The following is a 57,174-nucleotide window of genomic DNA, read 5'->3' on the forward strand; positions in this document are numbered from 1 at the left end:
GCAGATTAGCGCTAGTCGGTGTAGTCGGCGTTTCCTGTTGCATGTGCATCCCAGATCAGGCGGCTATCGAGCCACTCAACGGCCATAATGGTCAGGATGACTGCCGCGCCAAAGTAGAAGGCGGCAGGTCCCATGGTAAAAGCCAGCAGCTGGTCACGATTGACCAGCGACATGGTTAAAGCAATGACGAACAGATCCAGCATCGACCAGCGGCCCACCCAGGTGACGGCGCGCAGCAGACGGATGCGGGTTTTCAAACCCTGTTCACACTTAAAATGGATGCTGAGCAACAGCGTCAGCATCACTAACACCTTGGTAAACGGCACCAGAATACTGGCGATAAACACCACCGCGGCCACCGGCACGTTACCGGAGGCGAGGCCGAGAATACCGGAGAAAATGGTGTCTTCGCGCCGCGCACCGTTGACGTACACCACCGAGATCGGCAGCAGGTTAGCCGGGATCAGCAGCACAATCGAGGCGATCAGCGCCGCCCAGGATTTTTGCAGGCTGTGGCGGCGGCGAAAATCGAGCGGCGTATGGCAGCGCGTGCAGCGTCCGCGTTCATCGGGCATACCGGTATGGTGGCAGTTCAGGCAAACCTGCCACTGCTCGGGCGGTTCGTGCGGCACCGACTGCGGGTAATAATGTTCCCACAGCTCCTCCACGTTGAGATGAATCAGCGTCAGCAGGCTCATAATGGTCAGCGCGATATAGGCGACCAGCCCGTAGCCGACCTCCAGCGCGGCATAATCCTGCACCTTAATCGATGCCACCGCCACGCCGACCAGATAGATATCCAGCATGACCCACTCTTTGAGTTTCTCCAGCATCAGCAGGACCGGGCGCAGGTTCATGCCGAGCGCGTGGCCAATCCACAAATAGCAAATGCCAGCCACCAGCGTCACCGGCGCGCCAATCGTGCAAAACGCCACCATGGCGGCTGTCAGCACGTTGCCCTGTTGCGCCATCTGCAGCACGCCCTCCAGCAGGCTGGCGTTGATGCGCATGCCAAGCAGGCGGATATCCACCAGCGGCAGGCTGAAGGCGAACGGCATTAGTACGATCATCGTGACGGCCATGGCGGTGAGCCGCGTCATTGACCAGTCGCGACCGTTCTGAATACGGGCATGACAGCGCGGGCAATAAGCCGACTGATGCGATTTCACATCCGGTAAGGAAAAAAGGGTATCGCATTGCGGGCAACGCTGATAACGTGCGTGGGGCAACGTCTGGCTGATGGCGTGAATTTTCATAAATGACGCAAGGGGCCCATTGTTCGTTACAGTTACCGGCATGCGGAGCAGAGCTCGTCTGTCTGCATCAATCTATGGTACGAGAATAGTCTCAAGCATAGCGTGCTAAGGGTATAGTAACTAACACAATGATTCACCTTGTGGGGTTGGATTATTAGTGCTTATTTTAACAACTGAGTGACAACAAGGTCACGCCAGTGATGAGTTATGGTTAAACAATGAACAAAAAAGCCTTTTACGAGGATTTAAATCGCGATGTCCGCGCACTGTTAGCGGGCGAAACTTCTTTCCTGGCGGCGCTGGGCAACTGCAGTGCGCTGCTGTTTGAACGCCTGGAAGGGGTTAACTGGGCAGGCTTCTATCTGCTGACCGAGCCGGAGACACTGGTGCTGGGGCCGTTCCAGGGCAAAATCGCCTGCGTACGCATTCCGGTGGGTAAAGGAGTATGTGGCACCGCGGTTGCGGAGGATAGCGTGCAGCGGGTTGAAGACGTGCACGCTTTCCCGGGGCACATTGCCTGCGACGCCGCCAGTAACGCGGAAATCGTGATTCCTCTGAAAGTGAATGGCACGATGGTCGGTGTTCTCGACATCGACAGTACGGTTTATTCTCGCTTCGATAGCGAGGATGAAGCGGGGCTGGTAGCCCTTACCGACGGGCTTTGTGCAGTGCTGGCGAACAGCGACATTGAAAAATTTCTTCAGCTGACGCGCAGCTAATCGACTGGATCACATAGCATTTGGCGATGTTGTCATTATAATGTCGCCTGTTCATGCCTGCTCTGGTCGGCAAACCCGTTGTAATCAGGAAATTTCATGGAAAATCAACCTAAGTTGAACAGCAGTAAAGAAGTCATCGCCTTTCTGGCGCAGCGTTTTCCGCACTGCTTTAGCGCCGAAGGTGAAGCGCGTCCGCTCAAAATCGGTATCTTTCAGGATCTGGTGGAGCGCGTTCAGGGCGAAAACAGCCTGAGCAAGACGCAACTGCGTTCGGCCTTACGCCTTTATACCTCAAGCTGGCGTTATCTTTACGGCATTAAAGCCGGTGCCACCCGTGTCGATCTCGACGGCAACGCCTGTGGCGTGCTGGATGAGCAGCACGTAGAACACGCGCGCAAGCAGCTGGAAGAAGCCAAAGCGCGCGTGCAGGCGCAGCGCGAGCAGCAAAAAGCGAAAAAACGTGAAGCCGGTGAAGAGACCGCTGAGCGTCGTCCGCGCAAGCCTGCTGCCCGTAAAGCGGCGGAGGGTGACGCACCGCGTAAGCCACGTCCACAGGCACCGCGTGCTGCGGCCGGTGAGCGTCAGGCTGCTCCGCGTCCACCGCGGGCAAAACCCGTCACTGACACTTCAACGTTGCAAGCGGGTCAAAACATCAAAGTCAAAGCAGGCAAAAGTGCAATGGACGCTACCATCCTGGAAATTACCAAAGATGGCGTCCGGGTCCAGCTCGCTTCCGGCCTGGCAATGATTGTGCGCGCAGAACACTTGCAGTTCTGAAACGGAGGCCCGACCCTGGCATGAACAGCATTTTTAAGATCGGTATGATCGCGGGCCTGCTGCTGGCAGGCCCCACCTTTGGCGCGGACAACATTACCCGCGCCGACCAGATTCCCCAGTTACACGAAGAAGCACAGCATCCTACCGTCAGTGAACGCGTCACTTCGCGTTTCACCCGCTCTCACTATCGTCAGTTCGATCTGAATCAGGATTTTTCGGCGAAAATTTTTGACCGCTACCTGAATCTGCTCGATTACAGCCATAACGTGCTGCTGGCGTCGGACGTGGCACAATTCGCCGACAAGAAAACCACGCTCGGTGATGAGCTGCGCAGCGGCAAGCTGGATGTGTTTTACGATCTCTATAATCTGGCGCAGAAGCGCCGCTTCGAGCGCTATCAGTATGCGCTCAGCGTGCTGAACCGCCCGATGAACTTCACCGGCAATGACACCATCGATATCGATCGTGCCAAAGCACCGTGGCCGAAAAGCACAGATGAGCTAAACGCGCTGTGGGATGCCAAGGTGAAGTATGACGAGCTGAGCCTGAAGCTGGCCGGGAAAGATGACAAAGAGATTCGCGAGACGCTGACCAAGCGCTACAACTTTGCCATCCGTCGTCTGGCACAAAGCAACAGCGAAGATGTGTTCCAGCTGGCTATGACCGCGTTCGCGCATGAAATCGACCCGCATACTAACTATCTGTCACCGCGCAACACCGAGCAGTTCAATACCGAAATGAGCCTGTCGCTGGAAGGTATCGGTGCCGTGCTGCAGATGGATGATGACTACACGGTGATCAACTCGATGGTCGCCGGTGGTCCGGCGGCCAAGAGCAAATCCATCAGCGTGGGCGACCGCATTGTGGGCGTCGGCCAGCCGGGCAAGCCAATGGAAGATGTGATTGGCTGGCGTCTGGATGACGTGGTGTCCAAAATTAAAGGGCCGAAGGGCAGCAAAGTGCGCCTCGAGATCCTGCCAGCCGGCAAGGGCACCAAAACCCGTACCGTGACGCTGACGCGTGAGAAAATCCGTCTGGAAGATCGCGCGGTGAAGGGCACCGTGCACAACGTCGGCAAAGAGAAAGTCGGCGTGCTGGATATCCCGGGCTTCTACGTTGGCCTGACCGATGATGTGAAAGTGCAGCTGCAGAAACTGCAGAAGCAGAATGTCGACAGCATCGTCATCGATCTGCGTACCAACGGCGGCGGCGCGCTGACCGAAGCGGTATCGCTCTCCGGCCTGTTTATTCCGAGTGGTCCGGTGGTGCAGGTGCGTGACAATAATGGTCGCGTGCGTGAGGACAGCGACAACGACGGCATCGTTTACTACAAAGGTCCGCTGGTAGTGCTGGTCGATCGCTTCAGCGCCTCGGCGTCGGAAATCTTTGCCGCGGCGATGCAGGATTACGGCCGCGCGCTGATTGTCGGCGAACCGACCTTTGGTAAGGGCACGGTGCAGCAGTATCGCTCACTCAACCGCATCTACGATCAGATGCTGCGTCCGGAATGGCCAGCGCTGGGCTCAGTCCAGTACACCATTCAGAAGTTCTACCGCATCAACGGCGGCAGTACTCAGCGGAAAGGCGTCACGCCAGACCTGCTGATGCCGACCGGTGTGGAAGCAGCAGAGACCGGCGAGAAGTTTGAGGATAACGCGCTGCCGTGGGACAGCATCAACGCGGCGACCTACACCAAAACCGGCGATATCACGCCGCTGGTGCCGCAGCTGACCAAAGAGCACGCCGATCGCATCGCCAAAGATCGCGAGTTCCAGTACATCATGAAAGACATTGCGCGTTTCAACGCGATGAAGGACAAGCGTAACATCGTGTCGCTCAATCTGGCCCAGCGCGAGAAAGAGAACCACGAAGAGGATGCGCTGCGTCTGGAACGTATCAATGCGCGCTACCAGGCGGAGGGCAAAGCGCCGCTGAAGAGCCTGGACGATCTGCCGAAAGACTACAAAGAGCCGGATCCATATCTGGATGAAACGGTGAAAATTGCTAACGATTTGGCCCAGCTGGAAAAAGATCAGCCAGCGCCGGCGGCAGCGAAGTAACCCTTCGGCCTGAAATCACAGCACCGCTGCGGCGGTGCTTTTTTTTGCCTTGAAATCACTGCCCGGCAGGCGGCAGCTGCTCACATTACCAAATGTAAAGTTATGTCTTTTTAGGCACTTAAAGATTAAGGTCGCTTGAAAAGCGCCACAATGGACATAGGATGTATATCCGCGCATGAGCGCGAGCACAACTGAGGAAGATTAACGTTTATGATGCGTATTGCGCTTTTCCTGGTCACCAACCTGGCGGTGATGTTGGTATTCGGACTGATTCTGAGTCTGACAGGAATCCAGTCAAGCAGTGTTCAGGGTCTGATGATTATGGCAGGTCTGTTTGGCTTTGGCGGTGCGTTTGTTTCACTGCTGATGTCCAAATGGATGGCGTTACGCTCGGTCGGCGGTGAAGTGATTGAACAACCCCGTAACGAGACGGAACGCTGGCTGATGGAAACCGTCGGCCGCCAGGCTCAGCAGGTCGGCATTGCGATGCCGCAGGTGGCGATTTACCACGCGCCCGATATCAACGCCTTTGCCACCGGCGCACGCCGTGACGCCTCGCTGGTAGCGGTCTCCACCGGTTTGCTGCAGAACATGAGCCGCGACGAAGCGGAGGCGGTGCTGGCGCACGAGATCGCCCACATCGCGAACGGTGACATGGTCACCATGACGCTGATTCAGGGCATCGTGAACACCTTCGTGATCTTCATTTCTCGTATCATTGCGCAGGTGGCGTCTGGCTTCCTGTCCGGCAACCGCGACGGTGAAGAGAGCAGCAACGGCAATCCGCTGGTCTATTTTGCCGTGGCGACGGTGCTGGAACTGGTGTTTGGTATTCTCGCCAGCATCATCACCATGTGGTTCTCGCGCCATCGCGAATTCCACGCCGACGCCGGTTCTGCGAAGCTGGTGGGGCGTGAAAAGATGATTGCCGCGCTGCAGCGCCTGAAAACCAGCTACGAACCGCAGGAACCCAGCAGCATGATGGCGTTCTGTATTAACGGAAAAGGTAAATCGCTGAGCGAGCTGTTTATGTCGCACCCGCCGCTCGACAAGCGTATCGAAGCGCTGCGCAGCGGTGCCTACCTTAAGTAAGCCACATAGAAAATGAACAGGGCGCCTGCGGGCGCCCTTTTTTATGACTCTGCCGGCTGACGGCTTTGCGTCATGCGCAGCATACTGACGATCGCCGCCACGCTGGCAAAGGTCCCGGCCAGCAGCAGCGAAGCATGCGTGCCGCTGTCGTTGAACAGGTTAAACATCAGCGCCACCAGCGCGGCGCCGGTGCTTTGCCCGACCAGTCGCGCGGTGCCGAGCATGCCGCTGGCACCGCCGCTGCGCTGGCGCGGAGCCGACGAGATGATGGTGTGATTGTTGGGTGACTGGAACAGCCCGAAGCCGGCACCACACAGCATCATACGCCAGATAATATCGGCATCCGTGGGTTGTGCAGGCAGCAGCGCCAGCAGAAACAGCCCGGCGGCAAACAGCGCCAGCCCCAGCCCACCCAGCAGCCCGGCATGAAACTTCTCGATCAGACGGCCGGCAATCGGTGCCATCACCATGGTAGCCAGCGGCCACGGCGTCAGCAGCAGGCCGGTCGCGACCTCATCCCGGCCCAGAACGTTTTGCAGGAAAAACGGCAGCGACACCATCGCCAGCATTTGTGCGCAGAACGAACAGATCGAGGTACCGATCGACAACGAAAACACCGGAATGCGCAGCAAATCTACTGGCAGCAGCGGCACCGGCATCGCCAACTGACGCCGCACAAACACCACGCCGATCAGCAGCAGCGCCAGCAGCATACCCGCAATCAGCCAGCCGTTTTCTCCCTGCGCGAAGCCGGTCAGCGCTGAAATCAGCAGGCCGAAAAACAGCGCATTCATGATGGCGCTCGGCACATCAAATTTCTGCTGCTTCGCTTTCTGCGTGTTATCTGGCAGGAAGCGCAGCGCCAGCCACAGCGCCACCACACCGAGCGGCACGTTGATCAGGAACAGCCATTTCCAGCTGGCGATAGAGAGAATCGCCGCCGCCACCGTGGGACCGGCGGCGCTGGAGACCGCCACGATCAGCGAGTTGATGGCCATGCCGCGTCCCAGAAAGCGCTGCGGGTAAATAATACGGATTAGCGCCGTGTTGACGCTCATCAGCGCCGCACCGCCGAAGCCCTGCAGCACGCGCGCCACGGTGAGCATATTCAGCGAAGAGGAGAGGGCGCAGAACAGCGAGGTGAACACAAACAGCACCAGCCCGACCTGATAGACGCGCCGGTAGCCGAACATATCGCCAAGAAACGACAGCGACAGCAGCGAAATCACGATAGCGATTTGATAGGCGTTGACGATCCAGATCGATTCCGCCGGGCTGGCGTTCAGCTCACGCGCAATGGTCGGCAGCGCCACGTTGGCAATCGCGCCGTCCAGCACTGCCATCATGATGCCAAGCGCAATGGTAATTATTGCGCCGTAGCGCTGTGGAACGGGTAATCCATCCTGAGACACGGTAGGAGACATAAACAGGGAGAAGTGAAGTAAGTGAATATCATCATGCTAATCAATTTTCTGCCTGAAATCACCGCATTAATGGACAAAAATTACAAGTGGATGTGTCGTTGCCGCCGTCCGGCTGTAACCTCTATACTGGCGTTTTTTGCAAAAGCGTTAAGGAAGTCCCGCATGGCGAGCCGCGATAACGATAAACAGCCGGATGCCGTATCATCAGTGATAAAAGTGTTTGGCATTCTGCAGGCGCTGGGTGAAGAGCGCGATCACGGCATCACCGAGCTTTCGCAGCGGGTTATGATGTCAAAAAGCACGGTCTACCGCTTTCTGCAGACCATGAAATCGCTCGGCTATGTGGCGCAGGAGGGCGAGAGCGAAAAATATTCGCTGACGCTCAAGCTGTTTGAACTTGGCGCGCACGCGCTGCAGAACGTGGATTTGATTCGCAGCGCCGATGTGGAGATGCGCGAACTGTCGCGCCAGACCAAAGAGACCATTCATCTCGGCGCGCTGGAAGAGGACAGCATCGTCTATATCCACAAGATTGACTCGCTGTATAACCTGCGCATGTATTCGCGCATCGGCCGGCGTAATCCGCTGCACAGTACCGCCATTGGCAAAGTGCTGCTGGCGTGGCGTGAGCGCACGGAGGTGAACGACATTCTGCGTGAAGTGGAATTCCGTCGCAGTACCGCTAACACTATCGTCAGCGCGCAGGCGCTGCTCCCGGTGCTGGATCAGGTCAGGCAACAGGGCTTTGGTGAGGATAATGAAGAGCAGGAAGCGGGGATTCGCTGTCTGGCGGTACCGGTGTTTGATCGCTTCGGCGTGGTGATTGCCGGCATGAGCCTCTCTTTTCCGACGGTGCGCTTCTCCGAACCGGCAAAAAAAGAGTATGTGGCGATGCTGCATCGTGCCGCGCGTAAGGTGTCGGAGCAAATGGGCTATTACGACTATCCGTTCTGAATCCTGCCGGGCTGACGCGCAGCCCGGCAGGCGGCTTAACTTAGTTATCGACCACTTCGCCGCTTTTCTTCAGCAGTGGACAATCGGTAACGCCAACAATGCCGCTGTCGGTGTGCAGATACTGTGCGGTAATCATGCCGCGCGCGGTCAGGTAGCTGCACTGTAAGCCCAGCCCGGCTGCGTTTTTATTGCTGCCGGTTAACACGCCGTAGCCGGTAAACAGCATCGCCAGCCACAAGACAGCCAGCACCATCACCGCACGAATCAGTAGTTTCATTTTTATCTCCTTGTGTTACATAACGCAGCTGTTCCCGCATTGCTGCGAACTCTATAGTAGCAGCATGCCTCGCTTTTCTCGCCGGATCGATCAGAGATAACTGAAAGCGGCACGCAGGCGGGATAATCTGCTTTATCTCCGCCACCATATCTTTTCCGCACGCAACGAGTAGAATCAGCGGCGATATACCTGAATGATGTTTGAGGATTGATGCAGTTATGAACGAATTAGCCGCCAGTACCGGTCCGCTGTTTAACTATGGCGTGCTGGCCGTCATTGTGGTTGTGGCCTTTATTGCCTGGTTTTTTGTTAACCGGGCCAGCGTGCGCGCCAGTGAACAGCTTCAGCTGCTGGAAGCGCTGCTGGAAGAGCAAAAGAAACAGAACGCGCTGCTGCGCCGTATCGCTGAGGCGCAGCCGGTGGCCGAAAAAGCGCAGGATGAGCAGGATGCCGGGGATAAGCGCGACTTTATTCGCCTGATTCCGGAACGTTAAGCACACAACGGAGAGGCCATGGCCTGGCAAAATCCCTGGTATGACGCTTCGCTGGCCCATCATACGCCGCACGGCTTTCGTAACCCGGAAGAGGAGTTGCGTCAGCCTGGCGATCTACAGCGCTGGCGGCGCGAGCGTAAGCAGCAGAATCTGCCGCTGCCACCGCAGTCCGGCTATGCGGCCTTTACCGCCAGCTGGTGCCAGCAGGCCGACCTGAGCGGTGAAGATGACCGTGTCTGGTGGCTGGGCCATGCCGCGCTCCTGCTGCGTCTCAATCAGCGTTATATTTTGATCGATCCGGCGCTGTCGGCACGCGCTTCGCCGTTGCCGTTTGCCGGGCCGCAGCGTAAAACCCCGGCGCCGCTCAGCGTGGCGCAGCTGCCGCATCTTGATTATGTGCTGATCTCGCATAACCATTACGATCACCTTGATCGGCCTACGGTGAAACGCATCGCCCGCCGCTTTCCTGCCGCGCACTTTCTGGTGCCGCTGGGGATGGCCGACTGGTGTCGCCGCCGTGGCGTGCGCACCGTCACCGAACTGGACTGGTGGCAGCAGGTGCAGCTGGACGACATCAGCTTCACAGCGGTTCCCGCGCGCCACTGGAGCATGCGTACCTTCTGGGATCGCAACCGGTCGCTGTGGTGCGGCTGGGTAGTGCGTAATGCGCAGCTCAATTTCTGGTTCTCCGGCGATAGCGGCTACAGCGATAATCTCTCTGCCATCGCGCAGCGTCTGGGGCCGTTTAATCTGGCTGCGTTACCGATAGGTGCCTATGCACCAAAATGGTTCATGCGCGGCCAGCACATGGACCCGGATCAGGCGGTACAGCTCTGGCAGCAGATAGGGCGACCGCTGGCGATTCCCATTCACTGGGGCGTATTTGAGCTGGCGGACGAGTCGCTTGACGATCCGCCGACGGTACTGGCGCAAGCACTGCTGCAGGCGGGCGAGGTCGATGCGCCTTTTGCCGCATGGCGAATTGGCGAGAGCCGCAGCCTGATGAATTACGATTAAGATTTATCCTAAGCCCTTTTTGTTAAATGCCAGCGGCTTCCGCGCTTTTTTAACATTTAATTGTTGGGTGTTTAGAAAAAAATGAGATAAATGCCAGCGTGCAGTCTGCCTATATTTGGGGCAACGGCGATTATATTTTCCTGATTTTGGTGCAAAACTATTTTTAACTTGTAGTGCCAGGCATTTATTGTACAAGATTTGAACGCTGCGCAGTTATGTCGCTTATTGCACAACGGCCAGTGAAATAGCTTATCTGTGCCATATTAATGCAATATTTTTTGCCTAAACTTATTCGGTTTAAATGTGAAAAGGCAGCGTTTACCGCTGCGCTTGACGAAACGCGAGTCTGGCGCTAACTATACTGACGCATAGACTTTTTTTGCACACGTTGAGGCGTTGCTGTCAATAACGTTATCCACCTTTCGCTGCCGGTTTCAGGCAATTATGTGCGGCATGTCGATCACTGTTTAAAAATGGCTTGCCATTAATTAGCGGATATGTGATAACGAATCGTGGGTCAAACGAGGTACAGTTCTGTTTATGTATGGCATCTTCAGTAAAGAAGTTACGAGTAAAGACGTTGACGTTGAATACCGCTTCCTTGCCGAACCTTAAATTAGTGCCTCATTCAGTAATGTCTCTGGTTTCTCTGTAAGACTGCCTGCGGGCAATATAAACACTCTAAGGAATTTGCAAAAATGGCAAAGATTAAAGGTCAGGTTAAGTGGTTCAACGAGTCTAAAGGTTTTGGTTTTATTACTCCTGCTGACGGCAGCAAAGACGTGTTCGTTCACTTCTCTGCTATCCAGGGCAACGGTTTTAAAACCCTGGCCGAAGGTCAACAAGTTGAGTTTGAAATTCAGGACGGCCAGAAAGGCCCGGCAGCAGTTAACGTTACTGCTATCTGATTTCGCACTCAGGCTCGGTGTCATGCACCGCTGAATCGAATCTTAAAAGCCCTGCTCAATGAGCGGGGCTTTTCTTTATCCTTTCTGTTACCGGATGATCAGGGTAAACTGCGCCGCGAATCGCTAACCCGGAGTTATCTATGTCGTTGATTTGCCCACTTTGCCACCTCGCTTTGCACCTGCACGCCAGCAGTTATCGCTGTGCGTCCGGTCATCAGTTCGATCGGGCGAAGGAGGGGTACGTCAACCTGCTGCCGGTGCAGCACAAAGGTTCACGGGAACCGGGCGACAGCGCAGAGATGCTTCAGGCGCGTCGGGCCTTTCTGGATGCCGGACACTATCAGCCGCTGCGCGATCGGGTGGCGCAATGTCTGGCTCAGCCGCTCACGAACCGGCCCGCGCAGCTGCTGGATATCGGCTGTGGCGAAGGCTATTACACCGCCGCCCTGGCTGCCGCGTTGCCCGACAGCCAGCTGTACGGTCTGGATGTGGCCAAAGCCGCGGTGCGCATGGCGGCAAAGCGCTATCGCGCGGTTAACTTTTGTGTCGCCTCCAGCCAGCGCCTGCCGTTTGCTGATGGTTCACTGGACGCCATCGTGCGCATTTACGCGCCCTGTAACGAGCAGGAGCTGAGCCGCGTTATCAGGTCCGGCGGCTATTTGCTGACGGTGACACCGGGGCCGCACCATCTGCAGCAGTTTAAGGCGTTGATCTATCGCGAAGTGCAGCTGCATACGGTGGAAGAGAAAAACTATGCGGGATTTGAGCAGATCGATCAGCAAAACCTTCACTACACGATGACGCTGAACGGGGCGGAAGCGGTGAGCCTGCTGCAGATGACCCCCTTTGCCTGGCGTGCGCGTGAAGCGGTGTGGCAGCAGCTGGCCTCCAGCGCCACCTTTAGCTGTGACGCGGATTTCACCCTGACGCTGTGGCAGCGCGTTTAACGCGCCTCCACCAGCGTATGGTAGATTTTCTCCAGGTCGTCGAGCTGTTTCACCGCAATCAGCAGGCGACGCTGCTCCAGCTGCATCACCAGAATGCCATCCTCTGACAGGTTCATACTCTGAATACGCCGGTAATCGATCCACACGCTGGCAAAAAACAGGCCGTCATTTTTCATCAGCAGCCGCGGGCTGCGGATCCAGAACAGCCAGATAGCCATAAAGCACAGCACCATCAGCAGGGTAGTGGTGAGCTGCGGGCCATGATGGCTGACGTTGTTCCACAGCAGAATCAGTAGCAGCACGATAAAGATGCCGCTGTCGATTTTATGGCGGCGACGCAGGGTGACGCGCAGTCGGGTCGGTCCATTGCGGCGGGGCAGGATGACATCGTCGTAAATCGCAAACAGGGCGAGAGCGGCGATCAGCAGGGCAATCAGGGCGTCAGTCAGTGACATACAGGCTTCTTCCTCAACCGAAGTGACCTCAGCGTTGGCGCTCAGGTCACGCCGTTCAAAAAACGCCGGGAGTCTGACTCCCGGCGGTGAGATTACAGACCGAGCAGGCCGATCCAGTAACCAAAGATACCGATGGCAAAGAAGCCAACGATGATCCACAGCGCGTTAACTTTACGGCGCAGCAGCCACATACAGCCAAAGGTCAGCAGCAGTGGAATCAGGCCGGGCATCAGCTGGTCGAGAATCGACTGCACGGTGGTGACCGTGGTTTTGCCGGTCTGGTCGGTGATGCGGGATACCACCAGCGGCACGTTGACGTGTGTCCACTTATTGACCAGCGCCCCCATGACAAACAGGCCGAGTATCGATGCCCCCTCGGTGAGTTTTTGCAGGAAGCCGCCGCCCATATCGCTGACGATATCCACCCCTTTGCGATAGCCATAAGCCACGCCGTAATAGCGGGTCAGCATGCGCGCAATGTTAAACAGGAAGAAGAACAGCAGCGGACCGAGCAGGCTGCCGCTCATCGCGATACCGGCACCCAGTGCGGCGAACACCGGACGCACGGTCCCCCAGAAAATCGGGTCGCCCACGCCAGCCAGCGGCCCCATCAGGCCCACTTTGATCCCGTTAATGGCACCGTCATCGATCGCTGCCCCGTTGGCGCGCTGCTCTTCCATTGCCATGGTCACGCCGAGCACCGGCGCTGCCACGTAAGGATGCGTGTTGAAGAATTCAAGGTGACGCTTAATCGCCTGCTTGCGCTCGTCGTTGTTTTCCGGATACAGGCGACGGATCACCGGCACCATTGAGAAGCAGAAGCCCAGCGCCTGCATGCGTTCAAAGTTCCACGAACCCTGAAACAGGTTGGAGCGCAGGAACACACCGCGCACGTCACCGGGGGTGAGTTTCTTTGGAGTATTGGTTGTATCTACCATGATGTCACCTGTTCCTAGTCGAGTTCGTTGTCGAGGTCGTTGTTAGCCGGGCCCGCCGAGGCAGCGCCTGCGACGCGGTTGTATTTTGGCGCCAGCTGGATGTACAGCACCGCCATTACCACGCCAATCACGCCCAGCGCCACCAGGTTAAAGTTGGTGAACGCGGCGGTGACAAAGCCAAGATAGAAGAACGGCATCAGGTAACCGGCACGCATCATGTTGATGACCATCGCGTAACCGACCACCACGATCATGCCGCCGGCGATGTTCAGACCATTGGTGACCACTTCCGGAATCGAACTCAGCAGGCTGTGCACCGCGCTGGTACCGACCGAGACCGCCACAATCAGCGCCGGGATAGCGATACGCATCGCCTGCAGCAGCAGGGCAGAGACGTGGATCCATGAAATCGCCGTCAGATTGCCTTTCTCCGCAGCTTTATCCGCGGCGTGCTGGAAGGCGACAGTGATGGTACGCACGATGATGGTCAGCACCTGACCAGCTGCGGCCAGCGGGATGGCCAGCGCAATACCGGCACCGACGCTTTGACCGCCGGCAATGACCAGAATCGTAGAGATGATGGAAGCCAGCGCCGCATCCGGTGCCACTGCCGCACCGATGTTCATCCAGCCCAGCGCGATCATCTCCAGCGTACCGCCGATGATGATGCCGGTTTTCATATCACCCAGCACTGCACCAATCAGGGTACAGGCCACCAGCGGCCGGTGGAACTGGAACTCATCGAGAATCGATCCCATCCCGGCAATACAGGCCACAATAAATATCAACACTATTTGTAGCGAGGTTATTTCCATTGCATTTTTCCTCAGCAAGATCAGAACTTTTTGCCCACGCGCGCAGGCACAGGCGAATCAGGCATTGACCTTCGCAATCAGGTCCATCATTTTCAGTTTCGGGTCGTTGGAGACTTTACGCACTTCCAGTTCGATACCGCGCTCATTCAGCTTGCGGAAGGCAGCGATGTCCTTCTCATCCACCGACACCGCGTTATTAACCTGCGTTTTCCCCTGACGGAAGGCCATGCCGCCGATATTCACCGACTTGATATCCACGCCTTGCTCCACCACGCGCTCAACATCGGTCGGATTGGTAAACAGCAGCATCACGCGATCGGAACCGTACTTCGGGTTGTTCCACACGCGGATCATCTTGGCGATATCCACCACGTGGGCGGTCACGCCCGGCGGCGCCACCTGAGTCAGCAGGGTTTTGCGAACGTGATCGTTGGCCACTTCATCACTGACGACGATGATGCGCGTCACGTTGGTCTCTTTGGTCCAGCGCGTGGCCACCTGGCCGTGGATCAGACGGTCATCGATACGGGCCAGGCCAATTTTCATGTGCTCGCCCGGTGCCAGCGGCTTCTGCGGCTGGGCAGGGGCTTTCGGGGCCGGTGCGGCCGCTGCCGGCGCGGCGGATTCGGTTTTGAGCGCTTTCACCCCCTCGCGGCCGGCCTCGACGGCGATGTGGATCAGCTCTTCCAGCGATGGATCGTCATCGCGCCCCATCAGGGTTTCCACCAGCATGGGAATGTTGACCCCGGCAATAACGTCATAGCCCGGTTTATCCACCACGATGCGGCTGGCGGCGTTAAACGGGCTGCCGCCCCAGGTGTCCACCAGAAACAGCACGCCTTTCGACGTGTCGAGTCGGGCGAGCTGCGCCTGATATTTTTCGATTAGCGTTTCTGCATTCTCGCCGGGCACGAAATCAATCCATCCGACATTTTCCTGCTCGCCCAACAGCATTTCTGCTGTTTTCAGCAGCTGTTCTGCCGCCCAGCCATGTGTACCAATTACAAGCGCAATGGTCACTTGCTACCTCCGTTCGCATGAGAGTTCCCGACCATGGCCGGGAATCATTGAGAATTACCGTTGTTATTTTCTGTGGATCGCCCGGGACTAAATTGAAGAAAGTCATCAGGAAAAGGCCCAAAACATTCCGCGATGCAGCAGTAAGGTCGCGATTTATTTTAGTGAGCGAAAAAATAAAATATGTGACGTTGCTCTGCTATTCAGAGCGTACCGGCGGCAACGGGCATTTTTATGGCAGTTTCTTGCGCTGGCGCAGTTATTTGTAAATGTAAGAAAATTTTTTGACGTTGTTGATGTAACTGATACATTAGCTTTCTGTTTATTACTCAGGAGTACCGGGCTTTAGCTCACCTATATGGACCGTCACCGACGTCGCTTCACTTGTTCCCCGCGCTGCTCAGCGCGCACCCTGACACCTGCCGGTGTTGCCTCATCCGTTAACGCTCTCTCGTCTCGCCTTCCGGCGCAGGCTCAGTCGCGTTCGCCCTTACGTTTAGCAAGGAGTCATTGATGGAATTTCTCTTCGACCCCTCAATCTGGGCGGGTTTACTGACGCTGATCGTGCTGGAGATTGTGCTAGGCATCGACAACCTGGTGTTTATCGCCATTCTTGCCGACAAGCTGCCACCGAAACAGCGCGATAAAGCGCGCCTGATTGGTCTGTCGCTGGCGCTGGTGATGCGCCTCGGCCTGCTGTCGCTGATCTCCTGGATGGTGACGCTAACGCGACCCCTATTCAGCGTAGGCGATTTCAGCTTTTCCGGACGAGATTTAATTCTGTTGATTGGTGGTTTGTTCCTGTTGTTTAAGGCCACCATGGAACTGCACGAGCGGCTGGAAAACCGCGGCATGGAGCATCAGGGCAACAAAGTTTATGCCAGCTTCTGGGCGGTCGTGACGCAGATTGTGGTGCTGGACGCGGTGTTCTCCCTGGATGCGGTGATTACCGCCGTCGGTATGGTGAACCATCTGCCGGTGATGATGACGGCGGTGGTGATTGCCATGGGCGTGATGCTGCTGGCCTCAAAACCGCTGACCCGCTTCGTCAACGCGCACCCAACGGTGGTGGTGCTGTGTCTGAGCTTCCTGCTGATGATCGGTCTGTCGCTGGTGGCGGAAGGCTTTGGTTTCCATATTCCGAAAGGCTATCTGTACGCGGCAATTGGCTTCTCGATTCTGATCGAGCTGTTTAATCAGATTGCGCGCCGGAACTTTATCCGTCATCAGGCGCACCGTCCGATGCGTGAACGTACCGCCGAAGCGATTCTGCGTCTGATGGGCGGGCGCCAGCGTAACCAGCCGGCGCATACCGAAGAAGCGTCACTGACGGAAGCGATGCCGCAGGAAGCGTTTAAAGACGAAGAGCGTTACATGATTAACGGTGTGCTGACGCTGTCACAGCGTTCGATTCGCAGCATCATGACGCCGCGCGGCGATATCTCGTGGGTTGACGTCTCGCGTCCGCTGGATGAGATCCGCATTCAGCTGCTGGATACGCCACACAGTCTGTTCCCGGTGTGTCGCGGCGAGCTGGATGAGATCATCGGTGTGGTGCGCGCGAAAGAGCTGCTGGTGGCGCTGGAGCACGGTATGGATGTCGCGACCTTCGCGGCCAACACGCCGCCGATTGTGGTGCCGGAAACACTGGATCCGATCAACCTGCTGGGCGTATTGCGTCGCGCTAAAGGGAGCTTCGTCATCGTTACCAACGAATTTGGTGTGGTGCAGGGCCTGATTACGCCGCTGGACGTGCTGGAAGCGATTGCCGGTGAGTTCCCGGACGAAGACGAAACGCCGGATGTGGTGGCGGATGGCGACGGCTGGCTGGTGAAGGGCGGTACCGATTTGCACTCGCTGCAGCAGCTGCTCGACCACCATGAGCTGGTCGATCCGGATGAAGATCACGCGTCGCTGGCCGGCCTGTTGATTGAGCAGAAGGGGCAGCTGCCGCTGCCGGGCGAGATTATCGATTTGCCACCGCTGCACTTCCAGATTATCGAAGCCACGGATTACCGTATCGATCTGGTGCGCGTCACCAAAGACAAGCCGCACCATGACGAGGAAGAGGGCGACGCCTGATGTCGTCCGGCATCAGGCGCCCAGCTGCGCCTGATGCTGCGCCAGCCATTGCGGGAAGTCCTCAATCGGCATCGGGCGCGCATAGTAGTAACCCTGCAGATGATCCACGCCGCGCTCGCGCAGATAATGCGCCTGCTCGGCGGTTTCCACTCCCTCCGCGACCAGCGCGATATTCAGCCGCTGCGCCAGTGAAATCACCATATCCGTCACCGTGGCGTTGATCGCGTCAGTACCAATCGCGGCGGTAAAAATTTTATCGATTTTCAGTACGTCCGGCTTCAGGTCTTTCAGATAGGCCAGCGAACTGTGGCCGGTACCGAAATCGTCAATCGCCAGCCGCACGCCAATTTCATGCAGCTGCGCCACGACCGTCTGGTCGATGACCGGCAGCGCATCGCGCTCGGTCAGCTCCACCACCAGTTTCGGCAGGGGATTGGCGGGCCACCAGTAGCGCTGTAAATCCTCAACAATCAGGCGATCGCGGAAGTGGCTGGCCGCGACGTTAATCGCGATATGGAAAGCCGGGCACTGTGGCAGATTAGGCAACTCCGCGACGACTCTGGCAATCACAAAGCGCGTCAGCGGTGCAATCAGATTCTGGCGTTCGGCCAGCGGAATAAATACGTCCGGGGCAATCCAGCCCTGACGCGGATTGTGCCAGCGCAGCAGCAGCTCGATACCATCGCAGTCGCCGCTGCGGGCATTGATCAGCGGCTGGCAGTAAACCATAAATTCGTTAGCGGTGATGCCATAGCTGATTTGCCAGCTCAGACTCATGCGATTGGCGGTGGCCAGCCAGACGATATAGCCCAGCAGCAGGCTCAGCAGTACCGCCAGCGGCAGCTGAGACGGCAGCGTGTTGAGCGCCAGCCGCGCCGGAGAGGGACCGTACAGTGTAATGCTGTAGGGATAACGCAGCGAGGCCTGATCGTACGCCACTTCGTCATCGGACGGCACGGTATGCTCGATCAGCGGATTACCGTACTCGAGGCTCTGTCCGCCTACGTTGAAGATTGCGCGTTCCACCCACGGCAGCTGCGGCTCCAGCAGATAGTTGGTCATCAGCTCAATGTTGATGATCTGCAGCAGGCCGTCCTGGTTATCCAGCGACTTTGGCGTCCACAGCAGCAGCACCGGCGAACCTTTCAGCAGGTAGTCGTCGGTGGACAGCATCATGCGCTGGTTGTTGATCGCCAGCTCGGGATAGGTCTGGCTGAACGAGATGTGGCGCGGGCCATAAATACTCGAACAGTAGATGGTATCGTCCTGCACCAGCAGCACGGTGCGCACGGTTTGCAGCGCGGCGATCTTCTCAATCAGCGGGTAGCGCACCTGCGTGCAGGGCACGCCCACCAGCCCCAGCGTGTTGTTGGCGGAGACGTCCAGCGGCGAAAACATGCGGTCAAAGCGTTCAATCGCGCGGGTGGCAAAGTTAAGGGACTGCTGCTCAATGCGTGACTTCTCTTCGATGTAGCGAAAAGTCAGCGTAAGAATGAGAACCAGCGACGCGATCACCAACGCAATAAGCAGGCGCTTACGGCGAAATTGACCCACAAATTGCTGGGGAAGGAGCATCAGTAACCACCTTGCTAAGACAAAGAATGAGGCCAAATTAACGTGAAGGTTATCGGCATGGCGGCGGCCAAATTTAGCGCGGCTGGAGAAAAAAAGCGGCACTAAAAAATCGCGCGACCGGTAGAGGTCGCGCGCAAAAATAATGTATCTGGTTTGATAACGCGGAGGTAGAGGCCATTGCAGAAATAATGGCCGATCGCTGCAATTGTCAGCAGCGAAACGCGACGTTGCCGGTCAGTCGCACTGCACCTTGATCGCCAGACCGCCACGCGAGGTCTCACGATATTTAGCGTTCATATCTTTGCCGGTCTCGTACATCGTCTCGATCACCTTATCCAGCGATACGCGCGGCTCGCTGGTGCGGCGCAGCGCCATCCGCGCGGCGTTGATCGCTTTCACCGAAGCAATGGCGTTACGCTCAATGCACGGCACCTGTACCTGACCGGCGACCGGATCGCAGGTCAGTCCGAGGTTGTGTTCCATGCCGATTTCAGCGGCAACACACACCTGCTCCGGGCTGGCTCCCAGCAGTTCAGCGAGGCCAGCGGCGGCCATTGAGCAGGCCACGCCTACTTCGCCCTGGCAGCCGACTTCGGCACCGGAAATCGAAGCGTTCATTTTGTACAACACGCCAATCGCGCCCGAGGCGAGGAAGTAGCGGATAAAGATATCCGGCGTGACCGTTTCGATGAAGTGATCGTAATACGCCAGCACCGCCGGCACGATGCCGCAGGCACCGTTGGTCGGTGCGGTGACCACACGACCACCGGCCGCATTCTCTTCATTCACCGCCAGCGCAAACATATTGACCCAGTCGATGACGTTCATCGGATCGTTGGAGTGTTTGGTCGAGGAGACCAGCAGACGTCGCAGCGACGCCGCCCGACGCGGCACGCGCAGCGGGCCCGGCAAAACGCCTTCGGTATTCAGGCCACGATCGATACACGCCTGCATGGTTTGCCAGATGTTGCCAAAATAGGCGTAAATCTCGTCACGGCTGTGCAGCGCCAGTTCGTTTTTCATCACCAGCCCGGAAAGCGACATGCCGGTATCGCGGCAGTGGCTGAGCAACTCTTTGGCTGAATGGAACGGGTAGGGTACGGCGACCTCATCCAGTACTGACTGACCAAAGTGCGCTTCATCGACGATAAAGCCGCCGCCAATTGAGTAATAGGTTTTGCGCTCAAGCAGACGATCGCCGGCAAAAGCGTACAGAGTCATGCCGTTTTCATGCAGCGACAGGTTTTCGCTACGGAAGACCATGCCGCCGTCACGCGGGAAGTCGACCTCGCGCGCGCCCTGTGCCAGCAGCAGCCGCTCACGCGTTTCGACATCTTTGATAAACGCCGGAATGCTGTCTATGTCGACGCTGGCAGGCTCAAAGCCGGCCAGACCCATAATGATGGCAATGTCAGTGTGATGTCCTTTCCCGGTGAGCGACAGTGAGCCGTAGACGTCCACCGCCACGCGCGTCACGTCCTGCAGCTTGCCCTGCTCGATCAGCAGATCAACAAACTGCTTGCCCGCTTTCATCGGGCCAACGGTATGCGAACTGGACGGGCCGATACCCACTTTGAACATGTCAAAAACACTTATCACCGGTGACGCTCCTCACAAATCTTCTTTTCTACGGCGCAGGCCGTTAATGCGGCTAATAGTAATCGCCAGCGGGCGGCAGCGAGCAGCTTTTCGCATGAAATAAACTAATTATAAACCACAGAAATAGTTATCCGTATCCCCGGATGTGAACGGGATCAATTTTTCGGCCAGGGTGAAACGGGACGGGGGATCAGGGTAGGGCGATCTGCTGGCCGAGCGCGCGCAGAATACCGGCGGTCATGCCCCAGATAAAATAATCTTCATACCACGACAGCCATACCTGGTGCTGGCGATGACCGCGGCGCAGCGTCAGTCCGCTGTAGCGCCCCAGCCGCAGCGCCTCTGCGAGCGGCATGGAAAAGGCGCTTTCAACTTCATCCGGGTTGAGCCGCAGCGGCAGGTGCGGCGGAATGATGCCGACCACGGGCGTAACGGCGAAACCGGTACTGCTGGTGACCGGCGGTAACACGCCGACCACCCGCACCTGCTGCGGCGCGATGCCCACTTCTTCCTGTGCTTCACGCAGCGCGGTGGCGATCAGCGAATCGTCAGTGGCATCCATCATGCCGCCGGGGAACGCCACCTGCCCGGCGTGTTTGCGCAGCAGTGCGGAGCGGCGGGTCAGCAGCAGTTCGGGCCGGTCGCCATCAATCACCGGCACCAGCACCGCGGCACGGCGTCCGCTGATCACGCTGTGCGCGCTCGCCAGCGGCGGCTGCAGCACAAAGCGACTGAGAAACTGCGCCAGCGTCAGCTCCATATCACGCCTCATCACGCAGACAGGGCAGAATACGGTTGAGCTTGTGCAGCGTCTCCTGATATTCCGCCTCAGCCTCGCTGTCAGCCACCAGACCGCCGCCCGCCGCGCAGTACAGCTGCTGGTTTTCGGCAATCAGCGTGCGGATGGTAATGCTGCTGTCCATACGCCCGCACAGGCTGATGTAGCCGATACTGCCGCACCACGCATTGCGCCGCTGCGGTTCGAGTTCTTCGATAATCTCCATGGCACGGATCTTGGGCGCGCCGGTAATGGAGCCGCCGGGGAAACAGGCGCGCAGCAAATCGGTAGCGGAGAGCGCGTCTGGCAGCCTGGCCCGCACCGTGCTCACCAGGTGATGCACCGCCGGGAACGGCTCCACTACAAATAGCTCCGGCACGCTGACGCTGCCCGGCTCGGCGACGCGGCCAATATCATTACGCAGCAGGTCCACAATCATCAGGTTTTCCGCCCGATCTTTTTCGGCGCTGGCCAGTTTCTCTGCCTGCAACCGATCGGCCTGCGGATCGGCCAGGCGCGGCAGCGTGCCTTTAATCGGGCGGGTTTCAATCTGCTGTTGCTGCAGCGAGAGAAAACGCTCGGGCGACAGGCTCAGCACGGCACTGTGCGGCAGACGAAGGAAGGCACTGAACGGCGCGCGGTTGGCGCGGTTGAGACGTAAAAACGCCTGCCACTCATCGCCGCGATAGCTGGCCTGGAAACGCTGCGCCAGATTAACCTGGTAGCAGTCGCCCGCCTGAATGTAGGCCTGCACTGCCTGGAAACGCGCGGCGTACTGCGCATAGCTCATATTGGCCTGCCAGTCGCTGGTCAGGGCAAAGGGTTTGGGCTGCGGCACCGCCAGCGCCTGTAGCCACTGCCAGCGCTGCTCCGCGTCGTGCAGGGCAATCAGCGTCAGCGTCTGGCGATGGTGATCGGCAATCAGCGCCCAGTCATAAATGCCCACCGCCATGTCCGGCGTGTGTAAATCCTGCTGCGCCCGCTGCGGCAGCGTTTCGAAACGGCGACCGAGGTCATAACCAAACAGACCCAGCGCGCCGCCCTGAAACGGCAGATTTGCATCAAACGCCGGCCGGATGCCCAGCGCGTCCAGCTGCTGCTGCACCAGCTGCAGCGGATCGGCGTTAGAGTGGCTGATGCCTGTGCCGTCGTCGATGGCGGTGCTGTCACCGCGCGTCGTCAGGGTCACCCGCGGGTCGGCGGTGAGAATATCGAAACGGTTATCCGCGTGCTCGGCGTGACCAGAGGTCAGCAGCATCGCCCACGGGCGGTGCGCCAGCGTGGAAAAACGGTGTAAAAGTGTATCGGGCGTATACTGTAGCGAGAGGGTTTTCACGTTCGTTTGGCTAAATCAGTTCAGCAGGCAGGCGCGTAGCCTGGCATATTTTTTTGCTGCTGGCACCTGTTTGTTCAGCGTGGAATAATGCGTCCCCCCATTACAGGAGTGCATCATGTTTTCAGGTCTTCCGGCTTTATCGCACGAACAGCAGCAGCAGGCAGTGGAACGTATTCAGGAACTGATGGCCGGCGGCATGTCCAGCGGGCAGGCGATTGCGCAGGTGGCGCAGGAAATTCGCCAGAACCATCAGGGCGAAGCGATTCGGGCGCGCTTCGAAGAGGACGAAGACGACGAATAGCGCCCGGCGAGCGTTATAGCGCGGCGATGATTTTGATTTCCACTTTATAGCGCGGATTCATCAGGCCGGCCTGCACCGTGCAGCGTACCGGCGCATTACCCGGCGAGACCCACGCATCCCAGGCGCGGTTCATCGCGGCAAAGTCCTCTTTGTCCACCAGGAAAATGGTGGCGTCGAGAATTTTGCTTTTATCCGAACCCACGCGCGTCAGGATGCGGTCAATCACCGCCAGCGCGTTGGCGGTCTGCGCTTCCGCATCGTCATCCAGATTCTCCGGCACGCTGGTGTAATACACGGTCTGGTCATGTACAACCGCTTCGGACATGCGGTGCTCGGCATCAATACGCGTAATGGTCATACTGTTCTCCTTTATTTTTGCTGCGTTAGCCTGCCATATCCCATGGCCGGCTGTCATCTGTTGTGGTCGCCTGCGGTGAATCCTGACATAATTACAGTAGTTTTAAGAGCAATCGGTGAGGATGTGTGGCAGACGATTTTGCAGCGGATGGCGCGTTAGCGCAGGCGATTCCCGGCTTTAAGCCGCGCGCGGCACAGCGCGAAATGGCGCAGGCAGTGAGCGAAGCGGTGCAGCAGGCGGGCGAGCTGGTGGTCGAGGCCGGCACCGGCACCGGTAAAACCTATGCGTATCTGGCACCGGCGTTGCGGGCGAAGAAAAAAGTCATTGTATCGACCGGTTCCAAAGCGTTGCAGGATCAGCTCTACAACCGCGATCTGCCGACCATTGCCCGCGCCCTGGCGTTCAGCGGCAAAACTGCGCTGCTGAAAGGGCGCTCCAACTATCTGTGCCTGGAACGGCTGGAGCAGCAAAATCAGACCGGCGGCGATCTCAGCGTGCAGGCGCTCGGCGATCTGATTAACGTGCGCAGCTGGTCATCGGAGACCGTTGATGGCGACGTCAGCAGCTGCGCTGGCGTCGCGGAAGACAGCCCGATCTGGCCTTACGTCACCAGCACCAACGATAACTGCCTCGGCAGCGATTGCCCGCTGTATAAAGATTGCTTCGTGGTGAAGGCGCGCAAAAAAGCGATGGATGCGGATGTGGTGGTGGTGAACCATCACCTGTTTCTCGCCGACCTGGTGGTCAAAGAGGGGGGATTTGGCGAACTGATCCCGGAAGCCGACGTGATGATCTTCGACGAAGCGCACCAGCTGCCGGATATTGCCAGCCAGTATTTTGGCCAGCAGCTGTCGAGCCGGCAACTGCAGGATCTCGCCAAAGACATTATCCTTGCCTACCGCACCGAGGTGCGCGATGTGCAGCAGCTGCAGAAATCCGCCGACCGGCTGGCGCAGTGCGCACAGGATTTTCGCCTGACGCTGGGCGAGCCCGGTTTTCGCGGCAATCTGCGTGACCTGCTGAGCGACAACAACATCATGCGCATGTTTACGCTGCTGGATGATGCGCTCGAGCTGTGTTACGACGTGATTAAGCTGTCGTTGGGCCGTTCCGCGCTGCTGGACGCTGCCTTTGAGCGTGCCGCGCTGTATCGCACCCGGCTCAAGCGTTTACGTGCGATTGATGAACCGGGCTTTAGCTACTGGTACGAATGCAGCAGCCGGCACTTTACGCTGGCGCTGACGCCGCTGTCGGTTGCGGAGCGCTTCCGCGAAGTGATGGACGGACGCAAAGCGGCGTGGGTATTTACCTCGGCGACGCTGGCGGTCAACGAACAGATGAGCCACTTCGCCAGCCGGCTCGGCGTGGATAATGCCCGCACCCTGATCCTCGAAAGTCCGTTTGATTATGCGCAGCAGGCCTTGCTGTGCGTGCCGCGCAACATGCCGGAACCCAACTATCCCGGCGGTGCGCGTCAGCTGGCACGCATGATGAAACCGCTGATTGAAGCCAACAAAGGGCGCTGTTTCTTCCTGTGCACCTCGCACAAAATGATGCGTGAGCTGGCGGCGGAGTTCCGCGCCTCCATGACCTTACCGGTGCTGTTGCAGGGCGAAACCAGCAAAGGGCAGCTGCTCAAACAGTTTCTTGATGCCGGCAACGCACTGCTGGTGGCCACCAGCAGCTTCTGGGAAGGCGTTGACGTGCGCGGTGATGCGCTGTCGCTGGTGATCATCGACAAGCTGCCGTTTACCTCGCCGGAAGATCCGCTGCTGAAGGCGCGCATGGAGGATTGCCGTCTGCGCGGCGGCGATCCGTTCAACGATGTGCAGCTGCCGGACGCGGTGATCACCCTCAAGCAGGGCGTGGGCCGTCTGATTCGCGATACCGACGATCGCGGCGTGCTGGTGATTTGTGACCAGCGGCTGGTGTCGCGTCCGTATGGTGGTCTGTTCCTTAATAGCCTGCCGCCGACACCGCGCACCCGCGATTTACAGCGTGCGATTGACTTTGTGCGTCCGCCAGAGCAGCACTAATTTGTGCCAGGCTGTGGTAAGATGCGCGCCATTTTGATTCTCTGAGGTTGTTATGTCCGCCCGAATTTTAGCCCTGGACACCGCGACAGAAGCCTGTTCTGCCGCGCTGCTGAATCAGCAGCAGATCGATGCCCGCTTCGAAATCGCGCCCCGCGATCATACTCAACGTATTCTGCCGCTGGTGCAGGAATTGCTGCAGGCGCAGTCGCTGGCGCTGAGCGCGCTGGACGCACTGGCGTTTGGCCGCGGGCCCGGCAGTTTTACCGGCGTGCGCATCGGCATTGGCATCGCGCAGGGCCTGGCGCTGGGCGCAAATCTGCCGATGATTGGCGTATCCTCGCTGGCAACCATGGCGCAGGGCGCCTGGCGTTTGACCGGGGCAACGCGCGTGCTGGCGGCGATTGATGCGCGCATGGGTGAAGTCTACTGGGCAGAGTATCAGCGTGATGAGCAGGGCGAGTGGCAGGGCGCTGAGAGCGAAGCCGTACTCAAGCCGGAAGCGGCACAGGCGCGCATCGCGCAGCTGAGCGGCGAGTGGGCCACCGTCGGCACCGGCTGGCAGGCTTATCCGCAGCTGCTGGCTGGCACGACCGGGGCACAACTGCTGACCACCACGGTCACGCTGCCTGCCGCAGAAGATATGCTGCCGCTGGCGCTCAGCGCCTGGCAGCGCGGCGACAGCGTGGCGGTGGAAAATGCTGAGCCGGTTTATCTGCGCAATGAAGTGGCATGGAAAAAATTGCCGGGACGCTAGGCCCCCACGCAACTTATTTTTGCGCCTTCAGTCTAACGGAGAAATAACAGGAGAAGTGCTATGCCAATTAGTCGTAAAGGGATGTCTGGCGCTCTGTTAGCCTGTGCGCTGTTGCTCAGCGGCTGCGTGTCAGTGCCGGATGCCATTAAAGGGAGTTCTCAGCTTCCACAGCAGGATTTATTACGCGTGATGAATGCGCCGCAGCTGTATGTCGGCCAGGAGTCGCGCTTCGGTGGCAAAGTCGTGAAGGTGACCAACCTCAACGGCCTGACCCGGCTGGAAATTGCCACTCAGCCGCTGGATGACAGCGCGCGACCGCGCCTCGGTGCAGCCTCAATAGGCCGCATTTATGCGGACATTCATGGCTTTGTTGATCCGATCGACGTCAATAATCAGTACGTCACGGTGTTGGGCAACATCAAAGGCACCGAGAAAGGGGAAATTGGCAAAGCCAGTTACAACTTTGTGGTGATTGATGTGCGCGGTTATCAGCGCTGGCATCTGACTCAGCAGGTGATGACGCCGCCGCAGCCGATCGATCCATGGATTTGGTACGGGCCGACGCGTCGCCATCCCGGCTATTGGGGGCCTAACCCCTACTGGGGCATGAACACCGGCGGTCCGGCGCAGGTCGAGACCATTCTTACCGAATAGCGCTAAACAGGTTTTTTTACGGCCCGGTCGCGGTGCTCGCGAACGGGCCTTTTTATTGGGCGCGCAACCGATGCGCGAAATTTAGTGATGCGCCTCGCAACCTGAAAATGCCGGAACAGGCAAACTGGTACAATCAGTTAAAATATTGTTAACAACACTGATTGCAGAGGCGGCGATGGCTACGCAACAAGAATATCGGGGTGAATCTTTGAACAAGGTTTGGCTGAAACGCTATCCGCCAGATGTACCAGCGGAAATTAACGCAGACCGTTATCCCTCTTTGGTCGATCTTTTCGAACACGCAGCGCAACGTTATGCCGATCAGGTGGCTTTCATTAACATGGGCCAGCCAATGACTTACCGCCAGCTGGAGCAGCAGAGCCGTGCTTTTGCGGCCTGGCTGCAACAGGGATTAGGCTTGCAGCAGGGCGATCGCGTCGCGCTGATGATGCCGAATCTGCTGCAGTATCCGGTGGCGCTGTTTGGCGTCCTGCGTGCCGGTATGGTGGTGGTGAATGTTAATCCGTTGTACACGCCGCGCGAGCTGAAGCACCAGCTTAACGACAGCGGTGCCAGTGCGATTGTCATTGTCTCCAACTTCGCCCATACGCTGGAAAAAGTGGTCGCGGAAACCCCGGTTAAGCACGTGATGCTGACGCGCATGGGCGATCAGCTGGCGCCGGTGAAAGCCACGCTGGTCAATTTCGTCGTTAAATATGTGAAAAAGCTGGTACCGAAATACCATCTGCCAGGGGCGGTACCGTTCCGTCATGCGCTGCAGCAGGGCGAGCAGATGAGCTATCATCGTCCTGTGATCAGTAATCAGGATCTGGCATTTCTGCAGTACACCGGTGGCACCACCGGCGTGGCGAAAGGCGCCATGCTGACCCACGGCAACATGCAGGCTAATCTGGAGCAGACCAAAGCCACCTACGGTAAACTGCTGCGCGCCGGTCAGGAGCAGGTGGTAACCGCGCTGCCGCTTTATCACATCTTTGCCCTGACGGTGAACTGTCTGCTGTTCCTCGACCTGGGCGGCACCAACCTGCTGATTACCAACCCGCGCGATATTCCCGGCTTCGTTAAAGAGCTGAGCAAATTTCCCTTTACCGCCATCACCGGTGTTAATACGTTGTTCAACGCCCTGCTGAACGATGCCAATTTTAACCAGCTGGATTTCTCCACGCTGCGTCTGTCTGCCGGTGGCGGCATGGCGGTGCAAAAAGCGGTGGCCGAGCGCTGGGAGAAACTCACCGGGCACTATCTGCTGGAGGGCTACGGACTCACCGAATGTTCACCGCTGGTGTCGGTTAATCCGTATGATATTACCTGCCACACCGGCAGCATCGGTTTGCCGGTTCCGTCCACCGACGTGCGTATCGTCGATGATGAAGATCGCGACGTGCCGCCGGGCGAACCGGGCGAACTGTGCATTCGCGGGCCGCAGGTCATGATTGGCTACTGGCAGCGGCCGGATGCCAGCGAGGAAGTGCTGAAAAATGGCTGGCTGCACACCGGTGATATTGTTACCGTGGACGCGGAAGGGTTTATCCGCATCGTCGATCGTAAAAAAGACATGATACTGGTGTCCGGCTTTAACGTGTATCCTAACGAAATCGAAGATGTGCTGATGCAGCACGCCAAGGTGCGCGAAGCGGCGGCGATTGGTGTGCCGAGCGATCTCTCCGGCGAAGCGGTGAAAGTGTGCATCGTGAAAAAAGATCCGTCGCTGACGAAAGAGGAAGTGCTGGATCATTGTCGCCGTCAGCTCACCGGCTATAAAGTGCCGAAGATTATCGAGTTTCGTGATGAGCTGCCGAAGACCAACGTCGGTAAAATTTTACGTCGCGAATTGCGCGACGAGGCGAAGCGCGAAGCGTAGTACTGGCTTCCGCTGAATGCTCAGGTTAACGCCGGCACCGTCCGGCGTTTTTATTGCTTTTAACATGGAGCGCTGTGCGAGGTTTGTCGCAGCGAGAAAGACAACGTGAATTACACCCTGATCGACCACAATGACCAGCTGGCCGCCGTATGCCAGCAGGCCCGCCAGCATCGCGCCGTGGCGCTGGATACCGAATTCGTGCGCACCCGCACGTACTATCCGCAGCTTGGCCTGATCCAGCTCTTCGATGGCGAGCAACTGGTTCTGATCGATCCGTTAACCATCAGCGACTGGGCACCGTTTATTGCGCTGCTGCAGGATCGTCAGCTGACCAAGTTCCTGCACGCCGGCGGGGAAGACCTCGAAGTCTTCCTGCATCGTTTCGGCTGTCTGCCGGAGCCGATGATCGATACGCAGATTCTGGCCGCTTTCGCCGGGCAGCCGCTGTCATGGGGCTTTGCCGCGATGGTCAATCATTTCAACCAGATTGAGCTGGATAAGAGCGAAGCGCGCACCGACTGGCTGGCGCGTCCGCTTACCGAGCGGCAGTGCCAGTACGCTGCGGCCGATGTGGCTTATCTGCTGCCGATTGCCCATCAGCTGGTGGCGCAGACCGAAGCGGCAGGCAACATGGCGGCGGCGCTGAGTGAGTGCGCTACGTTGTGTCAGCGACGTCTTGACGTGCTGCAGCCGGAAGAGGCATGGCGCGATATCACCAACGCGTGGCAGCTGCGTCCGCGCCAGCTGGCGGTGCTGCAGCGTCTGGCCGCGTGGCGTCTCAATCTTGCCCGGCAGAAAGACATGGCGGTGAATTTTGTGGTGCGCGAAGAGAACCTGTGGAAAGTCGCGCGCTTTATGCCCGGCAGCCTTGGCGAGCTGGATCATCTCGGCCTGAACGGTCACGAAATCCGCTTCCACGGTAAGGCGCTGGTGGCGATGGTGGCAGAGGCGCAGGCGCTGGATGAGGCCGCATTACCGCCGCCGTTGCCTAATCTGATTGACCACGCGCATTACAAGCAGGCGTTTAAAGCGATTAAAGCGCTGGTACAGCAGGTGAGTGAGCAGACCGGTTACAGTCAGGAGCTGTTAGCATCACGGCGCCAGATTAATCAGGTGCTGAGCGTGCACTGGGGACTGAAGAGCGCCACGCGTCCGCCGGAACTGCTGGCAGGCTGGCGGGGTGAGGTGTTGAAAGCCGGTATCGACGAGATTTTACACACGCTGTAAGCGGAACGTTTTCCCCTGCGCAACCACGCAGGGGAAAATCAGGAACCCGCTACAATCATTTAGGAACGTCTTCCGTCTCCGGCAGCGTCACGTTGAGCTCAAGGATAGAGATGTCATCCCCTTTCTGATCCAGCTGCACCGTGACCATGTCCGGGTCAATTTTCACGTATTTACAGATCACTTCCAGGATATCGCGCTTCAGCTGCGGCAGATAGTGGGGCTCACTGTCGCCCCTTCTGCGTTCGGCCACGATAATCTGCAGCCTTTCCTTGGCTATGTTGGCTGTGTTCTTCTTACGGGATAAAAAGAAATCAAGTAATGCCATTGGTTATCCCCCGAACAGGCGTTTCAGGAAACCCTTCTTCTCTTCTTCGATAAAGCGGAAGGGGCGTTCTTCGCCAAGCAGGCGATCTACGGTATCAGCGTAAGCTTTACCGGCGTCAGAGTTTGCATCGAGGATCACGGGCTCACCCTGGTTAGACGCGCGCAGCACCGACTGATCTTCCGGAATCACGCCGACCAGAGGAATGCGCAGGATTTCCAGCACGTCTTCCATGCTCAGCATGTCGCCACGCGTTACGCGTCCCGGGTTATAGCGGGTCAGTAACAGGTGCTCTTTTACCGGCTCTTCGCTGTTTTCAGCGCGACGTGATTTCGACGAGATGATGCCGAGAATACGGTCTGAGTCACGCACGGAAGAGACTTCAGGGTTGGTGGTAATGATCGCTTCATCCGCGAAGTACAGCGCCATCAGCGCACCGGTTTCGATACCGGCCGGCGAGTCGCAGACGATAAAATCGAAGTCCATTGCCGCCAGGTCGTTCAGCACTTTTTCCACGCCTTCGCGGGTCAGGGCATCTTTATCACGGGTTTGTGAGGCGGGCAGAATATAAAGCTGCTCGGTGCGCTTGTCGCGAATCAGCGCCTGATTCAGCGTCGCATCGCCCTGGATAACGTTGACAAAGTCATACACCACGCGGCGTTCACAGCCCATGATCAGGTCGAGGTTACGCAGACCGATATCGAAATCGATCACCACGGTTTTTTTGCCTTTCTGCGCTAACCCTGTGGCGATGGCCGCGCTTGACGTGGTCTTGCCAACGCCCCCTTTACCCGATGTAACTACAATGATGCGTGCCATAAATGTTGATTTCCTTAACGAAAGAAAAGGGGCCTAATTAAGTGTCTGGATGGTGAGCGCGCCCTCTTTAAGGCACAGGCGCGCAGCTTTACCAAAGAATTCCGCCGGGATCTGGTCCATGATCCAGTATTCGCCGGCAATGGAGACCAACTCTGCTGACAGGTTGGTGCAAAAAATCTGGCAGTCGCGATCGCCGCTGGCACCGGCCAGCGCGCGGCCGCGCATCATGCCGTAAATATGAATGTTGCCGTCTGCCACCAGTTCGGCACCGGCGCTGACGCTGCTGGTGACGATCAAATCGGCGTTGCGCGCGTAAATCTGCTGACCGGAACGCACTGGCGTATTGATGATACGCGTTTTGCTGGCCGGTTCGCTGACCGGCGGCGCGACCGCTTCCGGCTCCGGCGCGGGCGCATCAGCGCGTTTGCGGTTCTCTTTACCCTCTGACAGCACCGGCAGGCCAGCGCGGGCAATCATCTTTTTCAGGGCTTCATCTTTACAGCCGCTCACGCCCACAATGCGTAAGCCGGTGGCGCTGACGGCCTGCTGCATCTGCTTCCAGTTGATGTCACCGTTCAGGGCTGACACGTTCAGCACCACCGGCGCGTTGTGCAGAAAAGCCGGGGCCTGGTCGATTTTGTCCTGCAGCGCCTGACGAATCACCTCGGGTTGCGAATGGTGCAGATGAACAACTGACAGGGTAAAACTGCTGCCCTTGAATTCGATTGGCGATTGCGACATCTGTCCTGACTCAGTCCTGTTTTACGACCCTGAAGTAAACGCCGATAAAATCGTCATTAACATCCGCGGGTCAATATTCGAAGTTCTGCAAGCATGTTATAGTTACTGCTATATTCAGGCAAGTGACGCCCTTAGTTAATTCGAGTAAAAAATATGTTTTGTGTGATCTATAGAAGCCCGCAACGTGACCAGACTTATCTGTATGTAGAAAAAAAAGACGATTTTTCGCGCGTCCCGGAAGAATTGCTGCGCGGCTTTGGTAAACCGCAACTGGCGATGGTGCTGTCGCTCGACCAGCGCGACAGGCTGGCCAACGCTGACATCAATAAAGTGAAGCAGGGTTTAAGCGAACAAGGTTATTATTTGCAGATCCCACCACCGGTTGAAAGTCTGCTCAACATTCATCTTGAACAGGGTAAAAAAGTTTAATTCAGATTCATCTGTAAAAATATATCCTGTAAATATAATCAGTGCTTCGGCATTAATTTAATTGCTCACCTTAACCCATTATTGTGGGCAATAATCGTTGTCTTAAGCGGCGGACCTGATGAACAGGGGAACGGCTTTTGCCGCTTTCCGTCACGTGCGCCGCGATAAACCCGCTAATATAGTGCTCAGCAGCCTGCCACGTTCCGGCGGCTGATGAGACATCTTCGCCAGCGCGGCTGGCACCAAACACAACTCAAGCAGGGGATTAGCATGTATCAGCATCGTAACTGGCAGGGCGCGCTGTTGGATTATCCGGTCAGCAAAGTGGTGTGCGTCGGCAGCAACTATGCAAAGCATATTAAAGAGATGGGCAGCGCCACCCCGAGTGAGCCGGTGGTGTTTATCAAACCGGAAACCGCAGTGTGCGATTTGCGGCAGCCACTGTCGATCCCGGCCAGCTTTGGTGAGGTGCATCATGAAGTGGAGCTGGCGGTGCTGATTGGCGCCACCCTGAAGCAGGCCAGCGAGGAGCACGTGGCGAAAGCGATTGCCGGTTATGGCGTCGCGCTGGATTTGACGCTGCGCGATCTGCAGGCCGGGTTTAAGAAAGCCGGTCAGCCATGGGAGCGCGCCAAGAGTTTCGATAACTCCTGTCCGCTGTCCGGGTTTATCCCGGCGGCTGAATTCAGCGTCGATCCGCAGGATGCCGAACTCAAGCTGGTCATTAACGGCGAGGTGCGCCAGCACGGCACTACGGCAGATATGATCCACAAAATTCTGCCGCTGATTGCTTACATGAGCCAGTACTTCACGCTGCGCGCCGGTGACGTGGTGCTGACCGGTACGCCTGAAGGCGTGGGCCCGCTGCGCTCCGGCGATAAGCTGGAAGTGTCGCTGGCCGGTCACGGTATCAGCACCCGCGTACTGTAATACTTGCATCACCGCACCTGAAGCTTTATAAGGTGCGGTCTTGTTGCTCAACCCGGACCGCTATCATGACCGACCAACCTTTCTGGCAGACCAAACGCCTGGACCAAATGAACGACGCAGAGTGGGAATCGCTGTGCGACGGCTGTGGACAGTGCTGTCTGAATAAGTTGCAGGATGCGGATACCGATGAGATTTACTTCACCAATGTCGCCTGCAATCAGCTCAACATCAAGACCTGTCAGTGCCGCAATTATGAGCGTCGCTTCGAGTACGAAGAAGATTGCATCAAGCTGACGCGCGAGAATCTCACCACCTTTAACTGGCTGCCGCGCACCTGCGCTTACCGGCTGTTAGGGGAGGGCAAAACGCTGCCGGCGTGGCACCCGCTGATTGCCGGGTCGAAGAAGGCGATGCATGCTCAGCGCATTTCGGTGCGATACATCGCGGTGCGCGAGAGTGAAGTGCGCGACTGGGAAGAACACATTATTGACCGGCCGGATCGGAACGGCTGATAACGCAACAGGCAGCCGCGGCTGCCTGTTTTGTCTGAGACGTAGTTTGACTGGGAATCAGCGACCAAACAGATCGCGACGTTTTGCTTTGAACGGTTGCGCAATCAATACCAGAATGCCCACCAGCAGATAAGCGGCAAAAATCACGATCATCCACTGCGGCATGCTCCAGGTCAGGAAAGTCCATCCGCGTTCGGCGCAGTCACCGCTGGCGACAAATACCGCCGGCAGCCATTTATCCAGCGGCAGCCAGCTCGGGAAGCGAGCAGCAAAATCGCAGGTCACAAACGGATTGGGATGCAGCTGAATCATGGTGTGCTCATAAGAGAGGCGTACCCCTTCATAAGCGCTGTAGAGCCAGATGGCGATGGCTGCCCAGCGCAGCGGCGTTTTAGGCGCAATTGCACCCACCAGGCCGGCGCCCATGACGCCAAACAGCGCACAACGCTCATAGATACACATTACGCAGGGTTGCAGTCCCATTACGTGCTGAAAGAACAGCGCAACCAGTTCAAAAACCAGGGCGGTCAGGGCCATTAATAACCAGGCACCGCGTCCGCGTGAGCATTGATTCAAGTATCGCAACATATTGCTTTTCCCGTAGCCGTTAATGCATCGCAGTGTAAACCAAAAGCGTACCCGTGCCAGCCAGGCAGGGGGAAAAAATCATGTATAAAAATGACTTATCCCTGATCCACGCCAAAAAATCGTGGCTTTTAGCACACGGCATCAAAAGCGCACACGTAAGCGCAGCGTAACCCACAGCTTTTTTCGCTGCGTAGCGGCTGAATTTTGCGCCAGCGCGCGCTTTTAATCCGCTGGCAGGCTATTTCCGCTATGACCCCTCTGGTATGATGAGTGCCATTACGACAAAGAAAGCAACGAGAAATAAATGCTATGGTGATTAAGGCACAGAGCCCTGCAGGATTCGCTGAAGAGTACATAATTGAAAGCATCTGGAACAGCCGTTTTCCGCCGGGATCGATTCTTCCTGCCGAACGTGAGCTTTCTGAACTGATCGGCGTGACCCGCACCACTCTGCGTGAAGTGCTGCAGCGGCTGGCTCGTGATGGCTGGCTGACCATTCAGCATGGTAAACCCACCCGCGTTAATGATTTCTGGGAAACGTCTGGTCTTAATATCCTCGAAACGCTCGCCCGTCTTGACCACGACAGTGTGCCGCAGTTAATTGATAACCTGCTGTCAGTGCGCACCAATATCGCGTCGATCTTTATCAGCCGCGCGCTGCGCCATCATCCGAATAAGGCGCGTGAAGTGCTGGAGAGTGCGCTGAGCGAGGAAGATCAGGCTGAAGCCTATACCGAGCTGGATTATCGCGTGTTTCGCGGCCTGGCCTTTGCTTCCGGCAACCCGATTTACGGCCTGATTCTCAACGGTCTGAAAGGGCTGTACACCCGCGTTGGCCGCCATTACTTCTCGAATCCGGAAGCGCGTGAACTGGCGCGTAACTTCTATCGTCAGCTGGCGGATCTGTGTGGCAAACAGCCAACGCAGGATCAGATCGTCGACAGCGTGCGTAACTACGGCCGCCGCAGCGGTGAAATCTGGCACAGCATGCAGAAAAGCATGCCGGATGATTTGAGCAGTAAGCGTTAACAGCGTACAAACGTTTTACGGGTTCCTGTCCCGGACAGCCAGTATCCGCTGCTGCCGGGCTGCTCCTCGCGCCGCTTACGCGGTACCTTCGGCGTTCACGTTGCGCCTGACGGACCGGCCGGTATCGGTCTTCCTGACCGGCCCGGCCTGATTCCCGCCTCCCCGCGGGAATCTCCTGGCGCAACGTAAAAGCCTCAGCGCTGCGAATAGCCCGCCGCATCAGCGGATACTGACTGTCTGTGAAGTTGGTGCAGGATTATCTGTGAGATTAGGGGCTTACAACGCAGGATGATAAATGCTCGTCCCTGAGCATGGAGATTTTGTTTAAAGCGCCGGTCCGCGCGCCGGACAGCGATCCAGCAGCTCCACGCTGCCATCTTCGTTCTGCTGTTCCAGATTGACATCAAAACCCCACAGCCGATGCACATGCTTCAGCACATCGCGACGGCTCTTATCGAGCGGGGCGCGCTGCTGCGGCACATAGCGTAGCGTCAGCGAACGGTCACCGCGCAGGTCAACGTTGTACACCTGAATATTCGGCTCCAGATTGCTCAGATTGTACTGCGCCGACAGCTGCTGACGAATCGCGCGATATCCCGCCTCATCATGAATGGCGGCAATCTCAAGATAGTTATTACGATCGTCGTCCATTACCGTAAACAGACGGAAATCCCGCATCACTTTCGGCGACAGGAACTGGCTGATGAAACTCTCGTCTTTAAATTCGCGCATGGCGAAATGCAGCGTCTTCAGCCAGTCGGAGCCGGCGATGTCCGGGAACCAGTAGCGATCTTCCTCGGTTGGCGACTGACAGATGCGCTTGATATCCTGGAACATGGCAAAGCCCAGCGCATACGGGTTGATACCGTTATACCACTGGCTGTTATACGGCGGCTGATACACCACGTTGGTATGACTGTGCAGGAACTCCATCATAAAGCGCTCCGACACTTTGCCCTCATCGTACAGGTGATTCAGGATGGTGTAGTGCCAGAAGGTCGCCCAGCCTTCATTCATCACCTGGGTCTGTTTCTGCGGGTAAAAATACTGGCTGACTTTACGCACAATGCGCAGCACTTCACGCTGCCACGACTCCAGCAGTGGCGCGTTCTTTTCCATAAAGTACAGCAGGTTTTCCTGCGGCTCAGAGGGATAGCGCGCCGCCTCGACCTGAGTTAACTCTTTCTCTTTGCGTGGCAGGGTGCGCCACAGCGTATTGACCTGGCTTTGCAGATATTCTTCCCGGCTTTTCTGCCGCGCTTTCTCTTCCTGCAGCGAAATCTTTTGCGGGCGTTTATAGCGATCGACGCCATAGTTCATCAGCGCATGACAGGAGTCCAGCAGTCGCTCGACCTCTTCCACGCCATAACGCTCTTCGCAATCAGAGATGTAGTTACGCGCGAACAGCAGATAATCGACAATTGAGCTGGCATCGGTCCAGCTGCGGAACAGGTAGTTGTTTTTGAAGAAAGAGTTGTGGCCATAGCAGGCGTGCGCCATCACCAGCGCCTGCATGGTCATGGTGTTCTCTTCCATCAGGTAAGCGATACAGGGATTCGAGTTAATGACGATTTCATACGCCAGTCCCTGCTGACCATGTTTATAGCGCTGCTCGGTTTCGATGAACTTCTTGCCGAACGACCAGTGGGCATAATTGATGGGCATCCCCACGCTGGAGTACGCATCCATCATCTGCTCGGAGGTGATCACTTCGATTTGGTGCGGGTAGGTATCGAGCCCATAGCTTTTGGCCACGCGGTCGATCTCCGCCAGGTAGACATCAAGCAGCTCAAAGGTCCAGTCGGGACCGTCACTGAGTCGTTTGCTGTTGCGGGTTGGCTCGTCAAACATTGTCGTCATAGCGCACCTCTGTTTTGCAAGCGGCAGGCAACAGAGTGTCACCTGTCACGATCGTTTAAGGCTTCATCCTGAGAAAGACAGCCCAAAAAAACTGAGCGAACACTTCAATGATAGTCCACTGTCGCTTATCCGATGCGGGAACTCAATCGAATTCTTTTGGTACAAAATCATCATAATAGGCGTGCTTTGGTAGCTAATAAGGTGATGTGTTATCTGAGTGATAAATTGCAGCATTAAATCCTGTTTATAAGCGCGCGATATGACTGCGGCGCTTTCTCCTGAAAAAAGTGAGATGCTCTGCCTTTCGCATAATAATTCGCTGGTTAACGCTTTTAAGGCACAAAAAACTCTGATTTTGGCGCGACCGCATGATTTCAGTGTGCAGTTAAGTGAAAAACATGTGAAATGAAAGGGTCGAATGTAATATCAGTTCAGCCATCGGGTTATGCTAAACCCGATGGTGATACCAGTTAATTATGCTTTTCTCGATGAGGGGCTTATGCGCGTAGTCATTCTGGGTAGTGGTGTCGTAGGGGTAGCCAGTGCGTGGTATCTGGCGCAGGCGGGGCATGACGTCACCGTAATCGATCGCCAGCCCGGCGCGGCGCTGGAAACCAGTGCCGGCAATGCCGGGCAAATTTCGCCCGGCTATGCGGCACCCTGGGCGGCGCCCGGTGTACCGCTCAAGGCGTTAAAGTGGATGTTTCAGAAGCATGCGCCGCTGGCAGTGCGACTCGACGGTAGCAAATTCCAGCTGGAGTGGATGTGGAACATGCTACGCAACTGCGACATGCGTCACTACCAGGAAAATAAGGGCCGTATGGTGCGCATCGCCGAATACAGCCGCGACTGCCTGAAGGCATTGCGCAGCAGCACCGGTATCGCCTATGAAGGGCGCCAGGGCGGCACTTTGCAGCTGTTCCGCACGCAGCAACAGTTTGACAGCGCCAGCAAAGACATCGCGGTACTGCGTGAAGCGGGGGTGCCCTATGAGCTGCTGGAAGCGCATCAGCTGCACAGCGTGGAGCCGGCGCTGGCGGGTACCGCGCACAAGCTGACCGGCGGCCTGCGCCTGCCGAATGACGAAACCGGTGACTGCCAGCTGTTTACCCAGCGGCTGGCGGCGATGGCAGCCGCAGCCGGCGTCACTTTCCGTTATGACACGTCGGTGGATCAGCTGTTGCGCGAAGGCAATCGCATCTATGGCGTGAAGTGCGGCGATGAGGTCATCAAAGCCGATGCTTACGTCGTGGCGTTTGGCTCTTACTCCACGGCGCTGCTGAAAGACATCGTGTCGATTCCGGTCTATCCGCTGAAAGGCTATTCCCTGACTATCCCGATCAAAGATCCGCAGGGCGCGCCGGTCTCCACCATCCTGGATGAGACCTATAAAGTGGCGGTGACGCGGTTTGATGACCGCATTCGCGTCGGTGGCATGGCCGAAATCGTTGGTTTTAACACCAAACTGTTGCCGGCACGACGTGAAACGCTGGAGATGGTGGTCCGCGATCTCTATCCTGAAGGCGGGTATGTTGAACAGGCTACGTTCTGGACCGGACTGCGCCCGATGACGCCGGATGGCACGCCCATTGTCGGGCGCACGCCGCTGACCAATCTCTGGCTGAACACCGGGCACGGTACGCTGGGCTGGACGATGGCCTGTGGTTCCGGCCAGTTGCTGGCCGATCTGATTTCGGGACGTAAACCGGCCATCGCCGCCGACGACTTGTCGGTGCTGCGTTATCTGCCGGGCTTTGCGGCCCCGGCATCGCCGCTGCGTAATGCCAGCGCGACGCGCTGATACTTCAGGGAGAGTAAAAACATGTCACGTCCTACGGGTGCCACCATTAATCAACAGGCGCTGCGCCACAATCTGGCGATTGTGCGTCAGGCGGCACCGCACGCGCGCGTCTGGTCGGTGGTGAAGGCCAATGCCTACGGCCACGGCATTGCCCGCGTATGGCAGAGTCTGGCGGAGACCGACGGTTTCGCGCTGCTGAATATGGAAGAGGCGATCCTGCTGCGCGAGCAGGGCTGGAAAAAGCCAATTCTGCTGCTGGAAGGCTTCTTTCACGCCGATGACCTGACGCTGATCGATCGCTATCGCCTGACCACCAGCGTACATAGTAACTGGCAGATTCAGGCGCTGGCGAAGGCGCAGCTGTCGGCGCCAGTCGATGTTTATCTGAAGATCAACAGCGGCATGAACCGTCTCGGTTTTCGTCCGGAACAGGCACAGGCGGCCTGGCACAAGCTGCGTGCGTTGCCCAACGTGGGGGAAATGACGCTGATGGCGCACTTTGCCGATGCGGAAAACCCGCAGGGGCTGGTGGAACCGATGCAGCGCGTTGAACAGGCGGCGGAAGGGCTGAACTGCCCGCGTTCGCTTGCCAACTCAGCGACCACGCTGTGGCATCCGCAGGCGCATTTTGACTGGGTGCGGCCCGGCATTATTCTCTACGGCGCGTCACCGAGCGGCGACTGGCAGGATATCGCCAGTACCGGTCTGCAGCCGGTAATGACGCTCAGCAGTGAAATTATTGGCATACAGCAGATCGGTGCCGGCGAGGGCGTTGGCTACGGTTATCGCTACCACGCGGCCGCGCCACAACGTATCGGTATTGTGGCCTGTGGCTATGCTGACGGCTATCCGCGCCATGCGCCGACCGGTACGCCGGTCAGCGTTGACGGCATCCGCACGCAAACGCTTGGGGCGATCTCGATGGACATGATGATGATTGACCTCGAACCCTGCCCGCAGGCGGGTATCGGTTCGCGCGTGGAGCTGTGGGGCAACGAGGTGAAAATTGATGAGGTGGCGAAAGCCGCCGGAACGGTAGGCTACGAGCTGATGTGTGCACTCGCGCCGCGCGTCCCGGTCACGCTTAGTTAAGCGCCGTCACTGTACCACGCATGTTCTTACTGCAGCGCCAGGCGATCAGCGCCAGCGCTGCACCCACCAGCATCATCAGCGCTAACGCTGATTTCTCTGCCACCGGCAGCGCCACCATCGCCAGGCTGCCGCCCGCACCGCCCGCCATCTGAATAAATCCCTGCAGCGCCGCCGCCACACCCGCCTGCTGCTGATACGGCTCCAGCGCATAGCTGGTGGCCGGACCGACGGTGAAGGCCAGGCCGGCTACCGAGATTGCCACCGGAATCATGTACAGCGACCAGTGGGTTTGCCAGGCCGCAGGTAACAGCGCCATCCCCGCCACCACCAGCAGCGCACCGAGCAGCATGGTGACAAACCCCATGGCCAGACAAAACGGGCGCCCCGCCTTGCGAATGGTTTTATTAACAAAGGCGCTGACCAGCATGATCCAGAAACCGTTGGCGCCAAAGGCAAACGAGAACTGCAGCGGCGTCAGGCCACCTTCGGTCATCAACACGTGCGGCGCCAGCGAAACGTAGGTCAGCACCATGCCGAGCGCGCCCGCGTTGGCAAAGGCGAAAGCGAGAAAGCGCGGCTGCCGGGCGATGGCAGCATACTGCGCCAGCGGCAGTCCTTTGACGCGCAGCGTGTCCGCCGGACGCGTTTCCGGCAGTGCGACCACCACAATAATGGCAATCACCAGCGCATAGCCGCACAGGAACCAGAAGGGCGCACGCCAGCCATAGGCTTCCGCCAGAATACCGCCGAGCAGCGGTGCCAGCGCCGGCACGATGTTCAGCGCGCCATTAAGGAAACCATAAGCGCGCGCCGCGGCATCGCCGCTCAGTCGATCGCGCACGCCGCTAAATGCCACCACCGCGCTACAGCATACCGCGCAGCCCTGAATCAGGCGCGCCAGGAAGAACACCGGCCAGACGGTGGCGGTTGCGGCCACTGCGCTGCCGATGATGTAGAGCGCGAGGCCGATCAGCGCGATCGGCTTACGGCCAAAATTATCCACCAGCGGACCAGTAACCAGCTGACCGATACCCATCACCAGCAAAAACAGCGGAATGGTGGTCTGGATCAGACTGACCGGGCTGTTAAGACCGTCGGCAATCTGCGGCAGCGTGGGGAGGTAGAGATCGATGCCCAGCGGTGCCAGCAGCACCAGGCTCAAAAGAAGTAGGGTAAACTTTTGCATTACGAACCAGTAACGTCCTGTTAAACAGGCGAGAAGGGTAATGAGTCTGCGGCCAAAAAGAAAGGGCTAAAACGAAAAGGCGATGTCTGCCGGCACAGCGCAGACATCGCGTCGAGGGTATCAGTAAGCACCGTCGCGGCGCAGCACCACGCCAGCGGTTTTAAACAGAATGGCGATGTCGGTCCACAGCGCCCAGTTCTTCACGTACCAGGAGTCAAAATAGACGCGCGTGTCGTAGTCGATATCGTTACGCCCGCTGACCTGCCACAGGCCGGTCATGCCCGGTTTGGCCATCAGATAGTAGTCGACATCGCCCGCGTAGCGTTCCAGCTCAGCTTCAATCACCGGACGCGGTCCCACCAGACTCATTTCGCCACGAATCACGTTCCACAGCTGGGGCAGTTCATCCAGGCTGGTTTTGCGCAGGAAGCCACCGATTTTGGTGATGCGCGGATCGTTCTTCAGTTTGAAATCACGATCCCACTCAGCGCGCGCTTCGGCACTGGTGGCCAGCAGATTCTGCAGCACTTCCTGTGAGTTGGTCACCATTGAACGGAACTTCAGGCACTTAAACTTCACTCCATCCTGACCGACGCGTTCGTGGCCGTAAATGGCATTCCCGCCATCGCGCTTCACCATCCAGCACAGCAGACCGAACACCGGGGCAAGAAACAGCAGCAGCAGTGAGGCAACCACCACGTCGAAAGTGCGCTTGAGGAAACGCGAGGAGCGTTTCGCCAGGTTGTTACTGACGCGCAGGATCATCACTTCATGGCTGAAAATAAACGACATATCGGTGCCATACAGCGGCACACCGCGCAGCGTAGGGATAACCGAAATTGAGCGGCATTTCATCTTGGACAGAAACTTCAGCCATTTATCGCGCACCACCTGCTGTTCAAATTCGGTGGCGACGATAAATTGCGTGTTGTCACGGTCCATGGTCTGCCAGTTGATGTCTTTCCAGGTAATAACCGGCACGCCGTTAACACTTTCCTGGTGAGGCTCATCATCCAGCGAGATAAACGCCTGCACGTTATAGCCCAGAATCTCCTCGCTCTGCAGCGCCGCGTAGGCTTCCATGGCGTTCTTACCGGAGCCGATGATAATGGTCTCTTTTTGCCACTGGCCCGCGCGGTTGATGGCACGCTTCACGCCGGCGCGCATCAGCGGCAGCAGCAGCAGGGCATAGGTCCAGCTAAATACCCACACCATGCGCGAGAAGTCCCATTTGGAAAAGGCAATCAGCGCCAGATCCAGCAGCGAAAACACAAACAGCGTTTTGACGATTTCTTTCAGCTCAAACCAGAACGGTTTGCGGTAGGTGTAGTGGCGCATACGCACCCAGAACCAGGCTGTGCACAGCAATGACAGACCTAACTGTGCGACAAAGCGGTATTCAATTTGCTGCGGCGGAATAAAACTGTCCAGTTCTCCCCAAATACCCTGGACGGTGGCCGCGGATAAAAATAATGCCAGGTTCAGTGCAATTAAATCCGAAAAGCTGAGTGCCACTTTCGCGATGAGATTTTTGCGCAGTCCGCTCCACGAGCGGGTTGCATCGTTCATTACCAATGTACTTGCCATAAAACCTGCTCTCTTTTCTTAAGTAAAAGATGGCCTGACCAGAATCAAGTACGCGCTCAGGAGTCGTCCGCTGAAAGCAGAAATAAAATAATATTCAGCGAGATATGAGTCAGTGCTGCCATAAGCGCTGCATGGAAAGGGCCGTTTGAGACGTGATTTACGTCACGAAAAGCTGCAGCAACGTTTAAGAGTATGCAGGAGTTATTTGACAGAGTTAATATGGAAAGAGTCTGAAAAAACAATATTTGATTAAAGTACAGGTCAGCTAATTTATTGAAAAATAATAATAAAAGTAAAAGGTGCCACGAAATAACAGACTATTTTAAGACTACTTTTCGGAATGACCGCCAGTCAAAGTGAATGGCGGTGAGGAAAATATCAGGCCGGTTTTTTCAATACCCAGCGGTCTTGCTGCTTGTCATAGTGGCCGATCTGCAGATCGACCGGTTCGCCATCAATCCACGCCGGTACGCTGGTTTCATGATCCCAGCCGTCGAGCTGATAACTCAGGCCGGGGTTGGTATGGCAGGGGATGCCGACGGTATCCAGCTTCTCCACATCCATTACTGCATCGACGATCTCGTAACGACCAATCTTCACCACGTGTCCCATCATCTTCTCCCGTTTGCTGGGTGGAATAGTGATCATAGACGCTGACACGCAGTTTACGAGCGATACGGCCTCGGATTATTCCTTCTCTTCCCGCACGCGTACCCCGATTTTGACGATTTGGTTATCCTCTTTTTCCGCCACCGTCCACGTCAGCTGGTTCCACTCGACCTGATCTCCCACCACCGGCGTGCTGCCGAGCAGACCCATAATCAACTGGCCGAGCGACTGCTGATCGTTGGTCTCTTCATCGAGCTCCAGGCCATAGATCTGCGCGACATCGCGCAGGCGCGCCTCGGCATCAAGGATAAAGTCACCAAAGAAGCGCTGATCCAGCGCCACCGGCGGCGTCTGGCTGAACATCTTGCCCAACGCCGGCAAATCGCGCTCACGGCCAATAACGCACAGCACGTCACCCTCTTTCAGACACGTATTGCCGTTGGGGTGCATCAGCGCGTTATCGCGGAACAGGGCGGCAATGCGCGTTTCGCGCGGCATTTGCAAATCGCGCAGCGCGGCGCCGACGCACCATTTGTCGGCGCTGAGCTGATAAACGAACTGTTCCCACGGATTTTCCGGATGGATATCCAGCCCGACGCGGCTGATGGGCGACGCGGTCGGCGGTACCACCACCTTAGCCCGTTTAGCGGCATAGCCCAGCGACGTGCCCTGCAGCATCAGAGATACCAGAACCACGAAGAAGGCGATATTGAAGTAGAGTTTTGAATTCTCCAGCCCGGCCATCATCGGGAACACCGCGAGGATAATCGGCACCGCACCGCGCAGGCCTACCCAGCTGATAAAGATGCGTTCACGTCCGGTAAAGCCTTTAAACGGCAGCAGCCCGACCAGAATCGACAGCGGACGCGCCACCAGAATCAGCCACAGTGAGAGAATCATCGCCGGCAGCGCGATATGCCACAGGTCAGACGGCGTCACCAGCAGGCCGAGCACGATAAACATACCAATCTGGCTCAGCCAGGCCATGCCGTCGAAAGTCTGCAGAATGCCGTGGCGGTTACGAATCGGGCTGTTGCCCAGCAGAAAACCACACAGATAGACCGCCAGAATGCCGCTGCCTTCCATCACCGTGGTCAGGGCAAACACAATGATGCCGCCGCTCAGCGCCAGCAGCGGATAGAGCCCTTGTGCCAGGCTGATGCGGTTGATCAGTTGCTGCAGCGCCCAGCCGCCGCCCAGTCCGAGCACAATGCCAAGGCCGAACTGCTGCACCAGATGCACCACAAACATCCAGCTCAGGCCGCTCTGCCCCTGCTGGATCATGTCGATTAGCGTAATGGTAAGAAACACCGCCATCGGATCGTTGCTGCCTGATTCAATCTCCAGCGTGGAACTGACGCGCTCGTTAAGCCCTTTGTCGCCCAGCAGTGAAAACACCGCTGCGGCGTCGGTCGAGCCGATAATGGCGCCAATCAGGAAGCCCTGCATCAGATCGAGCTTAAACAGCCAGGCGGCAGCCAGACCGGTGAGGCCGGCGGTAATCATCACGCCAACGGTGGCCAGCGACAGCGCCGGACCAAGCGCCACCTTGAACGAGCTGGCCTTGGTGCGCATGCCGCCGTCGAGCAGAATAATCGCCAGCGCCAGGTTGGACACCAGATAGGCCACCGGATAGTTATCAAAGGCAATACCGCCGATGCCGTCCACGCCGGTCAGCATCCCCAGCGCCAGGAAGATCACCAGAATCGGGATACCGAGACGCGACGAGAAGGAACTCAGCAGAATACTTGCTGCGACCAGCACGGAACCAATAATGAACAAACTGTAAATCATGCTGGCATTCAACGGCGTTCTCCTGCGGCGGGGCATAAAAAAGCAAATTGCGGGCAATTCACACAGACAAGGTGAAAAGATAATGCCTTATCAATAGCTTGTCAGCGGTTAATTGCACATTTTTTCATTCTGTGGCGTGCTATCCCATAGAAGGTTAAATCCGCACAGAAAAACAGCAGGGTTTTCAGAGGGGTTAAGCCGGGCGGGGTAAAGAAAAAGCCGGTCGGTGACCGGCTGGTAAACTCAGGCTTCAGCGACCTGTTTGTGGAAAAGCTCACGAAATACCGGGTAGATGTCTTCCGGCTCGCGGATGTGCTGAATGGCAAAGTTATCAAACATCGCCTGCAGATGCTCATACTCGCGCCACAGGGTTTGGTGCGCCCGTCGGGTAATCTCAATGTAGCTGTAGTAGCGCACCACCGGCAGAATATGCTTCGCCAGAATTTCATGACACAATGGTGAGTCATCCGCCCAGTTATCGCCGTCCGAGGCCTGCGCCGCATAAATATTCCACTGCGACGGGTCATAACGCTCTTTCACCACTTCGTCCATCAGCTTAAGCGCGCTGGAGACGATAGTGCCGCCGGTCTCCTGCGAGTAGAAGAACTCCTGTTCATCGACTTCTTTCGCCTGAGTATGGTGACGAATATACACTACATCGACGTTTTTGTAAGTCCGGCTGAGGAACAGATAAAGCAGGATATAAAAGCGTTTCGCCATATCCTTGGTCGCCTGGTCCATCGAGCCGGAAACGTCCATTAAGCAGAACATTACCGCCTGGCTGGACGGTTCAGGCCGCTTCTCGAAATTCTTGTAACGCAGGTCAAAGGTGTCGATAAACGGCACACGCTCAATGCGCGCCCGCAGTTCCGCAATCTCTTTACGCAGCCGCTCCTCTTCCAGCAGTTGCGCCGGCTCGCTGTTTTCGACTTCACTCAGTGTGGCTTCCAGTTCGTGCAGCATACGACGTTTGCCTGCGGTCATGGCGGTTCGTCGCGCCAGCGAGTTTTGCAGCGAGCGTACCACGCTGATATTGGCCGGCACGCCATTCGAGGTAAAGCCCGCGCGGTGAGTTTTGTACTCATTGAGCTGGCGATGCTGATTTTTGCGCAGGTTAGGCAGCGCTAAATCCTCAAACAGCAGATCGAGGTATTCATCCTTCGATATCTGAAACACGAACTCGTCCTGACCTTCTCCGTCCTGGCTGGCATTGCCCTGGCCGCTGCCGCCGCCACCGCCGCCCTGCGGCCGCTCAATGCGGTCGTTTTGCACAAAGTGGTCGTTCCCGGGATGCACGCGATGGCGGCTGCCGCCGCGCCCCTGATGGAAAATCGGCTCGTTGATGTCGTCAACAGGAATCGACACCGATTCGCCACTCTCCACGTCGGTGACCGAACGCTTGTTGATGGCCTCAGAGATCGACTGTTTGATTTGCGACTTATAACGGCGCAAAAAGCGCTGCCGGTTGACCGCACTTTTATTCTTGCCGTTAAGACGCCGATCGATGAAATAGGCCATAAATTCCCCCAAACTACGCTGTAAGCCAGGCCGGAACGGGTCCGGCCTCCTCAGGCGGCATGTGGATGCCGCGTAGCTTACCGCTGTCGATTATGACGATTTGCGCACGCGCAGATACCATTCGCACAGCAGACGCACCTGCTTGCGGGTATAGCCTTTTTCCATCATGCGATCGACAAAATCGTCGTGTTTTTTCTGTTCGTCCGTGGATGTTTTGGTGTTGAACGAAATCACCGGCAACAACTCCTCGGTGTTGGAGAACATTTTCTTCTCGATCACCGTGCGGAGTTTTTCGTAGCTGGTCCAGTTTGGATTACGTCCGTTATTCTGCGCCCGTGCGCGCAGCACAAAGTTGACAATCTCGTTACGGAAATCTTTCGGGTTACTGATCCCGGCAGGTTTCTCAATCTTTTCCAGCTCGGCGTTGAGTGATTCACGATCGAACAGCTGGCCGGTATCCGGATCGCGGTACTCCTGATCCTGAATCCAGAAATCTGCGTAAGTGACGTAGCGGTCGAAGATGTTCTGACCATACTCCGAATAGGATTCTAGGTAAGCGGTCTGAATCTCTTTGCCAATGAACTCCGCATATTTCGGAATCAGATAGCCTTTCAGGTGTTCCAGATACTTCTCCGCCTGATCCTGCGGGAACTGCTCGCGCTCGATCTGCTGTTCCAGCACGTAAAACAGGTGCACCGGGTTAGCCGCTACTTCGGCATGGTCGAAGTTAAACACGCGTGACAAAATCTTAAACGCGAAGCGGGTCGACAGGCCGTTCATGCCTTCATCCACACCGGCGTAATCGTGATACTCCTGCCACGATTTCGCTTTCGGATCGGTGTCTTTAAGGCTTTCACCGTCATAGACGCGCATCTTCGAGTAGATACTGGAGTTTTCCGGCTCTTTCAGGCGCGACAGAATCGAGAAGCGCGCCAGCGTTTCCAGCGTGCCGGGTGCGCAAGGCGCGGTGGTCAGCTCACTGTGGTTGAGCAGTTTTTCATAAATTTTGATCTCCTCGGATACGCGCAGGCAGTAAGGCACCTTCACGATGTATACACGGTCAAGGAAAGCTTCGTTGTTCTTGTTGTTACGGAACGTCACCCACTCTGATTCGTTGGAGTGCGCCAGAATGATGCCGTTAAACGGCAGGGCGGAAATCCCTTCGGTACCGTTATAGTTACCTTCCTGAGTGGCGGTCAGCAGCGGATGCAGCACTTTAATGGGTGCTTTGAACATCTCCACGAATTCCATGATGCCCTGGTTGGCGCGGCACAGCGCACCTGAATAGCCGTAGGCATCCGGATCGTTCTGCGCGTGGTTTTCCAGCTTACGGATATCCACTTTACCCACCAGCGCTGAAATATCCTGGTTGTTCTCATCACCCGGTTCGGTTTTGGCGATAGCCAGCTGTTCCAGAATCGACGGCCACACTTTCACCACTTTGAAGCGGGTGATGTCGCCGCCAAAGTCATGCAACCGTTTTGCCGCCCACGGCGACATGATAGTGCCAAGGTAACGCCGCGGCACGCCGTACTCTTTTTCCAGAATATTGGCGTCTTCCTGCGGATTAAACAGGCACAGCGGATGGTCATTGACCGGGCTGCGTTCACCGTCGGCACTCAGCACATAGATCGGCACGCGCTGCATCAACGCTTTAAGCCGTTCGGCCAGCGAGGATTTACCGCCGCCCACCGGGCCGAGCAGATACAGAATCTGTTTCTTCTCCTCCAGCCCCTGCGCGGCGTGTTTCAGGTAGGAGACGATCTGCTCAATCGCTTCCTCCATACCGTAAAACTCTTCAAAGGCCGGATAGCGTCCGATGACGCGGTTAGAGAAGATACGGGAAAGGCGAGGCTCCTGGGCAGTATCGACCATCACAGGCTCACCGATGGCCATCAATAGTCGTTCTGCCGCGTTGGCGTATGCACTGCGATCCTGCTTACAGATGGTGAGGAATTCCTGCAGTGTGAACTCTTCGTCCTTGGCAGCTTCATAACGCTGACGATAGTGATCGAATATATTCATAGCGATGCCCGTCCTTTCGTTTTTAGCACAGGTAAAGGAGCGTAATAAGATGCTCTTGCAGCTCCCGGAAGATATTCTTTATTGAGTACAGCAACCCTTATGCCAACCTGACGATTTTTTATCGGGATTCACAATTCTTATGGTTACTCTGCTCGTACAAAAAATTCTCGTCTTACTTTTACTGTAGAAGGCAATCAGAAAAATTGCTCCGTCTTTTCTCCTTATTTAGCGATATATCAATAACAAAGTCTCATAAGCGCTAAGGCCGTCACGCCCTTGCGGCAACAGGTGCGCTGCGTCTCAGACGCTTCTGACAGGATAAAAAGGAAATCAACATTAAAAGTTAAACCAGTGGCAAAATTTGGTTAGACTCTGCGTGTGATTGTTATATTAATGGAATGAATAAATTGTGAACCATTTCAAACTTAAAGCGCTTGCTCTGATGTGTCCTTGCTATTTTGCGGCGTTCAGCACTTACGCTGAACCCGTGTCACTTGGGGCTTCGGTTATTTATGCCCAGTCGCCGTACCGCGGCGGCCAGGACCGTTATCTGCCGATCCCGGTCATCAATTATGAGGGGGAAAACTTTTGGTTCCGCAGCCTACAGGGCGGTTATTACCTGTGGAAAGACCCGCAGAATCAGCTGTCGTTAACGCTGCTGGGCTCGCCGCAGCAGTATGACCCGAAAGATAACGATCTGGGCGATATGAAAGGGCTGGACAAGCGTCGTATGACGCTGATGGCCGGCGCGACTTATCGTCACGTTGCTGACTGGGGAATTGTGCGTACCGCGCTGCTGGGCGATGTGCTGAATAACAGCAACGGCATGATCTGGGACCTGACCTACCTGTACCGCTTTGATTTCGGCGCGTTCAGCCTGACACCGGGCATTGGCGCAATGTGGAACAGTGCCAACCAAAACCGCTATTACTACGGCGTTTCCGGCCACGAAAGCGCGCGTACCGGCATTGATCGCTATCACCCGGACGACAGCTGGTCGCCTTACGTCGAGATGAACGCCAGCTATCAGATTAGCGAGAGCTGGAACGCCAGCCTGTCAGGCCGTTACACCCGCTTCGCCAGCGAAATTAAAGACAGTCCGATGGTGGATAAAGACGGTCAGTTTACGCTGTGGACCGGCGTCAGCTACAGCTTCTGATGACCGCACGAACGCCTCATAATGAGGCGTTTCTGTTACCTTGCACCAATATTGCGCCCCGTAATGGCGCAACGGGAGGTGAGATGAAGACGATTCAGTTTAACGACGATACGCCGTTAGCGGCTATCGGCCAGGGCACCTGGTATATGGGCGAGAATTCTGCACAGCGGGCGCAGGAAATCGCTGCGCTGCAGGCTGGACTGGACGCCGGACTGAAACTGATCGATACCGCTGAGATGTATGCCAAAGGCGGCGCGGAAGAGGTGGTCGGCGCAGCGCTGCGCGGCCGGCGCGATCAAGCCTGGCTGGTATCAAAAGTTTACCCGTGGAACGCCGGTGAGGTCGATGCGATTGACGCCTGTGAGCGCAGCCTGCGCCGTCTGCAGACGGACTATCTCGATCTTTATCTGTTGCACTGGCGCGGTAATGTACCGCTGGAAGAGACCGTGCGCGCCATGCAAACGCTGCAGCAGCAGGGCAAAATCCGCCACTGGGGCGTCTCCAATTTCGATAGCGACGATCTGCAGGAGTTGTGGAGTGAAGCCGGAGGGATGGGCTGCGCGACTAATCAGGTGCTGTACCATCTGGCTTCGCGCGGTATTGAATTCGATTTACTGCCGCTCTGTCAGCAACACCATACGCCCGTCATGGCTTACTGTCCGCTGGCGCAGGCCGGACGGCTGCGTCAGGCGCTGTTTGACGATGCGACTCTGCAGCAGATTGCACAACAGAAGGGCATCAGCATCGCTCAGTTGCTGCTGAGCTGGGTGATTCGCCAGCCGGGCGTAATGGCCATTCCCAAGGCGGGCAGCGTGGCGCACGTGCAGGAGAATGCGGCGGCCCTGAAGATCACCCTGACCAGCGATGAACTGGCGCTGCTGGATCGCGCTTTTCCGCCGCCGCAGCACAAACTGGCGCTGGATGTGGTGTAAACGGCGCGCACGCGCCGTTCAGCATTACTTATTGCGGATTCTCAGCGTGACGCCAAGGCGGGCAGGGGTTTCTCCGGCACTTTTCATCGGTTTGTTAATCCGCGCCGTCTCCACGCACACCATCGTTTTATAACCATCATTAGGCATATCGGCCATGCTGCAGGACAGCGCCGGACCGGGGTTCCAGGTGACAACGTCACTTTGATAATGGTGATAGACTTCAATCTGGCGCTTACCGGCGCGATCGTGAATCACGCTGCAGTCTTCCGCTGCGGTATGAATGCGATCAACCCGATCGGGATAGGTTTGTTTACCGTCCGCTGCGCTACCGATGGCATTGTCCTGCACCTTATCGATGTAGCTGTTGCCGAGCCCGCTGACTTCAACCTGCGCAATGTCCGCCACCTGAAAATAGCTGTGCAGCGCGGCCGTGGCTTCATAATCGCCCCAGGCTTCCAGCTCAATCTCACAGTGTTCAGCAATGCGAAAGCGCGCCAGCAGCGTGAAGTCGTGCGGCCACAGTTTTTTCGTTTGTGTATTACTTTCCAGCGTGAACGTCAGCATGACCGCATCTTCGTTCTCATCATGCGCCGTCAGCGTCCATGGCTGATTACGGGCAAAGCCATGCGCAGGTTCACCTGCCGGACCAAACCACGGCCAGCAGACCGGCACGCCGCCGCGAATGGCTTTGCCGCTGACGAACGGCGTCTTGTCGCTGAGCCAGATGGCGGGCTGCTGACCGGCCGGCTGCCATGCCAGCAGGTGCGCACCCTGCAGGGCAATGGCGGCGCGCACTTTCGGATGGCTGATCACCAGAATTGGCAATTCACCCATCTGACGCTGCGACAGGTAAGGGGTGATCTGCGTCACCACGGGCAAGTTAAAGAGCGAATTGTGCATTGTCAGACCTTCTCTCATCCAATCGAAAAAAAAGGGGCGACCGAAGTCACCCCTTGTCTGTTTAGCCGGTTAGCTTACTTAGCAGCAACCAGTGCAATCAGATCCAGAACCTTGTTGGAGTAACCGGTTTCGTTATCGTACCAGGAAACCAGTTTCACAAAGTTGTCGTTCAGAGCGATACCGGCTTTCGCGTCGAACACGGAAGTCAGGGTTTCGCCGTTGAAGTCGGTAGAAACCACGTCGTCTTCGATGTAGCCCAGCACGTCTTTCATGTCACCTTCAGCAGCGGCTTTGATGGCTGCACAGATGTCTTTATAAGACGCTGGTTTTTCCAGACGAACGGTCAGGTCAACCACAGACACGTTTGGCGTTGGTACGCGGAACGCCATACCGGTCAGTTTACCGTTCAGCTCTGGCAGAACTTTGCCTACTGCTTTCGCTGCGCCAGTAGAAGATGGGATGATGTTCTGCGCTGCACCGCGGCCGCCGCGCCAGTCTTTGTGAGACGGGCCATCAACGGTTTTCTGGGTGGCGGTGGTGGCGTGAACAGTGGTCATCAGACCTTCAACGATACCGAACTTGTCGTTGATTACTTTAGCCAGCGGTGCCAGGCAGTTGGTGGTGCAGGAAGCGTTAGACACGATGTCCTGGCCGGCATATTTGTCGAAGTTGGCACCACGAACGAACATTGGGGTGTCATCTTTAGACGGGCCAGTCAGAACCACTTTCTTCGCGCCGGCAGTGATGTGTTTACGTGCGGTTTCGTCGGTCAGGAAGATACCGGTTGCTTCAGCAACAACGTCAACGCCCACTTCGTCCCATTTCAGGTTAGCCGGGTCTTTCTCAGCGGTAACACGGATTTTTTTACCGTTAACGATCAGCGCGCCATCTTTCACTTCTACGGTGCCGTCGAAACGACCGTGTGTAGAGTCATACTTCAGCATGTAAGCCATGTAATCGGCGTCGAGCAGGTCGTTGATCGCGACGATTTCGATGTCAGAACGCTGCTGAGCAGCACGGAAAACGATGCGACCGATACGGCCAAAACCGTTGATACCTACTTTGATAGTCATATATTCCACCAGCTATTTGTTAGTGAATAAAAGGTTGGCTGTAAAATTACAAAAACCTTACCAGGCGTCAAGCGGAATCGTGTCAATTGTTGCGACAGGTCAATTCCAGCGCCAGGAATAATTGGGTGCGCAAACGCTTGCGCAGCGCCCTTATTGCGCACCTATCTTACGCCGAATGCAGACTAAAAAGGGATGACTGTTGCAAAGAGTGATCGTCATCACAAAATTGCGCAGTGCTGGTCGGGGCAAAAGCATCCGCACGAAAAAAGACCCGGAAGATGTTGTTCGTTTGTTAGAATACTAGACGATTTTTACAGAATGACACTCCGGAACTCAAAATGGCTAAAGACACCGCACCCGAGGCAAAAATTGCCCAGCTGTCGGAAATGCAGCGCTACGTCACTCAGCATCGTGGAACCGAACCGCCTTTCACCGGCGCGCTGTTGCACAACAAGCAGGAGGGTATCTATCACTGCCTGGTCTGCAACGCACCGCTGTTTCTCTCCGAAACCAAGTATGACTCCGGCTGCGGCTGGCCGAGCTTTTACCAGCCGTATAACGATGAAGCTATCCGCTATCTGGAAGATGACTCGCACGGTATGCACCGCGTCGAAATCCGCTGCGGTAACTGCGACGCCCATCTGGGCCACGTCTTCCCGGATGGCCCGCAGCCAACCGGCGAGCGCTATTGTGTCAACTCAGCGTCGCTGAACTTTACCGACGAGCAGGGCAATCAGCACGAGGGCTGAGCATGAAGCAGGAACTGGAAGCAATGCTGGCAGCGATGACGCCGGAAGTCTACGAGCGCCTCGCCACTGCGGTGGAAACCGGCAAGTGGCCAGACGGCGTGGCGCTGACGCAGGATCAGAAAGATAACTGCCTGCAGCTGGTGATGCTGTGGCAGGCGCGGCACAACGACGAACCGCAGCACATGACCATCGGTAAAGGCGGCGAGATGGTGATGAAGTCGAAAAAACAGCTGAAGGAAGAGTGGGGAATCGAGTCCGACGTGACGCGCATCAACCTGCATTAACCGGCTGCAGGGCTGGAGAGTTCCAGCCCTGATTTTCAGATAATGACCGCACCCTGCGCCTGCATCTGCGCGATCGCGATCTCGCTGTCGTCCGGATTGAGATTGACGCCACGGCAGCCTTCCTGCACCACCTCAACGTGATATCCCAGTTCCAGCGCATCCAGCACGCTGTACTTCACGCAATAATCGGTCGCCAGGCCGAGCATCACCAGGTGAGTAATGCCGCGCTCGCGCAGCCAGCTGTCGAGCTCGGTTTTGCGGCGGTGCCCGTTATCGAAAAAGGCGCTGTAGCTATCCACATCCACATCGCCGCCTTTATGGAACACCGCATCAATCAGGCTGCGATCGAGATCCGGATGGAAATCCGCGCCGTGTGAGTGCTGCACGCCGTGATCCGGCCACCAGATCTGCGCCAGGCCATTCAGTTCACCGAGGGTATACACCGGCTCGCCAGAGACCGAGGCAAAGCTGCCGTGATTGGCCGGATGCCAGTCCTGCAACGCCACCACGCATTCACCGCGCGCGCGGAATTCGCGTGCATAGCGATTAGCAACGGCAACCGTCTGGTCACCTTCACGCACGGCCATCGGGCCGCCGGGGCAAAAATCGTTCTGAATATCGATGATTATCAATGCCCGCTTCATGGGATTTTGCTCCGTATCAGTCTTCGGTCAGTTCGCCACGTAAATTCTGCTGCATTTTGGCACGAATTTCAGCGCTGGTGAGGTTCTGGCTTAACAAAAAGTGCAGTTTAGTCAGGGTGGCCTCGACGGTGAGATCAAAACCACTGATCACGCCGGCGTGTTCCAGTGCGTTGCCGGTGGCATAACCGCCCATGTTGACCTTGCCGGACATGCACTGCGTCAGGTTCACCACCACAATGCCGCGCTCGCTGGCCTGCTGCAGTTCGGCAAGAAACTCGGCGTTTTGTGGCGCGTTGCCCACACCGTAAGAGCGCAGAATCAGCGCTTTCACCGGCTGACGCAGGAAATTGCGCACCACGTCGGCAGAGATGCCCGGATAAATGGTCACCACGCCAATCGGCTGAGGGGTGATCGGATGGACGATCAGCTCACCGCTGCCGCGCGGTGCCGGCGGCGTATTGAGACGGCGAATATGGATGCCCGCTTCCAGCAGCGGCGACAGGTTCGGTGACGCAAACGCATTAAAACCGTCGGCGTGGGCTTTGGTGGTGCGGTTACCGCGAAACAGCGTGTTGTTGAAGAACAGCGCCACTTCATTAATCGGATAGTTGGCCGCGACGTACAGCGAGTTCAGCAAATTTTGCTGACCGTCTGAGCGCAGCTCGGCCAGCGGGATCTGCGACCCGGTGACGATCACCGGCTTGGCCAGATTCTCCAGCATGAACGACAGCGCCGACGCGGTGAACGCCATGGTATCGGTGCCATGCAGAATGACGAAACCGTCATAGCGATCGTAGTTCAGCTGGATGTCGTCAGCGATTGACTGCCAGTCCTGCGGCGTCATATCCGAGGAGTCAATCAGCGGATGGTATTCGTGGATGGTGAAATCCGGCATTTCCGGACGGTGAAACTCTGGCATCATCGCCAGCTGCTGCTGCAGATGGCCAGAGACCGGAATGTAACCCTGCGCGGAGCGTTGCATACCGATGGTCCCGCCCGTGTAGGCTACATAGATATTTTTCTTTTGCATGAATGGACTCAGACTTGCCGTAAAACGCGCAGTATAAGGGGATTAGCGGGGAAAAGCAGCCCGACCAGCGGCCGGGCTGTAAAGATTAGCGTACGTTGCCGCAGGTCAGGCAGAACGCGTAACGGTTTTGCGGATCGTTGAGATTATTCATCAGGCCCGGCTGCGCCTGCAGCGCGCCCATCACTTCGCTGACCGGTGCCGGCAGCCACACTTTCAGCGCGGCCGGCAGCACGGCCTGCACTGACGCGTTCATCTGGTTCAGCAGCAGGTCGATCATCCCCGGATCGTCCTGATACCAGCTCAGTTCAGGTTTCGCGACCTTCGCTAGCTCGGCGGCTTTGGCCACCGCATCGTCGAAGTCGCCCAGCGCATCCACCAGCCCGTTGGCTTTGGCATCGCTACCGGTCCAGACGTGACCCTGCGCAATGGCATCAATCTGCTGTGGCGTTTTATGGCGTGACGCCGCGACCAGACCGACAAAGTTGCGATAACCGTTTTCAATGGTCAGCTGCATCAGCTGCTGCACTTCAGTCGGCAGCGCTTTGGTGGTCGACACATCCGCCAGCGGCGAGGTGGCAACGCCATCGCTGTGCACGCCGATGCTGCTCAGGCTGTTCTCCACCGTATTGATCACGCCAAAGATGCCGATCGACCCGGTCAGGGTGCTCGGCGCAGCAACGATGTAGTCGGCCGGCGTGGAGATCCAGTAGCCGCCCGATGCCGCCATGCCGCCCATCGACACCACCACCGGCTTACCGGCATCGTGCGCCGCCGCCAGCTCTTCGCGGATGGCCTCAGAGGCCGTTACGCTGCCGCCCGGGCTGTTGACGCGCAGCACAATGGCTTTGATTTTGTCGTCGAGGCGGGCGTCACGGATTTGCGCAGCGGTGGTGTCGCCACCGACATTGCCGGCGCTCTCTTCGCCGTCCATGATGGCGCCGCTGGCGAGAATCACCGCAATGTTGCCATCCTGCTGCGTCGGTTGTTTGACGTTGTAGTCATAGATGCTGACGTTGCGGTAGTCGTTGCTGGCTTTATCCCAGCCAAAGGTTTTTACCAGCTCGCGATCGGCGGCAGCGCGCGAATCCAGCACATCCACCAGTTTGTTATCCAGGGCATATTTAGCGGTATCGCCCTGAACGGCCTGCAGACCGCTGATGATGCCCGCCGCTCCCGGGAACAGCTGCTGCGGCGTGATTTGCCGGTTGGCGGACACCGTGTTGAGGTAGTTCTGCCACAGCTGGCCGACCCAGCGGCCATCAGCATCGCGCGCTTCCGGCGACATATCATCACGCAGGAAAGGTTCAACCGCGGACTTATAGGTGCCGACACGGAACACGTGTGAGCTGACTTTCAGCTTATCCAGCAGGGATTTGTAATACAGGCCGTTGGTGGCGAAACCGTGCAGATCTACCGTGCCCTGCGGGGACAGATAGACCTTCGTGGCGTAGCTGGCGAGATAGTATTGCGCCTGGCTATAGCTGTCGCCGAGGGCAAAAATGGGTTTGCCCGCGTCGCGGAATTCGCGCAGCGCCTTACCCACGTACTGCAGCGAAGGCTGATCGCCGCCGGCAAAATCGCGCAGATCCAGCACCATGCCGGTGATATTTTTATCGCTCTTTGCCTGACGAATCGCATCGACCACATCAAACAACGAGTTTTCCTGCAAACGATCGCTGCTGGCACCCAGCAGCTGGCGGCTGATACGGCTCAGACGATTGCTGACCGACGGTTTGTCCACCAGCACGCCGCTCAGATCGACTTTCAGCGCACCCTGCTGTACTGGTTCACTGCTGCTGGCGCTGGATAGCTGCAGCCAGATGCCGACG

Annotated in this window: 56 protein-coding genes (2 of these 56 cut by a window edge); 27 read left to right on the forward strand and 29 right to left on the reverse strand. The window is 57.0% G+C overall.

From position 1 onward, the window contains the following. Together H7K56_RS00295 and yebS are read right to left on the reverse strand one after the other, a co-directional pair. Positions 1-43, reverse strand: partial view of a PqiB family protein gene (locus tag H7K56_RS00295; protein ID WP_150360567.1) — the start only. Its footprint begins 2,591 nt before the window's first position; 43 of the gene's 2,634 nt are visible here — the first part of the coding sequence; its start codon is at positions 41-43; its stop codon lies beyond the left edge, outside the window. Further along, a complete protein-coding gene (gene yebS / locus H7K56_RS00300) occupies positions 12-1,256 on the reverse strand; it encodes a membrane integrity lipid transport subunit YebS (RefSeq protein WP_150360566.1) in 1,245 nt (414 codons plus the stop codon). The genes H7K56_RS00295 and yebS overlap by 32 nt, the downstream gene beginning before the upstream one ends. 218 nt (positions 1,257-1,474) lie before the next feature. Here yebS and msrC point away from each other — a divergent pair, with 218 nt between their 5' ends. From msrC to htpX, 4 genes are all read left to right on the forward strand, one after another. Next, on the forward strand, positions 1,475-1,975 hold the full coding sequence (gene msrC, locus H7K56_RS00305; protein ID WP_058774590.1) for a free L-methionine (R)-S-oxide reductase MsrC: 501 nt from the start codon (positions 1,475-1,477) through the stop codon (positions 1,973-1,975). 96 nt (positions 1,976-2,071) lie between these two features. After that, the gene (gene proQ / locus H7K56_RS00310; protein ID WP_010616374.1) at positions 2,072-2,752 is read left to right on the forward strand and encodes an RNA chaperone ProQ; all 681 of its coding nucleotides are present in this window, start codon (positions 2,072-2,074) and stop codon (positions 2,750-2,752) included. Between the two features lie 20 nt (positions 2,753-2,772). After that, positions 2,773-4,812: a carboxy terminal-processing peptidase gene (prc, locus tag H7K56_RS00315; RefSeq protein WP_021510017.1), complete on the forward strand. Its 2,040-nt coding sequence runs from the start codon at positions 2,773-2,775 to the stop codon at positions 4,810-4,812. 210 nt (positions 4,813-5,022) lie between these two features. Beyond that, positions 5,023-5,904: a protease HtpX gene (gene htpX / locus H7K56_RS00320; protein WP_021510018.1), complete on the forward strand. Its 882-nt coding sequence runs from the start codon at positions 5,023-5,025 to the stop codon at positions 5,902-5,904. A gap of 41 nt (positions 5,905-5,945) precedes the next feature. On the opposite strand, the gene H7K56_RS00325 is transcribed toward htpX, so the two are convergent. Next, positions 5,946-7,328, reverse strand: coding sequence for an MFS transporter (locus H7K56_RS00325; RefSeq protein WP_058774591.1), 1,383 nt, complete (start codon positions 7,326-7,328; stop codon positions 5,946-5,948). Positions 7,329-7,490: 162 nt separating this feature from the next. Here H7K56_RS00325 and kdgR point away from each other — a divergent pair, with 162 nt between their 5' ends. After that, positions 7,491-8,282 carry a DNA-binding transcriptional regulator KdgR gene (kdgR, locus tag H7K56_RS00330; protein ID WP_150360565.1) on the forward strand — a complete coding sequence of 264 codons (792 nt, stop codon included), beginning with the start codon at positions 7,491-7,493 and terminating at the stop codon, positions 8,280-8,282. Positions 8,283-8,322: 40 nt separating this feature from the next. Here kdgR and H7K56_RS00335 read toward each other — a convergent pair whose 3' ends face one another. Then, complete coding sequence (locus tag H7K56_RS00335) at positions 8,323-8,559, reverse strand: YobH family protein (RefSeq protein ID WP_021510021.1); 237 nt, start codon at positions 8,557-8,559, stop codon at positions 8,323-8,325. A gap of 218 nt (positions 8,560-8,777) precedes the next feature. On the opposite strand from H7K56_RS00335, the gene H7K56_RS00340 reads away from it, so the two are divergent. The 5 genes from H7K56_RS00340 (at position 8,778) to rlmA (ending at position 11,925) form a co-directional block, all read left to right on the forward strand. Continuing rightward, positions 8,778-9,053 (forward strand): YebO family protein, encoded by a 276-nt coding sequence (locus H7K56_RS00340; RefSeq protein ID WP_150360564.1) that lies wholly within the window; start codon positions 8,778-8,780, stop codon positions 9,051-9,053. An 18-nt stretch (positions 9,054-9,071) separates the two neighbouring features. Continuing rightward, on the forward strand, positions 9,072-10,070 hold the full coding sequence (locus H7K56_RS00345; protein WP_150360563.1) for an MBL fold metallo-hydrolase: 999 nt from the start codon (positions 9,072-9,074) through the stop codon (positions 10,068-10,070). Between the two features lie 540 nt (positions 10,071-10,610). Beyond that, positions 10,611-10,685 (forward strand): DUF2627 domain-containing protein, encoded by a 75-nt coding sequence (locus H7K56_RS00350; protein WP_110866451.1) that lies wholly within the window; start codon positions 10,611-10,613, stop codon positions 10,683-10,685. An 83-nt stretch (positions 10,686-10,768) separates the two neighbouring features. Then, positions 10,769-10,978, forward strand: coding sequence for a transcription antiterminator/RNA stability regulator CspE (gene cspE / locus H7K56_RS00355; RefSeq protein WP_021510024.1), 210 nt, complete (start codon positions 10,769-10,771; stop codon positions 10,976-10,978). A 140-nt stretch (positions 10,979-11,118) separates the two neighbouring features. Beyond that, complete coding sequence (rlmA, locus tag H7K56_RS00360; protein WP_150360562.1) at positions 11,119-11,925, forward strand: 23S rRNA (guanine(745)-N(1))-methyltransferase; 807 nt, start codon at positions 11,119-11,121, stop codon at positions 11,923-11,925. Here rlmA and H7K56_RS00365 read toward each other — a convergent pair. The 4 genes from H7K56_RS00365 to manX form a co-directional block, all read right to left on the reverse strand. Further along, positions 11,922-12,380 (reverse strand): DUF986 family protein, encoded by a 459-nt coding sequence (locus tag H7K56_RS00365; RefSeq protein WP_021510026.1) that lies wholly within the window; start codon positions 12,378-12,380, stop codon positions 11,922-11,924. The genes rlmA and H7K56_RS00365 overlap by 4 nt on opposite strands. Before the next feature lie 92 nt (positions 12,381-12,472). Beyond that, the gene (locus tag H7K56_RS00370; protein WP_021510027.1) at positions 12,473-13,318 is read right to left on the reverse strand and encodes a PTS mannose transporter subunit IID; all 846 of its coding nucleotides are present in this window, start codon (positions 13,316-13,318) and stop codon (positions 12,473-12,475) included. A 14-nt stretch (positions 13,319-13,332) separates the two neighbouring features. Next, positions 13,333-14,133, reverse strand: coding sequence for a PTS mannose/fructose/sorbose transporter subunit IIC (locus H7K56_RS00375; RefSeq protein WP_031280203.1), 801 nt, complete (start codon positions 14,131-14,133; stop codon positions 13,333-13,335). A 57-nt stretch (positions 14,134-14,190) separates the two neighbouring features. Then, positions 14,191-15,153: a PTS mannose transporter subunit IIAB gene (manX, locus tag H7K56_RS00380; RefSeq protein ID WP_058757739.1), complete on the reverse strand. Its 963-nt coding sequence runs from the start codon at positions 15,151-15,153 to the stop codon at positions 14,191-14,193. A gap of 510 nt (positions 15,154-15,663) precedes the next feature. Between manX and H7K56_RS00385 the strand changes: the two genes are divergently transcribed. Then, a complete protein-coding gene (locus H7K56_RS00385; RefSeq protein WP_150360561.1) occupies positions 15,664-17,232 on the forward strand; it encodes a TerC family protein in 1,569 nt (522 codons plus the stop codon). 12 nt (positions 17,233-17,244) lie between these two features. Here the strand turns inward: H7K56_RS00385 and pdeD are convergent, their stop codons facing one another. The 4 genes from pdeD to pabB form a co-directional block, all read right to left on the reverse strand. Then, positions 17,245-18,807, reverse strand: coding sequence for a cyclic di-3',5'-guanosine monophosphate phosphodiesterase PdeD (gene pdeD, locus H7K56_RS00390; RefSeq protein ID WP_058757738.1), 1,563 nt, complete (start codon positions 18,805-18,807; stop codon positions 17,245-17,247). A 234-nt stretch (positions 18,808-19,041) separates the two neighbouring features. Continuing rightward, the gene (locus H7K56_RS00395) at positions 19,042-20,406 is read right to left on the reverse strand and encodes an L-serine ammonia-lyase (protein ID WP_058774595.1); all 1,365 of its coding nucleotides are present in this window, start codon (positions 20,404-20,406) and stop codon (positions 19,042-19,044) included. Positions 20,407-20,596: 190 nt separating this feature from the next. After that, positions 20,597-21,166, reverse strand: a complete 570-nt coding sequence (locus H7K56_RS00400; RefSeq protein ID WP_150360560.1) for a CoA pyrophosphatase — start codon at positions 21,164-21,166, stop codon at positions 20,597-20,599. Between the two features lies 1 nt (position 21,167). Continuing rightward, positions 21,168-22,520: an aminodeoxychorismate synthase component 1 gene (gene pabB, locus H7K56_RS00405; RefSeq protein WP_132462407.1), complete on the reverse strand. Its 1,353-nt coding sequence runs from the start codon at positions 22,518-22,520 to the stop codon at positions 21,168-21,170. 115 nt (positions 22,521-22,635) lie between these two features. Between pabB and H7K56_RS00410 the strand changes: the two genes are divergently transcribed. Then, positions 22,636-22,821, forward strand: a complete 186-nt coding sequence (locus tag H7K56_RS00410) for a YoaH family protein (protein WP_021510035.1) — start codon at positions 22,636-22,638, stop codon at positions 22,819-22,821. A 13-nt stretch (positions 22,822-22,834) separates the two neighbouring features. Here the strand turns inward: H7K56_RS00410 and H7K56_RS00415 are convergent, their stop codons facing one another. Continuing rightward, on the reverse strand, positions 22,835-23,179 hold the full coding sequence (locus H7K56_RS00415; protein WP_058757734.1) for a RidA family protein: 345 nt from the start codon (positions 23,177-23,179) through the stop codon (positions 22,835-22,837). A gap of 125 nt (positions 23,180-23,304) precedes the next feature. On the opposite strand from H7K56_RS00415, the gene yoaA reads away from it, so the two are divergent. The 5 genes from yoaA (at position 23,305) to rnd (ending at position 29,732) form a co-directional block, all read left to right on the forward strand. After that, on the forward strand, positions 23,305-25,215 hold the full coding sequence (gene yoaA / locus H7K56_RS00420; RefSeq protein WP_058771245.1) for a DNA repair helicase YoaA: 1,911 nt from the start codon (positions 23,305-23,307) through the stop codon (positions 25,213-25,215). A 52-nt stretch (positions 25,216-25,267) separates the two neighbouring features. Further along, the gene (gene tsaB, locus H7K56_RS00425; protein WP_058781824.1) at positions 25,268-25,969 is read left to right on the forward strand and encodes a tRNA (adenosine(37)-N6)-threonylcarbamoyltransferase complex dimerization subunit type 1 TsaB; all 702 of its coding nucleotides are present in this window, start codon (positions 25,268-25,270) and stop codon (positions 25,967-25,969) included. 60 nt (positions 25,970-26,029) lie between these two features. After that, the gene (locus H7K56_RS00430) at positions 26,030-26,623 is read left to right on the forward strand and encodes a Slp family lipoprotein (protein WP_010616392.1); all 594 of its coding nucleotides are present in this window, start codon (positions 26,030-26,032) and stop codon (positions 26,621-26,623) included. A gap of 208 nt (positions 26,624-26,831) precedes the next feature. After that, positions 26,832-28,505, forward strand: a complete 1,674-nt coding sequence (gene fadD / locus H7K56_RS00435) for a long-chain-fatty-acid--CoA ligase FadD (RefSeq protein ID WP_125310121.1) — start codon at positions 26,832-26,834, stop codon at positions 28,503-28,505. A 105-nt stretch (positions 28,506-28,610) separates the two neighbouring features. Then, positions 28,611-29,732 (forward strand): ribonuclease D, encoded by a 1,122-nt coding sequence (rnd, locus tag H7K56_RS00440; RefSeq protein ID WP_059009717.1) that lies wholly within the window; start codon positions 28,611-28,613, stop codon positions 29,730-29,732. Between the two features lie 55 nt (positions 29,733-29,787). On the opposite strand, the gene minE is transcribed toward rnd, so the two are convergent. Genes minE through minC form a run of 3 tightly spaced genes read right to left on the reverse strand, consistent with a single transcriptional unit; the run spans position 29,788 to position 31,614 of the window. Next, positions 29,788-30,057, reverse strand: a complete 270-nt coding sequence (gene minE, locus H7K56_RS00445; protein WP_010616394.1) for a cell division topological specificity factor MinE — start codon at positions 30,055-30,057, stop codon at positions 29,788-29,790. 3 nt (positions 30,058-30,060) lie between these two features. Further along, entirely contained in the window at positions 30,061-30,873 is an 813-nt protein-coding gene (minD, locus tag H7K56_RS00450; protein WP_021510042.1) for a septum site-determining protein MinD, read from the reverse strand. 33 nt (positions 30,874-30,906) lie between these two features. After that, complete coding sequence (gene minC / locus H7K56_RS00455) at positions 30,907-31,614, reverse strand: septum site-determining protein MinC (RefSeq protein ID WP_021510043.1); 708 nt, start codon at positions 31,612-31,614, stop codon at positions 30,907-30,909. Between the two features lie 153 nt (positions 31,615-31,767). Here minC and H7K56_RS00460 point away from each other — a divergent pair, with 153 nt between their 5' ends. The 3 genes from H7K56_RS00460 to ycgN all read left to right on the forward strand — a co-directional run bounded on the left by H7K56_RS00460 (position 31,768) and on the right by ycgN (position 33,485). Next, complete coding sequence (locus tag H7K56_RS00460) at positions 31,768-32,043, forward strand: YcgL domain-containing protein (RefSeq protein WP_021510044.1); 276 nt, start codon at positions 31,768-31,770, stop codon at positions 32,041-32,043. A 270-nt stretch (positions 32,044-32,313) separates the two neighbouring features. Further along, positions 32,314-32,973 (forward strand): fumarylacetoacetate hydrolase family protein, encoded by a 660-nt coding sequence (locus H7K56_RS00465; RefSeq protein ID WP_021510045.1) that lies wholly within the window; start codon positions 32,314-32,316, stop codon positions 32,971-32,973. Between the two features lie 65 nt (positions 32,974-33,038). Next, the gene (gene ycgN / locus H7K56_RS00470) at positions 33,039-33,485 is read left to right on the forward strand and encodes a cysteine cluster protein YcgN (RefSeq protein WP_021510046.1); all 447 of its coding nucleotides are present in this window, start codon (positions 33,039-33,041) and stop codon (positions 33,483-33,485) included. Positions 33,486-33,542: 57 nt separating this feature from the next. Here the strand turns inward: ycgN and dsbB are convergent, their stop codons facing one another. Next, a complete protein-coding gene (gene dsbB, locus H7K56_RS00475; protein ID WP_040679952.1) occupies positions 33,543-34,073 on the reverse strand; it encodes a disulfide bond formation protein DsbB in 531 nt (176 codons plus the stop codon). Between the two features lie 309 nt (positions 34,074-34,382). On the opposite strand from dsbB, the gene fadR reads away from it, so the two are divergent. Then, positions 34,383-35,102: a fatty acid metabolism transcriptional regulator FadR gene (gene fadR, locus H7K56_RS00480; RefSeq protein WP_150360559.1), complete on the forward strand. Its 720-nt coding sequence runs from the start codon at positions 34,383-34,385 to the stop codon at positions 35,100-35,102. Positions 35,103-35,426: 324 nt separating this feature from the next. Here fadR and H7K56_RS00485 read toward each other — a convergent pair whose 3' ends face one another. After that, on the reverse strand, positions 35,427-36,962 hold the full coding sequence (locus H7K56_RS00485; RefSeq protein ID WP_150360558.1) for a SpoVR family protein: 1,536 nt from the start codon (positions 36,960-36,962) through the stop codon (positions 35,427-35,429). A 499-nt stretch (positions 36,963-37,461) separates the two neighbouring features. Here H7K56_RS00485 and H7K56_RS00490 point away from each other — a divergent pair, with 499 nt between their 5' ends. Further along, positions 37,462-38,763 carry a D-amino acid dehydrogenase gene (locus H7K56_RS00490; RefSeq protein WP_150360557.1) on the forward strand — a complete coding sequence of 434 codons (1,302 nt, stop codon included), beginning with the start codon at positions 37,462-37,464 and terminating at the stop codon, positions 38,761-38,763. Between the two features lie 21 nt (positions 38,764-38,784). Then, entirely contained in the window at positions 38,785-39,855 is a 1,071-nt protein-coding gene (gene dadX / locus H7K56_RS00495) for a catabolic alanine racemase DadX (RefSeq protein ID WP_058757726.1), read from the forward strand. Here the strand turns inward: dadX and H7K56_RS00500 are convergent. From H7K56_RS00500 to yeaG, 6 genes are all read right to left on the reverse strand, one after another. Next, positions 39,848-41,041, reverse strand: coding sequence for a multidrug effflux MFS transporter (locus tag H7K56_RS00500; protein WP_150360556.1), 1,194 nt, complete (start codon positions 41,039-41,041; stop codon positions 39,848-39,850). The genes dadX and H7K56_RS00500 overlap by 8 nt on opposite strands. A 120-nt stretch (positions 41,042-41,161) precedes the next feature. Further along, a complete protein-coding gene (wbaP, locus tag H7K56_RS00505) occupies positions 41,162-42,628 on the reverse strand; it encodes an undecaprenyl-phosphate galactose phosphotransferase WbaP (protein WP_127834141.1) in 1,467 nt (488 codons plus the stop codon). A gap of 378 nt (positions 42,629-43,006) precedes the next feature. After that, positions 43,007-43,240 (reverse strand): DUF1480 family protein, encoded by a 234-nt coding sequence (locus H7K56_RS00510; protein ID WP_021510054.1) that lies wholly within the window; start codon positions 43,238-43,240, stop codon positions 43,007-43,009. Positions 43,241-43,315: 75 nt separating this feature from the next. Further along, a complete protein-coding gene (locus H7K56_RS00515) occupies positions 43,316-45,043 on the reverse strand; it encodes a potassium/proton antiporter (RefSeq protein WP_150360555.1) in 1,728 nt (575 codons plus the stop codon). Between the two features lie 231 nt (positions 45,044-45,274). Next, the gene (locus tag H7K56_RS00520; protein WP_031280211.1) at positions 45,275-46,549 is read right to left on the reverse strand and encodes a YeaH/YhbH family protein; all 1,275 of its coding nucleotides are present in this window, start codon (positions 46,547-46,549) and stop codon (positions 45,275-45,277) included. A gap of 90 nt (positions 46,550-46,639) precedes the next feature. Then, complete coding sequence (gene yeaG / locus H7K56_RS00525; protein WP_021510057.1) at positions 46,640-48,574, reverse strand: protein kinase YeaG; 1,935 nt, start codon at positions 48,572-48,574, stop codon at positions 46,640-46,642. Positions 48,575-48,983: 409 nt separating this feature from the next. Between yeaG and H7K56_RS00530 the strand changes: the two genes are divergently transcribed. Continuing rightward, a complete protein-coding gene (locus H7K56_RS00530) occupies positions 48,984-49,733 on the forward strand; it encodes a MipA/OmpV family protein (protein WP_058774604.1) in 750 nt (249 codons plus the stop codon). Between the two features lie 83 nt (positions 49,734-49,816). Continuing rightward, the gene (locus H7K56_RS00535; RefSeq protein ID WP_150360554.1) at positions 49,817-50,665 is read left to right on the forward strand and encodes an aldo/keto reductase; all 849 of its coding nucleotides are present in this window, start codon (positions 49,817-49,819) and stop codon (positions 50,663-50,665) included. Between the two features lie 24 nt (positions 50,666-50,689). Here H7K56_RS00535 and H7K56_RS00540 read toward each other — a convergent pair whose 3' ends face one another. Beyond that, on the reverse strand, positions 50,690-51,565 hold the full coding sequence (locus H7K56_RS00540) for a D-hexose-6-phosphate mutarotase (RefSeq protein WP_127834140.1): 876 nt from the start codon (positions 51,563-51,565) through the stop codon (positions 50,690-50,692). A 74-nt stretch (positions 51,566-51,639) separates the two neighbouring features. Then, positions 51,640-52,638 (reverse strand): glyceraldehyde-3-phosphate dehydrogenase, encoded by a 999-nt coding sequence (gene gapA, locus H7K56_RS00545; protein ID WP_021510061.1) that lies wholly within the window; start codon positions 52,636-52,638, stop codon positions 51,640-51,642. Positions 52,639-52,976: 338 nt separating this feature from the next. On the opposite strand from gapA, the gene msrB reads away from it, so the two are divergent. Further along, on the forward strand, positions 52,977-53,387 hold the full coding sequence (msrB, locus tag H7K56_RS00550) for a peptide-methionine (R)-S-oxide reductase MsrB (protein ID WP_021510062.1): 411 nt from the start codon (positions 52,977-52,979) through the stop codon (positions 53,385-53,387). Positions 53,388-53,389: 2 nt separating this feature from the next. After that, positions 53,390-53,671: a YeaC family protein gene (locus H7K56_RS00555; RefSeq protein ID WP_104189023.1), complete on the forward strand. Its 282-nt coding sequence runs from the start codon at positions 53,390-53,392 to the stop codon at positions 53,669-53,671. Positions 53,672-53,706: 35 nt separating this feature from the next. On the opposite strand, the gene pncA is transcribed toward H7K56_RS00555, so the two are convergent. The 3 genes from pncA to sppA all read right to left on the reverse strand — a co-directional run. Beyond that, complete coding sequence (gene pncA, locus H7K56_RS00560; protein WP_058757718.1) at positions 53,707-54,315, reverse strand: bifunctional nicotinamidase/pyrazinamidase; 609 nt, start codon at positions 54,313-54,315, stop codon at positions 53,707-53,709. A 16-nt stretch (positions 54,316-54,331) separates the two neighbouring features. Then, a complete protein-coding gene (ansA, locus tag H7K56_RS00565; RefSeq protein ID WP_058757717.1) occupies positions 54,332-55,345 on the reverse strand; it encodes an asparaginase in 1,014 nt (337 codons plus the stop codon). Positions 55,346-55,430: 85 nt separating this feature from the next. After that, positions 55,431-57,174 carry the 3' portion of a signal peptide peptidase SppA gene (sppA, locus tag H7K56_RS00570; RefSeq protein ID WP_021510066.1) on the reverse strand. It continues 113 nt past the right edge of the window, so 1,744 of the gene's 1,857 nt are visible here — the last part of the coding sequence; its start codon lies off the right edge, out of view; its stop codon occupies positions 55,431-55,433.

Origin of the sequence: Pantoea dispersa (genome assembly GCF_014155765.1) — a bacterium.
Classification (GTDB): domain Bacteria; phylum Pseudomonadota; class Gammaproteobacteria; order Enterobacterales; family Enterobacteriaceae; genus Pantoea; species Pantoea dispersa.

Coding starts and splice junctions, on each gene's coding strand:
- H7K56_RS00385 (WP_150360561.1), top strand. CDS start 15,664: ATGGAATTTCTCTTCGACCCCTCAATCTGGGCGGGTTTACTGACGCTG.
- htpX (WP_021510018.1), top strand. CDS start 5,023: ATGATGCGTATTGCGCTTTTCCTGGTCACCAACCTGGCGGTGATGTTG.
- msrB (WP_021510062.1), top strand. CDS start 52,977: ATGGCTAAAGACACCGCACCCGAGGCAAAAATTGCCCAGCTGTCGGAA.
- H7K56_RS00365 (WP_021510026.1), bottom strand. CDS start 12,380: ATGTCACTGACTGACGCCCTGATTGCCCTGCTGATCGCCGCTCTCGCC.
- fadR (WP_150360559.1), top strand. CDS start 34,383: ATGGTGATTAAGGCACAGAGCCCTGCAGGATTCGCTGAAGAGTACATA.
- H7K56_RS00325 (WP_058774591.1), bottom strand. CDS start 7,328: ATGTCTCCTACCGTGTCTCAGGATGGATTACCCGTTCCACAGCGCTAC.
- minC (WP_021510043.1), bottom strand. CDS start 31,614: ATGTCGCAATCGCCAATCGAATTCAAGGGCAGCAGTTTTACCCTGTCA.
- H7K56_RS00555 (WP_104189023.1), top strand. CDS start 53,390: ATGAAGCAGGAACTGGAAGCAATGCTGGCAGCGATGACGCCGGAAGTC.
- pncA (WP_058757718.1), bottom strand. CDS start 54,315: ATGAAGCGGGCATTGATAATCATCGATATTCAGAACGATTTTTGCCCC.
- rlmA (WP_150360562.1), top strand. CDS start 11,119: ATGTCGTTGATTTGCCCACTTTGCCACCTCGCTTTGCACCTGCACGCC.
- H7K56_RS00400 (WP_150360560.1), bottom strand. CDS start 21,166: ATGGAGCTGACGCTGGCGCAGTTTCTCAGTCGCTTTGTGCTGCAGCCG.
- H7K56_RS00490 (WP_150360557.1), top strand. CDS start 37,462: ATGCGCGTAGTCATTCTGGGTAGTGGTGTCGTAGGGGTAGCCAGTGCG.
- H7K56_RS00510 (WP_021510054.1), bottom strand. CDS start 43,240: ATGGGACACGTGGTGAAGATTGGTCGTTACGAGATCGTCGATGCAGTA.
- cspE (WP_021510024.1), top strand. CDS start 10,769: ATGGCAAAGATTAAAGGTCAGGTTAAGTGGTTCAACGAGTCTAAAGGT.
- gapA (WP_021510061.1), bottom strand. CDS start 52,638: ATGACTATCAAAGTAGGTATCAACGGTTTTGGCCGTATCGGTCGCATC.
- dadX (WP_058757726.1), top strand. CDS start 38,785: ATGTCACGTCCTACGGGTGCCACCATTAATCAACAGGCGCTGCGCCAC.
- H7K56_RS00520 (WP_031280211.1), bottom strand. CDS start 46,549: ATGGCCTATTTCATCGATCGGCGTCTTAACGGCAAGAATAAAAGTGCG.
- H7K56_RS00485 (WP_150360558.1), bottom strand. CDS start 36,962: ATGACGACAATGTTTGACGAGCCAACCCGCAACAGCAAACGACTCAGT.
- H7K56_RS00535 (WP_150360554.1), top strand. CDS start 49,817: ATGAAGACGATTCAGTTTAACGACGATACGCCGTTAGCGGCTATCGGC.
- wbaP (WP_127834141.1), bottom strand. CDS start 42,628: ATGGCAAGTACATTGGTAATGAACGATGCAACCCGCTCGTGGAGCGGA.
- H7K56_RS00375 (WP_031280203.1), bottom strand. CDS start 14,133: ATGGAAATAACCTCGCTACAAATAGTGTTGATATTTATTGTGGCCTGT.
- ansA (WP_058757717.1), bottom strand. CDS start 55,345: ATGCAAAAGAAAAATATCTATGTAGCCTACACGGGCGGGACCATCGGT.
- yeaG (WP_021510057.1), bottom strand. CDS start 48,574: ATGAATATATTCGATCACTATCGTCAGCGTTATGAAGCTGCCAAGGAC.
- H7K56_RS00540 (WP_127834140.1), bottom strand. CDS start 51,565: ATGCACAATTCGCTCTTTAACTTGCCCGTGGTGACGCAGATCACCCCT.
- H7K56_RS00415 (WP_058757734.1), bottom strand. CDS start 23,179: ATGACCATTACGCGTATTGATGCCGAGCACCGCATGTCCGAAGCGGTT.
- dsbB (WP_040679952.1), bottom strand. CDS start 34,073: ATGTTGCGATACTTGAATCAATGCTCACGCGGACGCGGTGCCTGGTTA.
- minD (WP_021510042.1), bottom strand. CDS start 30,873: ATGGCACGCATCATTGTAGTTACATCGGGTAAAGGGGGCGTTGGCAAG.
- msrC (WP_058774590.1), top strand. CDS start 1,475: ATGAACAAAAAAGCCTTTTACGAGGATTTAAATCGCGATGTCCGCGCA.
- H7K56_RS00430 (WP_010616392.1), top strand. CDS start 26,030: ATGCCAATTAGTCGTAAAGGGATGTCTGGCGCTCTGTTAGCCTGTGCG.
- H7K56_RS00460 (WP_021510044.1), top strand. CDS start 31,768: ATGTTTTGTGTGATCTATAGAAGCCCGCAACGTGACCAGACTTATCTG.
- yebS (WP_150360566.1), bottom strand. CDS start 1,256: ATGAAAATTCACGCCATCAGCCAGACGTTGCCCCACGCACGTTATCAG.
- H7K56_RS00465 (WP_021510045.1), top strand. CDS start 32,314: ATGTATCAGCATCGTAACTGGCAGGGCGCGCTGTTGGATTATCCGGTC.
- ycgN (WP_021510046.1), top strand. CDS start 33,039: ATGACCGACCAACCTTTCTGGCAGACCAAACGCCTGGACCAAATGAAC.
- H7K56_RS00340 (WP_150360564.1), top strand. CDS start 8,778: ATGAACGAATTAGCCGCCAGTACCGGTCCGCTGTTTAACTATGGCGTG.
- H7K56_RS00410 (WP_021510035.1), top strand. CDS start 22,636: ATGTTTTCAGGTCTTCCGGCTTTATCGCACGAACAGCAGCAGCAGGCA.
- proQ (WP_010616374.1), top strand. CDS start 2,072: ATGGAAAATCAACCTAAGTTGAACAGCAGTAAAGAAGTCATCGCCTTT.
- minE (WP_010616394.1), bottom strand. CDS start 30,057: ATGGCATTACTTGATTTCTTTTTATCCCGTAAGAAGAACACAGCCAAC.
- prc (WP_021510017.1), top strand. CDS start 2,773: ATGAACAGCATTTTTAAGATCGGTATGATCGCGGGCCTGCTGCTGGCA.
- H7K56_RS00345 (WP_150360563.1), top strand. CDS start 9,072: ATGGCCTGGCAAAATCCCTGGTATGACGCTTCGCTGGCCCATCATACG.
- H7K56_RS00370 (WP_021510027.1), bottom strand. CDS start 13,318: ATGGTAGATACAACCAATACTCCAAAGAAACTCACCCCCGGTGACGTG.
- tsaB (WP_058781824.1), top strand. CDS start 25,268: ATGTCCGCCCGAATTTTAGCCCTGGACACCGCGACAGAAGCCTGTTCT.
- H7K56_RS00335 (WP_021510021.1), bottom strand. CDS start 8,559: ATGAAACTACTGATTCGTGCGGTGATGGTGCTGGCTGTCTTGTGGCTG.
- H7K56_RS00500 (WP_150360556.1), bottom strand. CDS start 41,041: ATGCAAAAGTTTACCCTACTTCTTTTGAGCCTGGTGCTGCTGGCACCG.
- pdeD (WP_058757738.1), bottom strand. CDS start 18,807: ATGCTCCTTCCCCAGCAATTTGTGGGTCAATTTCGCCGTAAGCGCCTG.
- kdgR (WP_150360565.1), top strand. CDS start 7,491: ATGGCGAGCCGCGATAACGATAAACAGCCGGATGCCGTATCATCAGTG.